Here is a 56,122-nt window from a genome sequence, read left to right on the forward strand (position 1 = left end):
CCTTTATCCTTCAAAAACGGAGCAAGGGGTGAGAAATGCGACAGCATTTCGAGGGGAGGCGTACACGACCGCCTCCCCTTGTAGAGCGCTCAAACACCCTTGCCCTCAAAAACGTTCCGGTGGAACGTTTTTGACAAAGCATCTTTTGTATGGGTTTGTGCATATTATAATTGTCGTTTCTTTTTCGACAGACTGAGGTCAGTCCTAATCGGGCTGACCTTTTTTATTGACAGCAAAAATTAAGCTCTCCTTTGCAGCGGAGAGCTTAATTCATTCTTATTTTTTCCCGAAGCAAAGCGGCTCAAAGCTTTTCTTCAGCTCGTGGGCTATCCTGTTTATGCTTCGTGCGGACTTTTCTCCGTCAATGCTCAGGGTGACGAATTTTTCAATATTATAGCTGCTGCATATATATTCTATCATCTTCTGCTTGCCGGCGTTCCTGTTGTATATCTTAATGTAGGCATAGCCTTTGTAATCGTCCGAGGGGTAGGTTATTATTTTAAGCTGCTCACCGAAACTTTCTGTAAGCTCTGCATAAAGTGCGGAAATTTTATCCGCCTTGTCGATTATCATAATATATATGGCTCTGTCCTCGGGAGAGGGCAGGCGGTTTACATAATTGCGGTAGGGAGACTTTTTCAGAGACGTGTAAATTGACTTTTCCGCCTCATTTTTCAGCTCGTCGTAATATATCATCAGATTATCGCCGCAGAGAGCGTTTGTGAACATATTCATATCACGGTTCTTGACGATATCACGTATCTTTTTGCAGGTGCTGTCCGAAATGATATAGGACATAACATAGCTGTTTTCCTTGATATCATATAATGCTGCGCCGTTCATCACGATAACGGGCAGCTTCATTTTCACGTCTGCAAGTATCTCGGTTATGGCGCCGGGTGTGCGCATTGTGGCGAGGGTGAAATTTGCGCCGTCAGAGAGCATTCGGTTTATCTCCACCTTTGAGTAGGGCGTGAGCCGCTCGTTTACGGGGGAGAGCATATCGTCAAGCTCGGCGGCAAAAAGGGTGTCCGTAATACGCCTGCGGGGCAGCCTTACGGAATTTACCGCAATGCCTGCGCCTATGCCGATAAAGGTGTCAAGCACTCTGTTTAAAACAAACAGGAATGGATCATTGTCCGTCATATGTATGACTGTTATGGACAGGAAAACCACGCAGGAAAAATAGCTTGCGTTCTTTTTGTCAAGCACCACCGTGGTGTATATGACGGGAATTATCATCAGAGCTATGAACGCATATCCCCAAAGCGTGTCATAAACGGGAACGGCGTATATCTCAAAAACTATGGTGATAAGCCCGAACAGTGCCCCCACAAAGGTGCCTGCGGTGCGCTGTGCCGCCATTTTCAGGGTGCTTTCCGAATAGGGCTGTATACACCACAGCACAGCAAGCATTGAATAAAATGGTATGCCGCCCTTTCCACGCAGAAAATATACCACGCCGCAGAGAAAAACTCCTGCGGCGGATTTTAATATGCGGTTTCCTATGGGCGGCAGAGCTGTCTTTTTCATATACTGATTATCTTGTAGAGCACGCTTTTTTCAAATTCAAGGGGACGGTTATAGGTGAAAAATACTATACCGTTTTCCGGGGCAAAAATTCTGGAAATGACCTCGCCCTCAAGAGGGTCGATTATCTCGCAGAGCAGGTCGCCCTTGCGTATCTCGTCACCGGGGCGCACAAAGCTTTTGCATATTCCTGCGCAGGGGGAATGTATCTGGATAAGTCCCCTTTCGTCCACGATCTCGGTAACGCTGCCTCCTGTGACCTTTGTTCTGATAATGCCACGCTTTACCATAAAGCGGATAACTGCGTCCACCGCAATTTTTGCGGAAGCCTCGTCAATATGGTCGGTGGCGTTTGTGTAAACGGAAAATGCCTTTGTCTCCCACACCTGCCAGTTGTAGTTGAGGGTGGTGGTGTCGTAGGGGCGGGGCGTTCTTACGAAGGCGTAGGGAAGCCCGAAATCTATCATATCCTTATGGTCGGTGAAGCCCGTTTCCATAAGCTTAACGTGAGGGAGAAAATCGCCCTGCTGATAGAAGCTTGCCATCTGAACACCGTAGGTATAACCCTGTACCTCCTTGAAAAGTCCGTCGGCAATGCGCTGGGTGGTCTCGCCAAGGTCATAGCCGGGGAACATACGGTTTATATCGGTGTTGTCCATTGTCCAGAAGCGCTTGCCTATGTTCATCGAATAATAATTCACGCAGGGAACTATCAGTATTTCCTTGCCGCTGCAAATGCTGCCCTCACGCTCAAGCTCTTTAAGTCTCTTTACAAGCTGGGAGCAGACATACATCTGCTGTATCTCGTTTCCTCTCATTGCGCCAACTATGCATATTGCCTTTTCGCCGCTTCCGAATTTAAAACCCGTTACCTCCATAGGCTGACGGTAGGGCGAACGAATGGAGTATAATACCTGCTTACGCATTGTAATCACCCCCTAATATTCTTGCTATGAGGGAACCGCCGTAGACTATGGGAAATTCTCTTAAAGTAAATATCCTGCCGCTGCAGGGGGCGGTCACATATTCCTCAAGCCTGCCCGTTGCAGGGTCTATGACATCGCCTATATGGTCGCCTTTCTCTATATCCACCCAGTGTTCAACACAGGGCACAAAAATACCGTCTGCACCGCTGTTTACAAATTCCACCGCTCTTTCTCCCGAAACTATAGGCTCTCTCACAGGCTCTGTTGCGCCCGACCACATTCCGAGATTTTTAAGCAGATTAAAAATTCCTGCGGTAAGCTGACGGCAGTATTCTCTTGTTATTCTCATTCCCACGCCCATTTCAACCACAAGGGTCTTTGTGCCTGTGGTGTTAAGGCTGTAGGCAAGAGTGCTTTCAAGCACAGTTGCCGAGGAATGTATCCATATAAAATCGCAGCCAAGCATTTTTGCATAGGGCAGAAGCTCATCTGCACTCAGCTCGTTTATCCGTATCTGAGGTATCTCCTTGAGATAGATATTGCTTGAATGGATATCTATACAGATATCCGCACCGCTTATATCCTTGATGATATCTGCGGCAAGGCGCTCCGCCATCGTTCCCTCGGCGGTGCCGGGGAATATCCTGTTCATATCAAGGTCAAAAAGGGGTATGCCTCTGGTGATGCTGTCCACTCCAAGCGGATTGAGGGCAGGGTAGATATCCACCACTCCGCAGAGCTTTGAAAGATTTTCCGAAAGCACACATGCTATCTCTGCACATACATACTGACCCTCAAGCTCATCGCCGTGAGTGCCTGTTACTATGCAGACCCTTTTGCCGTTATTTTCTCCCTCTCCCGTAATTCTGTTCCTGCGTATCTCAATACGTTCGTTGACCGCAAGACCTGCGCTTGCTATAACCGTTGTCATAATTCTGAAATTTCCTTTCCCTGAAAGTTTTGCATAGTTTAGTTGTCTGTTATTCTTGAAGAAATTGTCTGAACGCTGCCTGCATTTCCGAGGTAAATTCCCCGTTCAATGGGGCAGTCGGAATAATCCCTGCCGTGACACAGCTTTATGTAGCAGTCTCCGATAAGACGGTTATGGGTGGGGTCTATGCCTATCCACCTTGAGCCGTCGTTTACCTCCACCCAGGCGTGGGTCTCGCCGCACTCGAAGGCAAGTCCCGACACATAGCGGCTCCGTATGCCGTCCATTCGCAGGAGCGCAAGAAGGATATGGGCATAGTCCTGACATACGCCGACCCTGCCTGCCATTGCCTCCTCCGCAGTAGTACCCACTTCGGTGACTCCCCTCTCATAGGTCATAGCCTTATATACGCTTTCCGAAAGCCCCACAGCTCTTGTAAGCAGGTCGGCGCTTTCGGAAGCGTGTTCCTTGTAAAATGCGGTGATATTTTCTCCCGGCACAGTCAAAGGTGAGCTGAAGCGGTAAAATTCGGGAGCCGTTCCATAGCTTTCGCAGGAATTAAGTATCTGCGCCTCACCCGTTACCTTGAAGGAAAATTCATCGTGAGGCTCGTCCATTCTTCCGCAGATAAGCATATTGCCGAAGCTGTCACGGCTGCGCCATATGCTGCCCGTTTTCGGCAGTATATCGCAGACCGGCTCTGTTATCACCTGTCTGCCGTCAGAAAAGGGCACGCAGCGCAGCGTAAAGGAATGTGACGTTACGCTGCGTGTAAATTCAAGCTTTGTTTCATATTCAAACCGAAGCCGTTTCAAAGAAGTTCACCTCAACAAGCCTTTCAATATTGTCAATAAGCTCTGCTTTGCTGCCCGTATAATCACGGCTCTGGGCCGCCGATTTAAGAGCTTCAAAAGCGTCGGCGCTGATAATGCTGGTTTCGCCGCCGTACCTTGAAACGTGCTTTATGAGATTGTCAAGCTCGGCTGAAATATCCTCCGAAGGGTAGCCGAGACGAAGGAACATATCCGCACGCTCCACCGATTTTCCGAGATGGATAACTCGTAAAGCTTCGGCATTTGTCATATTATTGTCAACGCTGCCCCAGAAAGCGTAGATCGCATCTCTTACGGGGAGCATATCATAGCGTATCTTGTCCGTTCCCTCGCAGGACTTGAACTTGTCCATAGCCATCTGCAAATATGAGAGCGAGGGAGTTTTTATCTCCTCTCTGAGGACAATTCCGTTGCCCAGCGCCCTGTCAAGATTTGAGATTATGGAGTTGGGGTCGGACATATCGAAAACATAGCGGTGGAAAAAGTCCTCCGAGTCTTTGTAGATATCGGGAACATTTATATCCGCAAGATATTTTTCATATGCTTCCTGACCGCCCTCGATAAACCTGTCGGCGTATTTGAAAAAGCTGTTTAAGGTAGTGAATACCCTCTCAACATATCTTCCCAGCCAAAAAAGATTGCTTATATTTATTCTGGTAATAGCACCCATGTGTCTTTAAAACCTCCGCCCTGTGATGAATTTACAACGAATGAATCTGCCTGTCTTGAGAAACGGGTCAGACCGCTTGACCATACTCTTGTTTTGTCTCCGCTGAGCACAAAGGCTCTGAGATCAGCTTTGCGCATTACGGTCTCGCCGTTTTCAGCGACCTCAAGGTCAATAAAATCAATAACCTCCTGAGCGATGAACCGCCTTGACTGCTCGGTGATGAGCTTTCTCCAGTCAGCAAGCTGTTCCTTTGTCATATCCCTGCCGAATACAACGCCATAGCCGCCTGCCTCGGAAACATCCTTGACCACAAGCTTTTCAAGATTGTCAAGAACATATTTCCTGTCCTCCTCGTAGAAGGGAAGATATGTGGGAGCATTTTTGAGGATAGGCTCTTCGCCCAGATAATACTTTATCATTTTCGGAACGAAATAGTAAATGCCCTTGTCGTCCGCAACGCCGTTTCCGGGAGCGTTTATTATCGCCACATTGCCCGCACGGTATGCGTCCATAATATGAGGAACGCCGATAAGGGACTCGGGAAGGAAGGTGAGGGGGTCGAGATACTCGTCGGAAATACGGCGGTAGACCGCTCCCACTCTTGTTTTTCCGCCACGGTAATCCTTCATATAAAGGATATTGTCCTCCACGAACAGATCGGTGTTCTGAACAAGAACAGCACCCGTTTTTTCCGCAAGATAGCTGTGCTCGAAGTATGCGGCATTATATCTGCCCGGGGTGAGGATAACGTTTATTCCGCCGCAGTTAACATAGTCCATCGTGCTTCTGAGCAGGGAGGCATAGTTGCGGTTATCAGCAATGCGGCTGTTCTCGAACACGTCGGGGCTTGTCATTCGGCAAAGCTCTCTGGCGATAAGAGGGTAGCTTGCTCCCGAAGGGATACGCAGGTTGTCCTCAAGTATGTACCAGGTGCCGTCCTTTGCCTGAACAAGATCAATTCCCGAAATGTGGCTGTAAATGCCCTTTGGCGGCATTACTCCTGCACAGGGTGCAAGATACCCCTTTGAGATATAAACAAAGTCTTCGGGTACAATGCCGTCCTTAATGATCTTTCCGTCGGAATAGATATCTCTCAGGAACATATTAAGAGCGTCCACCCTCTGGACAAGTCCCTTTTCTATGTCCGCAAAATCCTCGGCGGTGATTATTCTGGGAATGGCGTCAAAGGGAAAAAGCTGCTCCTTGAAGGTGCCGTGCTTGTAAATTCCGAATTTTACTCCGTATCGTGCAAGAAGCTCGTTTATCTCTCTTGCGTCTGCAACAGGTGTGTTCATAATATTCATCTCTTTTCAAATTAAAAAACAAGGGCGTTCCGCTTTACGGAAACGTCCTTGTTTCTTTATATTTACATAATACCACTTTTTTACAGATATGTCAAGCATAAAAATGACGGATTTTTTATTGGTAATTTCATTTATGTGGTATAATTCGACCAAAATAATATATTTTCACATAAATATGAATTATTTGGTTTATGAACTTGCATATTTTTGTAATATTATCTGCAATGAAAATGCCGGCGGGGAAAATTTGTTCATTCTGCATATTGACAAATCAGAACTTTTGTGCTATAATTTAATAAGAGCAAACGGGACTTCCGAAATGCAGGAAAGTCCCGTTATTACTCACTTTTCTGTACAGAATTTTACCTCTTTGCCCTCGAGTATCATATTGGTAGTTCTTACGGCACACATTTTGCCGCACATTGAACAGGTGTGGCGGTCGGCAGGGGGGGTGCTTTCAAAGTATGCTCTTGCCTTTTCGGGGTCGGCAGCATACTTATACATTTCCTCCCAGTCCACCTTGTGGCGTGCTTCTGCCATTTTGTTGTCAATATCCCTTGCGTGGGGTATGCCCTTGGCAATGTCGGCGGCGTGGGCAGCTATTTTGCTTGCCATAATGCCCTCCTTCACGTCGTTTACGTCGGGGAGACGAAGATGCTCGGCAGGGGTAACATAGCAGAGGAAATCCGCTCCGCTTGCAGCGGCAATTGCTCCGCCTATGGCGCTTGTTATGTGGTCGTAGCCGGGGAAGATATCCGTTACGATAGGGCCTAAAACGTAGAAGGGTGCGTTATGGCATATCCGCTTCTGCAGGGTCATATTTGCGGCTATCTCGTTCATTGCCATATGTCCGGGGCCTTCCACCATTACCTGAACGTCCTTTTCCCAGGCTCTGAGAGTCAGGTCGCCAAGCTCGATAAGCTCGCTTATCTGTCCTGCGTCGGTGGCGTCGTCGATACAGCCGGGTCGGAGAGCGTCTCCGAGACTTATGGTCACGTCGTACTCTCTCAGGATCTCGAGGACATCGTCGTAATACTCGAAAAACGGGTTTTCATTTCCCGTCATAGCCATCCAGGCAAAGAGGAGTGAGCCGCCACGGGAAACTATATTCATCTTCCTGCCCTCACGTCTGAAAGCTTCAACAGCCCGCTTGTTTATGCCTGCGTGAATGGTCATAAAGTCCACGCCTTCCTTTGCGTGAGCCTCGACGACTTTTAGAAAATCCTTTGCTGTGATATCGAGGAGATCTTTGTCAAGATAGCCGATAGCGTCGTACATAGGCACGGTGCCTATCATTGCAGGAGACATCTCAATGAGCTTTGTGCGGAATTTGTTGGTCTTGCCGTAGTTTGAAAGGTCCATTATTGCTTCTGCGCCGAAGTCTATGGACATTTTAACCTTTTCAAGCTCTCTTTCGTAATCCTTGCAGTCTCCCGAAATGCCGAGATTTACATTTATCTTTGTGCGAAGCCCTGCGCCTATTCCCTCGGGGGACAGGGACTTATGGTTTATATTGGCAGGTATTGCCACCGAGCCTTCCGCTACCTTTTTCATAATTTCCTCGGGTGAGGCGTATTCCTTTTTCGCAACGGTCTCCATCTCGGGGGTGATGATACCCTTTTTCGCCGCTTCCATCTGGGTCTTGTATGCTCTCATATATGCTCGTTCCTTTCATCTATCTTCGCTAAATAAAAAAAGCCTTGATAAATATATCCTCTGTCTGCGGAGAATATACATACAAGGCGGAATTTTCTTTGTATGCTCCCTCCCACGGTATTGACCGACAGGTTCAAAGGGTGCTTCTCAACCGCTTTCGCAGTGCCCCTGCATTACTTTTATATTATAGCATTTATAATCGGGTTCGTCAAGGGGAAATTTATATCAAAAGTCTTAACCTATCACGTACTGCCGGCGCCTGACCTAAGCCACGCAAGAAATTTTTCCATATACTCCCTCTTCGGCGTTATGACATTTATATCGATCTCGGGATTTTGCTCCGCATACGCCTGAAGCATTTCTTTCAGATTATCAGCCGAGAGCATATAATCATTTATGATATATTCATCGTCCGCACCCAAGCGGTGCAGGATAATTGCCGATACCACGCCTGTACGGTCTTTTCCTGCATTGCAGAAAAACAGCACGTTGTTTTCGGCGTTCATTATCGTATCAATGATCTTATTCATCTGACCGTCAGCCATCCGAATGTATGACAAAGGGACATCATCCGTACATTCGGGCACGGCATTTCCACCTGTTACGGGGGTGGAGATATATGTAAACAGATCATTGCTCTGCAGGGGACATACTTTTTTTGCTTGTTCATCCTTTTCTCTGAGGTCGACGATGGTACGAACATTATTTGCGATAAGCCACCGGGTTTCATCGGCTGTAATTTTTTCGGGAACATCGCTTCTTATAAAGCGCAGACTTTCGGGTAGTATCGCCCTTGTATTTCTTGTGCTTTGAAATAAACTGCTCACTATTTTTCTCCTTATAAAAAGCCGCCGCAGACAATTTGCTGCGGCGGCAATGAATACGCTGTTAACCGCCTCTTCTTCTTGAGGTGTTTCTGCGCTTATTGTCCATATTCTTGCGGATATCTCCTATCCTTTCATCTGAGCTTGCCTTGAATTTATTTAGCATATCCTCAAATGCAGACTCGGGAGTCTGAGGCTCCTTTGGGACCGCCTTGTCCTGTCTGGGTTTGCCTGTATTTCCGTTTGGTCTGCCGCCGCCCTCTCTGGGACCTCTGAATTCCTTCTTGGGAGGTGCGGGAAGAGCCTTCTTTATGGAAAGGGATATCTTGCCCTCCTCGGATATGGAAAGCACCTTGACCTTGACCTGCTGACCCTCTGTAAGATGATCCTTGATCTCGTTTACAAATGTGTTGGCAACCTCGGAAATGTGCACCATTCCCGTTACCCCCGGCTCGATCTCAACGAACGCTCCGAATTTGGTTATGCCTGTGACTTTGCCCTCATAAATTTTTCCTACATCCGGCTGCATAAATAGAATATTATCCTTCCTAAATTATTATGTATTGTATCAGCTTCTGGTGGTGTCGTAGAAGCGGCGCTCGTCGGGATATGCATAGCCCAGCTTTTCAATGGCTATGCGCTCCATATATGTGCGCTCGTCCTCTTCGTTCAGAATGCTTTCATACTCGGCATTCTCAGCTTCAAGCTGCTCTGCTCGGAGCTTCAGTTCCTCAAGCTCCGCCTGCTTCTCGTTATATTCCAGCATATCGCTGAAAATGGAGGCTCCGCAGGCTGCGATAAGCAGCAGGGAAACCGCTGTTCCCACAAATTTCAGCAGACCATTGTTCTGACGGTACTTTTTATTATATGCCTTTTTAAGCACGGCACGAGCCGCTTTGCGGTCTCTTGAACTCGATTCCTTCTGTGCATACATAAAAATCACCGTCCTGACGTTTCCCGAAATACATCGGCTGCACAACCTGCTTTTACCTCATCTTAGCTGTTTTATTATACACCATATGCCCCTTGCTTTTCAAGTCTTTTTGATAATTTTTACATTTATGGAACATTTTTTTGGCGTTTGTCACAAATTTGTTACCGTTTTTTGTGTCAATTTTTTGATACATTCGGACGAAGGGCTTGGCAGCTTTTCTGAATGCCCCGCCCAGGAGCCTGTATATGGTGCCGAAGACCCGCCGTATTATGCCGATGACCACAGTTCCTGCGGTGAGGATATATATGACCGCTCCCAGAAATGCACCGAGCCAGTAATACCCCCTCACCTGCCCGTCCCCCGCAAGAAGTGAGAAAATGTATATACCTATGCCGCAGAGGATAAGGTAAAGTCCGTCGCATATGGCGGTGGGAACAGTCCTGCCCATTACGGGAAATATGGCTCTTACAGCTCTGAAAACGTCCCACAGCACCCCAAGACCCGCTCCCAGCAGCACCGACAATAAAAACAATTCTGTCTGGCGGCAGACGGGCATAAAGGTCTCAGGCTCGATCTTTGCAAGCAGTTCCGTAGCTTTTCCCTCCTTTTATTTGAGAAGTCTTCCCATAAAGCCCAGAGGCGACTTTACCTGACTGTCACCGTAAATTATCCCGTCGATATCCCCCTCCACCGCCATATCGCCGCTTTCCACCGACAGAAGCGTTACACGAAGTCCCCTGCCCTTTATGATAAGCTCCCCCATACAGGTGTACAGAAGCACTGAGTTTTCGGTGAATTTATCCGTATCGGTCACGCCCGTTATCACCACCTTGCTGCGGTTCTCCATATTTACTGTATGGTTCTGCGGCGGTTTCTTCTGCTTGTTTTCCATTATGAACACCTCGAATGTTTTATTCGTATATGTATATGATACATTTTGTATCATTATTCTCTATAATTGTAACAAAATATTATTCATAATAATATTTGTGCCTATTCTTGTTCACAATTTGTTATGGAATTTTTGAGAGCTTTGTGGTATAATTAAGTTTAACTGAGTAAACTTCTAATAAAAATTGCAGCTGTGCTGTTTTCGATATTCGATTAAAAAATGGGAGATGATTTCGTGATCAGCGGAAAAATGCTTAAAGACGCTCTTATATCGGCGGCTCTTACCCTGTCTGAGATGAAAAAGCAGGTCGACGAGCTGAATGTTTATCCCGTTCCCGACGGAGATACGGGCACAAATATGTCCCTCACCCTTGCAAATGCTATGAATGCACTTTCCTCCGTTCCCGATGATGCGGAGGTTTCCGAGGTGGCTTCCGCTGCCGCTTCCGCAATGCTCAGAGGCGCAAGAGGCAACTCGGGCGTTATCACGTCTCTGCTTTTCAGAGGCTTCTCAAAGGGGCTTACAGGCAAAAAGGAAGCAGGCTGCGATGATATCGCAAACGCTCTCGAGATAGGCGTGGAGGCAGCTTACAAGTCCGTTATGAAGCCTGCGGAGGGCACTATCCTTACCGTGGCGAGAGTGGCTTCCGAGAAGGCTCGTGAAAGCTCCTTTATGACAAACGACCCCGTTTCCCTGTGGAATGACGTATGCATTGCCGCTGAGGACGCTCTGGCAAAGACCCCCGAACAGCTCCCCATTCTCAAAAAGGCGGGAGTTGTGGACGCAGGCGGAAAGGGTCTTGTTATCATCTTTAACGAAATGCTCAAAGCTTTCAGGGGCGAGCCGAGAACGGTTTCCTCCGAGCCTAAGATAGTTTCCGACGGAAAATATTCATTCTCCGTTGAGGACGATGAAACTCTTGAGATAACCTTCGGCTACTGCACCGAATTTATCGTTAATGTAACGGACACCGCAAAAAAGCCTGCGGAGCTGAGAGAATATCTTGAGTCTATCGGCGACTGCGTTGTTGTAGTTGACGATGAGGATATCATCAAGGTTCACGTTCACACCGACCACCCGGGTCTTGCTTTTGAGAAGGGACTGGAATTCGGTTCCCTCTGCAATATGAAGATCGACAATATGCGGCTCCAGCGTGAGAAAAAGGCTGCGGCAGTCAAGGCGGCAAACGAAAAGCCCGTTCCTGCGGCTCCCGAAAAGCAGTTCGGCTTTGTGGCTGTGGCAAACGGCAGCGGCATTGAGGCTATGTTTACCGATCTGGGCGCTGATGCTATCGTAAGGGGCGGTCAGACTATGAACCCCTCCGCAGACGATATCCTGAGGGCGGTTTATTCCGTTCCTGCGGAGACTGTTTTTATACTGCCCAACAACAAGAACATCATTATGGCGGCGGAACAGGCTATGAAGCTTTCCGAAAAGACTATATGCGTTCTGAGGACGACTTCCGTTCCTCAGGGAATGTCCGCTATGATGAATTTCGACCCCGACTCGGATTTTGACACCAACCGTATGAATATGACCCTTGCCGCAGAAAAGGTGCAGTCGGGTCTTGTGACATTTGCCGCAAGAGACAGCAGCTTCAGCGGTCACGAGATAAAGGCGGGTGATATACTTGCCCTTGAAAACGGCAGGCTGTCCTTTATTGACAGGGACGTTACCCGTGCCGCTTACAAGCTTACAAGAAAGCTTATGAAAAATCTCAAGAAAAACGCAGGCTTTGTTACGGTGATGTACGGCTCGGACGTATCCTCCGACAAGGCGGCGGAGCTTGAAAATATTATGCGCTCAAAGCTGGGCTCTGTTGATGTTAACTTTGTTAAGGGCGGTCAGCCCGTTTATTACTACATCATTTCCGTTGAGCCCAACTGAGTCAAAGGAATTTTATGAAAAGAATTACTGTTATAGCAGGCCATTACGGCAGCGGCAAGTCCACATTCGCCGCAAATTACGCAATTGATATGGCGAAAAAGGGTGAGGCGGTCACCGTTGTGGATATGGACACCGTCAATCCCTATTACCGCACCGCCGATCTGGGGGATATATTTGAAAAAAACGGCGTTAAGCTTGCCGCTCCCAGATATGCGGGAACAAATCTCGATGTACCCATTCTTGATTTCGATATCCCCGGGCTATATGCCGAGGGGAGAAACCTTGTTATCGACCTTGGAGGAGATGACGCAGGTGCATATCCTTTAGGAAAATTCAGGCAGTTTATCGGACTTCACAAAGATGAATGCGATATCCTGTACGTGGTGAATTTCTGCCGTTTCCTTACCCATGACCCCGAGGAGGCGGAGGAGATACTCCGTGAGATAGAACGTGCCTGCGGTCTTTCCGCCACGGGCATTGTGAACAATTCAAACTTAGGCTTTGAGACCGACAGCGAAATAATCGGAAGCGGCAGGCTCAAGGCGGAGAAAATTTCCGCTCTTACGGGTCTCCCGATTTTCTGCCACACTCTGCCCGATATCCCTTCCTGCGAAGGCATTGACAGAGAGGGCTATTATCCGCTGACAGTATATATCAAAAACGTGTGGAACTGACTTCTGCACGTATCCTACATATGAAAGGTGGCTTGCAATATGGCTAAGATGACCGTTCTGAACGACAGATGCAAGGGCTGCGGCCTCTGCGTTTCCGCTTGTCCGAAGCAGATCATCAAGATCCGCAAGGATATCCGCACACCAAAAGGCTACTGTCCTGCCGAATGCTCCGACCAGAGCAAATGCACAGGCTGCGCCGTTTGCTACACGATGTGCCCCGACTGCGCTATTATCGTTGAAAGATAAATCCTGAAAGGAATGAGAACCAATGGCTAACGAAAGAATGCTTATGAAGGGCAACGAAGCCCTTGCCGAAGCGGCTGTACGGGCAGGCTGCAAGTGCTACTTCGGTTACCCCATCACTCCCCAGACGGAGATCGCCGCTTATATGTCAAAGCGTATGCCCAAGTGCGGCGGCGTGTTTTTACAGGCGGAGAGCGAGATCGCCGCTATCAATATGGTCTACGGCGCTGCCGCAACAGGCGTGCGTGCAATGACCTCCTCCTCTTCCCCCGGAATTTCCCTTAAATCCGAGGGCATCTCCTATGCGGCAGGCTGCGACCTGCCCTGCGTTGTGGTAAACGTTCAGAGAGGCGGCCCCGGTCTCGGCGGTATACAGCCTGCTCAGTCGGATTACTACCTTGCCACCAAGGCAGGCGGCCACGGTGATTTCTACATACCCGTTTATGCTCCCTGCTCCGTTCAGGAAATGGCTGACTATGCTGTTAAGGCATTTGATATGGCGGATAAGTTCCGCACACCCGTTATGATACTTTCCGACGGACTTCTGGGTCAGATGATGGAGCCTGTTGTATTCCCCGAGATAACCGACAATGAGCCCGAAAAGGAATGGGCTTGCACAGGTCACGGCAACAAGAGACGCCACAACATCATAAACTCCCTTTATCTGAAACCCGAAGAGCTTGAAGAGTCCAACAGAGAGCGTTTCAAGAAGTATGAGATCGAAAAGGCAGAGCTTCCCGAGGTTGAGACATATCTTACCGAGGACGCCGAAATTATCGTTACAGGCTACGGCGCTTCCGCAAGAATTGTCCGTTCCGCTGTAAATGCCGCAAGAGCAGAGGGCATCAAGGCAGGTATGATAAGACCTATCACCCTGTGGCCCTTCCCCGAAAAGGCGTATGCAGACACCGTGGAGACTGCAAAGGCTTACCTTGTTGTTGAGCTTTCAATGGGTCAGATGGTGGACGATGTAAGGCTTGCCACAAGCTGCAAACGCCCCGTCCGCTTCTTCGGAAGAACAGGCGGAGTTATCCACACTCCTGCCGAGATACTTGATCAGATAAAGCTGATCGCTAAGGAGGAACTGAAGTAATGGCTATTTATCAGAAGCCTCACGCTCTCGAGGATATCAGTATGCACTTCTGCCCCGGCTGTACTCACGGTATCGTTCACCGTCTGGTATGCGAGGTAATCGACGAAATGGGCATTGAGGGCGACACTATCGGAATTTGTCCCGTAGGCTGCTCGGTAGTTTCCTACGATTACTTTGCCTGCGATATGATAGAGGCGGCTCACGGACGTGCTCCTGCGGTCGCAACGGGCGTTAAACGTTCAAGACCCGACAAGTTCGTATTTACATATCAGGGCGACGGCGACCTTGCCGCTATCGGAACCTGCGAGACCGTTCACGCTGCTACAAGAGGCGAGAACATCACCATAATCTTTATCAACAACACCATTTACGGTATGACAGGCGGTCAGATGGCTCCCACCACTCTCCCCGGTCAGGTTACTCAGACCACTCCCTTCGGACGTGACCCCAAGGTTGCAGGATATCCCGTAATGGTATGCGAGATGCTCTCTCAGCTTACGGGTACAGCCTATGCGGAAAGAGTTTCCGTTGACTCCCCTGCGCATATCAATGCGGCGAAAAAGGCTATTCGCAAGGGCTTTGAAGTCCAGAAGAACAAGCAGGGCTTCTCAATTATCGAGGTGCTGTCCACCTGCCCCACAAACTGGGGTATGACTCCCGAGGAGTCTATGGAAAGAGTTAGGACGGAAATGATCCCGTACTATCCTCTCGGCGTTTACAAAGACATCACCGCCGAAAACAAGTAAGGGAAAGGAGAATACGTGATGACCAGTGAAATTCAGCTTGCGGGCTTCGGCGGACAGGGTATTCTTTTTGCGGGAAAGGTGCTTGCATACTGCGGTATGCTGGCTGACAGAGAGGTTTCCTGGCTTCCCTGCTACGGTCCCGAAATGAGAGGCGGCACCTGCAACTGCTCGGTATGCCTTTCCGATGAGCCTATCGGCTCCCCCGTTGTTAACGACCCTGACCTGCTTATCGCTATGAACGAGCCTTCTTACACCAAGTTTATCGGTGCAGTTAAGGCAGGAGGATATGCTTTTGTTGACAGCACTCTTGTGGATTCTGCCAATATGAGAAGCGATATCCACGAGTTCAGAGTTCCCGCCACAAGGCTTGCGGACGAAAACGAGCTTAAAGGCGGCGCTAACATTATCCTCATAGGTAAGCTCATCAAGGAAACGGGCGTTATATCTATGGACGATATCGAGGCGGCTATCAGAAAGATAGTTCCTGCGAAAAAGGCTCAGCTTATTGAGAATAATCTGAGAGCTATCAAGCTTGGGTATGATTATACGGAATAAAATGTATCATTAAATTGAAACGCCCTTCACCGCTGTGGTGAGGGGCGTTTTTGTTTGGTGCGAAGGGACTTGACAATTCGGGCGAATGTGGTATAATAAAGGCAGGGAGTGATAAAGTGACGATCTCAAGTATTGAATCGCCTATTGAACAAAAACATACCGGAAAAGGAAATCCTAATGCTATACTGATGTTTGATGTCGAGCTCAACAAGAGGCAGAAAAGCTTACTTGACAGATTACCGAGTTATGACAGTCGGATAATAGTTTCAAAACGCTCCGTAAATATGGCTGATCTATCAGCATTAACAGCCATAACAGGAGATGAGTTTGCTATGTTTACAAATGGAAATGACCGTCTTGTAATACGTGGCAACAGTATAAAAGTTAACATTGATACTGTACAAGCAAATGAATTTTCCAAAGCCGGCTATAAATGGAGCGGACATACTCACCCGGGCGCAAATATCAGTTGTATGCTTCCCTCTGACGGTGATAAAGCAATACTCAATTGCTTTTCACAGAATACAAGTGTTATCTATAATTCAAAAGGACAATTTGCCACATTCGGAAAGGAGTGATTCTATGTGTAAGTTATTTGAAGATTGGTCAGATGAGATACGTACTTATTGCCGAAACAACGATCTGAATTTTGACAAAGCACAGAAATTATCACAATGCTGGGGAAGCGATTTCCTTGCTTTGCAGTATCACGACCCCGAAAAAGGAAAAATGGGGCTGCTTGACGATACTCCTATGCCCTTAGTTCTGTTAATTTCAAAAACACCCGATGGACTTGTCTTTGAGCAGACCGAATATACTTTAAAATACTTATCGTAAACATTTAAACCGCCCTGCCCGTCAAGGCGGTTTTTTATGAGAAATGAAGCGCCCCCACCAACATACGGTGAGGGGCATTTTTTCATATCCTTATGTTTCCCATTTAATAACAATACTGTCTCCCTCGTGGAGAACGTCCATAAAGCTTGCGTTCTGACCGTTTAAGGTAAGTATCATATTTCCGCTTGGAGGCGGGTCGCTGATGTCGATATCCGCAAGAGCCATAAGCTCAATAAACTCGTGGGGTGAATTGTCGGTACGGGGTTCAAGACGGGTGGGTCTGCCGTTAAGGGTAACGGTTATGCTGCCCGAGGGATCATCGGGTCGAGCGGAAGTATCGGCAGGGGCAGGCTCGGGAGCAGTTATGGGTATTCCCGAAAGGGTCTGGACGGTGCGGCTTGCCTTTTCATCCTTGAGGGCGATATCACGTGCGGCATTGGGGAGATCTTCCCTTGACGCCTGCTTGTCCTTTGTAACAAAGGCGTCATTCTCCTCGAGAACGTAATCCTCCTTTACAAGCCTGTCGTTCTTGAAAAAGGCAATTCCCGAGCAGTCATAGGGCAATGACATTATAAGGTCGCCCAGGGTCTCTATGGACTCTATCTCAATATTATCGTAATTCTGAACGCTGTAATTGCCCGTAACAACAGCTCCATTGGCACGGACAGTCCTGCCGAAGGTGTATTCCTCGCCGTCAATGATGACCTTCTTTGTAAATACCTCGCCTGCAATGTCGCTGACGGTAACTGCGGCATTTGCGCCAACGGTGGCAGGGGTGAACTCAATATCGTCCCCGGGCTTTACGGTGTATTCAAGGGTTGCGGGGAGACCATTTACCATTATCTGTGCAGGTGTGGAGGTCTCGCCTCTGAGGCTCTGCTTTTCGCCGTTTAAGGTGAAAACAAGTCCCCTGCCCGATTTTCCGATTATCTGAGGTGTCTGGAAGCCTGCATTCATAAGCAGGTCTGCGGCGGTGACGGTCTTGGTGTCGAAAATGCGGAATTTTCCGCCGTTGAGGGTCACCTGAGAGAACTCATAGCCCTTCTGGAGTGTGGCGGTAATTCCAATTCCGATAGGAGTCACAAACTCGGGACCCGTGAGCTTTACCTTTCCGAGATTTATATTCTTCCGGTAATTCTGACCGCCTATAGCCACACGGTTTTCGGGTATCTGAAGCTTTTCGGCAACAAGAGAAGTCAGCTCGGGGATAAGGCTTCCGCCGCCTACAAGGAACACCGCCGCAGGAGCGGAGCCGTTGGCTTCGAGTATATTATCCGCAATGGTGTCCGCAAGCTGGTCGACCGCAGGGAAAAGCCCCGAGAAAAATTCGTCCGACTTTATGGTATGCTCAAAGCCTAAAATATCCGTAAAGCTTACGTCCTCGCCGGGAGGTGTGAGCTTCATATTTTCGGCTGTCTCAAAATCAACAAGGTATTTCTGAATGATATCCTCGGTTATCTCGTCGCCTGCAATGGTAGCCATTGCATATGCCACAATGCTGCCGCTGCGGGAAACGGCTATATCCGTAGTACCTGCGCCAATATCAACAAGGGCGATGTTTATGAGCCTTACCTCGGGGGGGATTATCACATTCATAGCGGCGATAGGCTCAAGGGTCAGACTGCACACGTCCAGCCCGTTCATATCCATAACGGTGTAAAGGCTCTCCACCACAAGGCTCGGCAGGAATGCGGCGATAAGCTCCACCTCAACCTTCTTGCCCTTGTGACCTAAAAGGCTCTTTATGGGGTAATCGTCCAGAGCATATTTGATAACGGTGTGACCCACGCAGTAAAAGGTAGTTCCCTCAGCGGTGCTGTCGCTGTCAAGCTCGGACTGAGCCTTTGCCACCGCTTCAAGTTCCAGAGATTTGAGCATATTCTCGGTAATGCTTTCCCTGCCGTCAAGCTCGGTCTCAACCAGAGCACGCTTGGTTTTAAGGGCACGTCCTGCAGCAGCGATAGCCACCTTTGAAAGGGTCATCTCTGCCTTTTCCTCAAGGGCGGCTTTCACCTGACTTACGATCCTCGAGGTCTCCACGATATCCTCGATCTGACCGTCCAGCATAGCACGGCGCTTGTGAGGAACGGAAACAGCCTCGCTTACCGTAAAAACGCCGTCCTCCATATGCCCGATAACGCCCACCACGTTTCGGGTGCCTATATCAAGGGCGAAGATATCGTTCTCGCCCTGGGGGGATTTCTGCGCCTTGCGTATCACCGAAGCGCCCTGAGCTTTGCTTTTAGGCATTTTTATCATTCCTTTATGTAAAAAATTGTAAAATATTTTCGGTCGGCGGCGTTTTTTGCACTTTTCTGCCGCAGAAAACAGTATTCTCTTTTATTATAATATATTTCCTTGAAATTTGCAATATTTTTCTTGGGGTTAAGGCGTAAATTTTCGCTTTATTTTTGCCGTTTAAAGCTTCGGGAAAATTTTTTTGAGAAATTTCAAAAAAACTCTTGACAAGAAGATTTATATGTGATATAATAGCATAGTCGGTTGATGAGACCGACAGATAATATGCGAGAGTGCTGGAATAGGCAGACAGGCACGTTTGAGGTGCGTGTGTCTTTGACGTGTGGGTTCAAGTCCCATCTCTCGCACCAAAGTTTAGTCCGCAGACTGTGATAAAACGGTCTGCGGATTTTTTGATTTAATTTGACAAAATATGCCGTATATGATATCATTAAATTGGCTGTCAGCCCCGAAAGGGGGTGTATGATCCAATGACAATAATCTCGTTTATCTTGTCTGTATTGGCAAGTGTAGTAGCTTACTACATATGCAAATGGTTGGACAGTGACAAGTAAATGACAGTCACCGGCCTAAAGGTTTGCCGCCTTTCAAAATAAAAGGCAAGCCCCCCTCGGAAAGCCACTTCTGAGGGGGGCATTTGTGTATGCCTCTGACAATAATCTCTATACTTATATTATATACTCAATCTTCCCGAATGTCAATACCCATTCCGGGATTTTTTATGTACTCTTTCAAAGCCCCGATAAGCGCATCTATCTCCTCATCTGTGCCGATAGTGATCCTCAGATGGTTATCTATCCTGGGCTTGTTGAAAAAGCGCACGTAAATGTCTTTAGTTTTAAGGAAAGCGCTGATATCCGCCGCTCTGTATTTGGGGTGAGAGGCAAAAAGGAAATTGGTGCTGCTGTCCTTAACGTCAAAGCCCATTTTTCGAAGCTCATCGGTAAGCCTGTCTCTTGTTCTTATGATCCTGTCCACAGTAACTCTGAAATACTCCTCGTCTGCGATAGAAGCACAGCCTGCGGCAATGGCAACGCTGTCAACGGGATAGGAATTGTAGGAGTCCTTAGCCGCCCTGAGAGCGCCGATAATGTCCTTTCCGCCAAAGCAGCAGCCAATTCTCATACCCGCCATAGAGCGTGATTTGGAGAAGGTCTGCACCACCGCAAGATTGGGATATTCCTTTAAAAGGGGCAGAGCCGAAACGCCGCCGAAATCCACATATGCTTCGTCGGAAATAACAACGCTGTCGGGATTTGCGTCAAGTATCTCCCGCATAAAATCAAGATCTCTGCCAATGCTTGTGGGGGCGTTGGGGTTGCAGATGATAACGCCGCCGTTTTCACGCTTGTAGTCCTCGGCTCTGATGTTGAAATCCTCGTCAACGGGAATAAGCTCATAGGGGATTTTCAGCATACTGCACCATACGGGGTAAAACGAGTATGTAATATCGGGGTAAAGCACAGGCTTTCCCGAATTGAAAAATGCTCTGAAGCAAAGCGCAAGCACATCGTCCGAACCGTTTCCGATGAAAACATTCTCCTCGGAAAGCCCCGCCCTCTCCGCAACCGCACTTACAAGGGGAGTTGCGTCTGCATCGGGATATTTGTTAAGCCCCGCTGCCTTGAAGCTGTTTATCGCCTCAATGACCTTTGGAGAGGGGGGATAAGGATTTTCGTTGGCATTGAGCTTTATAAAATCCGCCTTTTTAGGCTGCTCCCCTGCCACATAGGGGGCTATGTCAATAAGATTATCTTTCCAGTTACCCATAATGTTAACTTCCTTTCAGAAAAAGCTATAATCATTATATCACATTTCTGAGAAGTGGGCAAGAGAGAAATTATTTTTTTAGATCAACAAAACCATAAAAATCAATCCCATATTAAAAACCCTTCCCGAAAATCTGCACCGCAGGCACTCAACCCCCTTGACAAATCCGCATATTTGTAGGATAATATAAGTTGGATAAATGTATAGAAAGGAACTGCGGATAATGAACGGTGACAGGCTTAATATCGCATATATCGGAGGAGGCTCCTGCAACTATGGCTGGAAGCTTATCCCCGAGCTTGCGGACATAGATCTGTGTGCAATGGTGAAGCTTTATGATATAGACAAAACCTGCTCCCTCGCCAACGAGGTGATAGGAAACAATATCCACGACAGAGGAAATACAAAAGGAGACATTGTATATCTCGCCTGCGACGAGGCGGAGGAGGCTCTTAGAGACGCCGATTTCGTAATTCTCGCCTTTGAGCCGGGAGGACTGGATGAGCAGGTGAGCCAGCTCCATCTTCCCGAGACCTACGGAATTTTTCAGACAGGCGGAGAAAATTCGGGGCTTTCCTCAGTCATAAGAGCGCTTAAAATAATGCCCCTCTGCGCCGAGTATTCCCATATGATAGAACATCTCTGCCCCAACGCCTGGGTCATAAACCTCTGCACACCTATGGCGGAGTGTATGACCGTTCTCCACAACGAATTTACCGAAATGAAGCTTGTGGGAGCTTCTTCGGACACCTTTGCCGCCAGGGAGCTTATCGCCACAATGGTCTGCGAGAGCAAAGAGATAAGCGGAGTGCGCAGGCGTGACATAAAGACAAATCTTCTCGGAATAAGCGGATTTTCCTGGTTTGACGAGCTGTCCTACAATGGTGAGAGCCTTATGCCGATGTTCAGGGAATATGCGGAAAAATACGGCGACTCGGGCTATGAGTTTCGCATAAATGAGTATAGGACCAATCCCGACGCCGACGCTCATCGGGTAAAATTCGACCTGTTTCTCCGTTTCGGACTTATACCTGCGGTAAACGACCGCTCCGCCGCCGAGTTCTGTCCCCCTTGGTACACAAAGGACAGCAAGGAAATGGCGGCGTGGAAATTCTCCCCTATGACCGTAAATTACAAAAAGAGAATGTTAGGTGACAAGACCTCAAAGGTCAAGAAATATATGAATGGAGAGGTTTTGCCCAAGTCCGTTGACTCCACCGAAGTCCCCGAAATGATACGTGCGCTGTGCGGCGGCGGAAATCTTATTTCGGCGGTGTCCCTTCCCAACAAGGGACAGGTGGAAAATCTCCCCGAGGGAGCTATTGTAGAGACAAACGCACTCATAAGCTGCGGCAGCGTAAGAGCCGTATGTGCAGGCAGGCTCCCCGACAGCATTGCGGGGCTGTCCGTCCGCCACGTTTACAACAGAGAGGCTGTAGTAAAGGCGTTCGAGGAACGTGACCTTGACATTGCCTTCAATGCGTTCCTCAATGACCCGCTTATGACCTGCGGACTTACCGAAGCCACCGAGCTTTACAGGGAATTGCTTTCGGCGGTAAGGACACATCTGCTTTATTATTGTGAGTAAGCGTCAGCGGGTGTCGACCTGCGAATTTGCCGGGATTTGCAGTTTAGTCTCCGTGCCGATGGGTATAATAGTCTCTCAAATACTCTATGATGAAACAAACAGGAGGAACATATGGAGCTTTGCAATAATTGTTCTGATATTCAGGATATTATGAATTCTGCAGCTTTGGTTTCAAAAAAGAGTGCGCTTGATGGATTATATGCATTAAAAGAGACGTATCCGCTGCTTAAAAATGCATACCAAAGCGGAAGACGTGTTCTGTATATGTCCGACTGTAATTTTGAAAATTTAATGGAAGAGGTTGGTTGGGAACGTTATTATACATATCTTACATATTTGAAATGTCCGAAATGCAATAAATATTTTTATTTGGGAATATGTGTTCGGGGAAGACCTGTTTTTAAAATTATGGATAACCCGCCCGATAAAGATATTTTCTGCAAGTCGGCAGAAAGAGAAGAAAAAAGAATATATATGTCAGATGAAGCTAAATGAGCCGACATATTTGCACCGAATAGATCCATTACGAAAAAAGTGAGGTAAAATAAAATGACAAGCTGCTACGATAACAGAGAGCTGAGCTGGCTTAAATTCAACGTCAGAGTGCTTGAGGAGGCAAGGGACAGATCCGTACCCCTCTGCGAAAGGCTTCTGTTTTCACAGATATTCCAGTCTAATTTAGACGAATTTTTTATGATAAGAGTAGGCTCTCTCTGCGACAGAGTCCTCGTTGACGACAACAAGGAGGACAACAAAACGGGTATGACCCCAAAGGAACAGCTGAAAGCCATTTACAGCCGTGTGAAAGAGCTTGTTCCCGTAAAGGACGAGGCATATTTTGCCACCATAAAGGAACTTGAGGAAATAGGCATTGAGCACGTGAAAATATCCTCTCTCACCGCCGAGGAGGAAGGATATCTGAGAGCCTATTTCAATTCCGAGATACGCCCCCTTATCTCCCCTCAGGTGGTGGATAAGCGTCACCCATTCCCATTTCTGAAAAACAAGGAAATTTACGCTGTAACTCACCTTGAGTCCAAAAACTCCGTAAAGCTGGGCATAATCCCCGCAGGCGGCAGCTTTTCACGTATCATTCCCCTGCCCGACAAGAGCCGTTTCAGATTTTTGCTTGCGGAAGATGTTATTCTTCACTACTGCGGCAGCGTTTTTGAGAATTACCGTCTCCTTGACAAGGCTCTTATCCGCATAACCCGAAATGCAGACATCAATATGGAAGAGGGGCTTTACGACCATGAGGTCGACCTGAGACAGGTTATGGAAGAGCTTCTTAAAAAGCGGAAAAAGCTTGCTCCCGTCCGTCTCGAGGTATCGGGAGACTTAGGAAAAGAAGCCACCGAATTTCTCTGCCGTCAGCTGGAGCTTGACAGCCACCAGATAAGCTGCTGCACCGCTCCCCTTGATATGAGCTTTGTATTTTCTCTCCGCAACAGGATAGAAAAGGCTCACCCCGAGATGTTCTTTGAGCCGGTTTTCCCCCAGCGTCCGGCAATGATAGCCCAGAATGTGCCTATGATAAGCCAGATACTCCGCAGGGATATCCTGCTTTCATACCCCTATGAGAGCATACGTCCCTTCATTCAGCTCCTTGTGGAGGCAGGAAACGACCCCGATGTTATATCCATAAAGATAACCCTCTACCGTGTGGCATCAAACTCAAAGATAGTTGAGGCTCTCATAAATGCCGCCGAAAACGGCAAGGAGGTTTTCGTGCTTGTGGAGCTGAGAGCCAGATTTGACGAGGAGAATAACATCGAATGGTCGAAACGGCTCGAAAGAGCAGGCTGCAAGGTAATGTACGGCCCCGAAAATCTTAAAGTACACTCCAAGCTTATGCTCATCACCCGTAAAAACGGCTCCGAGCTTCAGCACATCACTCAGATTGGAACAGGCAACTACAACGAAAAGACCTCCGAGCTGTACACCGACCTTTCCCTTATGACCGCCGACCCCGAGATAGGCGAAGAAGCAGGAACGGTATTCAACGCTCTGTCAATCGGAAATCTTGTGGAGAACACTTCACATCTTTTAGTCGCTCCTCTTTCGCTCCAGAACAAGATAATCGACTTTATTGACGGGGAAATTGCTGCTGCAAGAAGCGGCGAGGGCGGATATATAGGACTCAAGCTCAACTCCCTTACGGATAAGCTGCTTATTGACAAGCTTATCGAAGCAAGCTGTGCAGGTGTTAAGATAGAAATGGTGATACGTGGAATATGCTGTCTCGTTGCGGGAGTTCCAGGTATGACCGAAAATATCACCGTAAGAAGCATTGTGGGCAGGTATCTTGAACATTCCAGAATATACATATTTGGTCAGGGCACCAAAGGCGACCACGGTGATAGGCAGCGTATCTACATCTCCTCTGCGGACTTTATGACCCGAAACACCCTGAGACGTGTGGAGGTCGCAGCTCCCGTAAAGTCTCCCGAGCTCAGGAAAAGGGTGCTTCACATTTTTGATATCCTGCTTCGTGACAACGTTAAGGCAAGGATACAGCTTCCCGACGGAAGCTATGAGCGGATATCTCCCAAGGAGGGAGAAGAACCTCTTACCGCCCAGCAGTATTTCATTGATGAGGCTGCCGGGGCTGCGGCTGCTTCCGCTCTGAAAAAGCCTGTTAAGGTGAGGGTGAGACGGAGAAAGAAGGTCGGAAGGTAATTTTGATTTCCGGTTCCAATTGAAATAATGCACGTTTTAAAAGTATGACATAAAAAAGCACCCTGTTCCCAAGGTGCTTTTTTATTCAGCTTTCAAAAACGATAGTATTTCCTTTTGCTTTAAAATTAACGGGAATGTCACCGTGTATCATTATCCAGGGCATTCCGCCGTTTCCGAAACAATTACGGGTCTTTTCAACCACAAAGTCAGAAGTACTGAAAAGCCTGTGCTCCGAATCAATTATTTTAAGTATTTTTGAATCAAGGAAGTTTCCGTTATACTCGGAACAATCTAATACAGTATCGTTTCCGATTTTTGTTGCATTAAGTATCATACACATAATCATCACTCCTTGAAAATATATAGATCATTTTTTACATTTTTAAGCTTAATGTCATTATTTTTAAGTCTGAAAACTGCGTCACGGTATAAGGTCATTCGTTCGGAATAACTCAGACCTGGAGTGAATTTTGCTGCTCTAATGCTGGCTTGTGCTTCTTCAAGCACTTCGTCAGGGTTGGTTTTCCCGGCTAATGCAGCATTTCTGTGTCCGATCAGCTCATGAGCTATTGCTCCGTGCATTGAAATATTGCTGTTTGCATTTTTCTGACGTTCACTTGACGGAAAAACATCAGTACCTATCCTGAGCAGATCAAAAGAACATCCATAGCCTGTGCAGTCATAATCAACATAATAAATTCTCTCCTCGGGCATACCCAAAGAAACTGCATATTGTTTTACTTCAGCAAATTGCTCTTCTGTCAGCGGCACTTCATTTCTTCGCCCGCCGGTGTTTACTTTCAGCATTTTGTCACTCCCCACCTTTATCATACCACTCACGCCGCTATTTGTCAAGCCTGCCACAATACCGAAACAATTCTTTTGCGTTATATTGCCATACAATCGCCCTTGTGCCTGTCGGTAATTTTGTTATTATCGCTATTGAAAAACGACAGCGTATGATGTATAATATATTAGTATAGGAGAATATGCTTATTTGCCGTGAGTTACTTGCGGCGGATCGGAGATAATTTATGGCATATCAGCGTTATGATAAAAGTAAAGGAAGAAGCGGCGGCAGAAAGGACTTTTCCTCAAAGCCCAAAAGCTTCACAAAGCCCGAAAGAAGCTTTGACGAACCCGAAAGGAACATTCCCGACGCTGCCGACAGAGAAGAGACGGCAGGTCTTATCGTGGGCAGGAACCCCGTTATGGAGGCTCTCAAATCGGGCAAGGCTATCGACACCATCTATGTCAACAGCGAGGCAGGTGGCAGCATAGGCGCTATCACCCGCATCGCCAGAGAAAAGGGCATTGTTATAAAAAATGTCAGCGACCAGAAGCTCACCCAGATGTGCGCAGGAGCATCTCATCAGGGCATAATCGCCTCGGGAGCCTGTGCGGAATATGTTTCCGTTGAGGACATTCTGAACATTTCAAAGAAAAAGGGCAAGGCTCCCTTTATCATAATCTGCGACGAGATCGAGGACCCTCACAATCTTGGCGCAATAATCCGAACCGCCGAGACCGCAGGCGCAGACGGGGTGATAATCCCCAAGCGCAGGAGTGCGTCACTTAACGCCACCGTTTACAAGACCTCCGCAGGAGCCGCAAGCTGGCTCCCCGTTGCGAGAGTGGCAAATCTGGGTGCGGCTATGGACGAGCTCAAGAAAAACGGCGTATGGATATACGGCACCGACGCATCGGGCAGCGATTACACCGAAGCTGACTTTACGGGTCCCGCCGCATTTGTCATCGGCTCCGAAGGCTTCGGCATAGGAAGACTTGTAAAGGACAAGTGCGATTTTCTTGTCAAGCTCCCAATGTTCGGAAAGATAACATCTCTCAATGCCTCTGTTGCCGCAGGTATTTTTATGTACGAGGCGGTAAAGCAGAGAACGGCGGCAGGAAAGTGAGCCGTCACGCCGAAAACGAACTCACAAGCACGTATAAATAAAGTCTGAAGGCCCACATCTTCAGACCGGGCTTTGTTTATTCGGTAAAATGCTCAATAAACAAATCTCCGAGAAAGGCAGGGTAATAAATTTGTCTGATAAATTTTCCCTTGACGAAATACTGAACGAATACTCGGGCAGTGACGGAAGCTCGTCGGGTCAGTCCTTAGACGACATACTAAACAGCTATCCCGCCACAAAAAACTACGAGGATTCTGGGCTTGCAGAGATCTTTGACAGCAGAAGCTCCACCACGGATATAGATCTGAGCGGAATAAACATCTCAATGCCGGGGGACTATCCCTCTCCCGAGGAAATAAGAAAGAAAAACGCTCCCGTATCTGTTCACGATATCCCCGAGGATCAGCTCACCGAGGAAGAACGGATAAAGAAAAGCAAGCAGATAGACTATGAGATAATAAGCGGTGATTACGACCGCAAATATATGCCCGACGACTTAAAGACCGAAGCCGAGCTGAAAGCTGAGGGAAAGCTCTCCGCCGATGAGGCTCCGGCCGATAAGGACAGGGCTTCAAAGAAAAAAGTGAAGGTAAAGCCTGCAAAAAAGAAATTCGGGCTTGACCTTGCCGATGGTCTGAAAGGAGTACATTCTTCCTTTGAGGACGATGATTTTGACAAAAAGTACGGCAATGCTCCCCTTTTCACCGCCGCCGAACGTGACGAGCTTATAGGCGAAGGTGAACACGAGATCCCCTTTGAAATAAAGCCCCCCGCAGGCACGAGCCTGTCGGAAAAGCTTGAAAGGGAAGCGGAATTTGCCGAGAAATACAATGACGTACCCTCTTCTGCTCCGAAGCACGAGCATAAGGTAAAGCCCGAAAAGGTAACACCTAAGCGTGAGGACGCATCATACCCCCTCCACGATCATAAAAATGACCCCTTTGACAAATATGCTGCCATCGATGACCTTGACAGTATTCTCGGTCAGTACGAAAAGATAGATCAGCCCCAGACCTTAAAGCGTTCCGAGACATCTCCCCTTAAAGGCTTCACGGATATTTTCAACAAGCTTATGGCAAAGGAAGAGGCAAGCGGCGAAGGCTCCGAGCTTCTCGAGGACAGCAGGAAGATAAAGCGCTCCGAAGGAGCTATCGAGAGGAAAAAGATATCCGATATCGACCTTGATCTTTCCGACAAGATGATACAGGACACCTCTCAGATAAACACCGACAAAACAAATGCCGAGCTTGAAAAGCTGAACGCTCTCAAGGAGCGCAGAAGCAAGAAGATAAAGGATTTCGTCCTTGTGGGGGACGAGGAAGAAAACACTCCCGACGAAGCGGCTCAGTCCGAGGAAGCCGAGGAACTTGAGGACTTTGAGAGTCTTGAGGACGCCCCCGACATCCAGAACCACATTGCAGGACAGAAAAGCAAGCTTGTTTTCAGACTTGTGATCCTTTTCGCCTGCTTTGCAGTCACCACATATATGGCTGTGGCAAATGATTTCAAGCTGCCCGTTCTTGACTCCTTCTCCCTTATCGACAAGAGAAACCAGCCCGATGTTTTCCTGTTCATAAACAGCGTTATCGGCGTGGTGGCAGGCTTCGTGGCTTCCCAGACCATTTCGGGCGGAATATCAAAGCTTTTGTCGGGCAAGGCTGACTGCGACTCCCTGTCGGCAATGGCGCTGATATCGAGCCTGCTTACATCAATGATATCCCTTGCGGACTCAAATATGGTGCGTGGCAGTTTCGTTTATATCTACACCCCCGTTGCAATAGGCGCACTCATATTCAACACCATAGGCAAGCTGCTTATAATCAGCCGTACCCAGCGAAGTTTCTCGTTTATATCGGGAGATAATGACAGATACGCACTTTTTGTGGTGAACGACGAGGAAACAGCTCAGAACTTCACCCGAGGCTCCCTGTCAGACTTCCCCGTACTGGCAGGTATGCAGAAGACCGAGGTCATCACCGATTTTCTGAAGACCTCCTATGCAGGAGACAGCACCGACCGCTTCTGCAAAATGGTATCTCCCATTATAGCCATAGCAGGACTTGTTCTGGGAGTTATCGCAGGACTGCTTGCAAGAGCCGAGCACGGCACAATGGGCGCATTCTGCGTGGGACTTTCCACATTTTCCGCCTGTGCCTCCATCTGCTCCTGCTTTGCAATGATGCTGGTGGTAAATCTGCCTATGGAAAAGGCTTCGGCAAAGTACGGCGCAAAGCAGGGTGCGATAATCGGATTTGACAGCATTGACGAGTTTGGCGATGTTAACAGCGTTATGATTGACGCCGCTTCCCTTTTCCCTCCCGGAAGCATTATCCTCAGAAATATCAAGTCTTTTCCCGACTCGAGCATTGACGAGGCTATCGTTGAGGCGGCAAGCCTTACAAGCCAGTCGGGAAGTATTCTCCGAAATATGTTCTACGATATAATCGTGGGCAAAACGGAAATGCTTGAACCTGTGGAAAGCTATATTTACGAGGACTCAATGGGACTTTGCGGCTGGATAAACAACAAGCGAGTACTTCTCGGAAACAGAGAGCTTATGCAGAACCACAGCATCGAGGGACTGCCCTCCATCGCCAAGGAAAGCGAGTATACCGACGGGGACAAGATAGCGGTCTATCTCTCCATTTCGGGACAGCTTTCTGCAATGTTCATCATCGAGCTTACCCCCTCATATCAGATAAAATCGGCTCTCAAGGAGCTTGAGAAAGGCGGCGTGGCAGTAATGCTCCGCTCGGTGGACTCAATGCTTTCGGTAAGCAGGCTTTCGGAGATGTTCGAGGTAACACCTGCGCTTTTCAAGCTTATCCCCTTCAGACTTCACCCCGATTTTGAAAAGACCACAGAATATGCCGCAAGACGTCCTGCCACCCTTGCCTGCTCGGGCAGATTTGCTTCCTTTGCCCAGCTTATCTTAGGTGCAAACCGCCTGAGAGGAACCATTTCCGCAGGCATTGCAATGCAGGCGGCGGAGATACTTCTGGGAATACTTCTCACCCTTGCCCTTGTGCTCCTGCGCTCAATGGCAGAGCTTACGGTGACGAACATATTGCTTTACAACTTTGTTTTTGTAATGCTTTATTTCCTGTTCCAGGCATTCAGAAAGGTATAAAATTAACGGAGCTGCCGGAATTTTTCCGACAGCTCCGTTATTATTTGGGCTGATAATTAGCAGATATTGATAAAGCGGGTAATACTAAGAACCAATTAAAAACTGTACAAAAAATATTCGTATCGTTACCGAGCCGTCTCCCTGCCGCCCGAATAAACTATAGAACGTACTCGCTGCGGGTCGTCACCCGCAAAAAAATCCTCCGCACACCAAAATGTACGGAGGAAAGGTATTTGCCGACCTACGGGAAATTAAGCTCTCACGTCAAGGATAGAGCCTATCTGACCCTGGACCTTGGGCATACTCTGAGCCATTTCAATGATCCCCTGAGCCTGGGTCTCCATTACATCCTGGGTCTTCTTGACCATAGCCGTGCTTACGGCATTTGCAAGCTGAGCCTGCTTCATACCTGTGGCCATAGAAGCAATTGCTGTAGGATCCATAAAAACACTTCCTTTCGGTATATAGGTTTACAGCGAAGCTGTAAATCTCATTATGACTGGACCTCGCTGATAACGCTTTTAAGCTCCTCAATTCCGGAAACTGTCTCGGAAACAAGCTCGGACGCAGCCTTTGCGCTGCTGTCGATCTGAGACGCATAGCCGCCGATGCTCTTGATCTTCTGCTCAATGGTGTCAGCGGAGCTTTTCGAGGTATCGGCAAGAGTTCTGACCTCCTGAGCGATAACGCCGAAGCCCTTTCCGCTTTCCTTAGCTCTCGAAGCCTCAATGGAAGCATTAAAGCCCAGGATACGTGTATTCATAGCAATATCCTGAATGACCTTTGCGGCGTCGTTTGCGGTCTTTACCTCGGAGACGCACTTGTCGGCTATCTCGGAAAGCTGTCTGAACTTTTCGTCCATAGCAGAAACAGCATTTATACAGTTTTCGGCAATGTCATTGACCCTGCGTATAACATCGCCGGCAGCGTTGATATTGCTGGAAAGAGTGTCATTATGCTCCTTCATCAGATAGCTTGAATACGCCATTGAAGAAATGTTCTTGGCAATGGTGTGAAGGAATTTTGCGGCAGCCTCCACCCTCTCCTTGGGAACGATCTTCACCTTTCTGAGAGCGGCGATGTATTCGTCGGGATCAATGCTCAGTTCCTTAGCTATCCTGCGGAATTTAGCCTCATCGGGCTTCTCGGTGAGCACCTGACCGCCGATAAATGAGCCTATAAACTCGCCGTTTACCATAATAGGAGCGGCAAAGTCCATAAGACCTGCGTGACAGGGGTATGCAGCAGCCTTGCCCGTGCGGTGAGTCTGCTCGCCGCCGTCACGGTCACACTTTTCGCATCTCTCGCAGCCAAGTCTTGAGCGGCGTGTGTATTTCATACAGAAGTCGGTGAAGTTGCTGCCCTTTGTCACGGGATTGCCGTCAGCGTCGGTGGTAAGAGCCGCCATACCCGTTACCTCGGCAAAGCCGTCCTGGATCTCCTGAAGTACCTGAACGCTTATCAGGTCGGTTAATTTAATGGAAGACATTATGTAAAACCTCCGTGTGAATAGTTCGGCATAAGGGTACTATAATGGTACATACTAATTTTACAATATTATCTTCCGTTTGTCAATGTTTTATTGGAATTTAATTGATATTTCGTGCAATTTTGACAAAATATCCCGCTGTAATATGATGATTACGGAAAATGAGTTTTCGCTCTCAGAAAATACGTTCCGAAATTTATAAGAATTACCTATTGCAATTTGTTTTAAACTGATGTATAATGTTATATGTATATTTATAGCTGTCCGAGGTGTCCGATTTGTATTATTGCTGCGGTATTTCCGACAAGGGAGCTGTCCGCACGCACAATGAGGACGCTTATCTTGTAAACAAAATAGTTTTATCAAAGGCTCAGATGGAGAGCGACGTCAGCGCTCCGTTTATAACCGCCGTTGCCGACGGCGTAGGCGGAGAAGCTTCGGGAGAGATAGCTTCAAGAATGGCTCTCGAGCTGCTTTCTTCCGTAAAGCCCGGGAAGCGCACCGATCTTCGTGCAAAGCTCCTTGCCGTCCACTCCAAGCTAAAGCGCTACGGCATTACCCACGGCAGCTCCGCCAATATGCAGACCACCCTCTGCGCCCTTGCAGTCGACGACAGCGAAAGAGCTTTCGTTGTGAATGTGGGCGACTCACGTATGTATCGTTTCAGAGGGGGCATAATAAAGCAGCTCTCCCGTGACCAGTCCCTTGTCCAAATGCTCTACGAGCAGGGCAAGATAACGGGAGAGGAGAAAAAAAACCACGCCCAGCGAAACGTCATATTCCCCGTTTTAGGCAATATCTCCGACGACCCCGACCCCTGCGTTACCGAGATAGAGGGGGGCATAAAAAAGGGGGACATCATCATCATCTGCAGTGACGGACTTTCCGATTACATCACCACAGGCGAATTTGAGGAGATACTTGCAATGCCAATGCGCCTGCCCAAGCGTCTCAGACGGCTTATCGACACTGCCATAGACAACGGCAGCACCGATAATATCACCGTTGTGGGAGTATCCGTCATCTGAGGAAAAAGTAGTAGATAAGCCCGTAGACCACCGAAGCGGCTGTGCCGTAAAGGATAACGGGACCTGCGATAATGAAAATTTTCGCTCCCAGGCCTAAAATATATCCCTCGGACTTAAATTCCACCGCAGGAGATGCAACGGCGTTTGCAAATCCCGTAACGGGTACAAGGGTGCCCGCTCCCCCGTATTTTGCCAGCTTTTCGTAAAGTCCCAGACCCGTAAACAAAGCGGATAGGAACACCAGCGTTATTGTGCACCAGGCAGCGGCAGTCCTGTCATCAAAGCCGAGATAGGAGTAAAAGTCGGTGATAGCCTGTCCTATGACGCAGATAAGTCCGCCTACGAGAAATGCAAGGGGCACATCACGCATACATTTTGAATTGGGCGAAGCCTTTTTCACCATTTCGCCGTACTGCTTCTGAGATATTTTCATAAAATGATCCCTCTTTTCGGTAAAATATTTTAATGTAAATTTATGCCGATTTCCGGCTTTAAATTATTTATATTATTTCCCGCATGCAAGCCAATATTCCCAAAAATAAAATGAAAAGGAAAATGACTTATGCTAAAAAACATTCTTTCAAACGAAACCTGCGCCAAGTGCAAACTGTGCTGTATTTTTGACAAATACGACGTGTGGGAGACCCCTGTCATCACAAGGGAGCTTTATAATAAGCTCTCGGCAGAGCGCCCCGACCTGAAAATGGTCTCAAAGGGCGGAAACGGCGGTTATATATTCAATATGGAGGACTGCTGGGACGATAAAGACGAGCTGTATCATTGTCCCGCTCTCGACCCGAAAACAGGCTGTACCTTAGGCGACAATAAGCCCTTTGACTGCCGCATATGGCCCTACAGAGTAATGGACTTAAACGGCGCAAGGGTCATATCCATCGCCTCGGTCTGCCCCGACCTTTATAAAAAGCCCTTAAATCTCCTTGTGAAGGAGCTTGACAGCGGACTTGCGGATATCATTTTTGCGGAAGCAGCGAAAAATCCGTCTATTGTAAAGCCCTATCAGCAGGGATATCCCATTCTTAAAGTAACAAACGAGCTGTGCAGCCAGAAGGTACGCCTTGCAGAGGTCACAAGAGGCGACCTGCCCTTCCTCTGCGACCTGTACAACCGTGCCGAGCTTCTTGACAGACTTGGCGCAGGAGAGCTTGACATTGAGGACTGGGACGAAGCCTTTGAACAATGGCGTGAGGACGGCGACGAGGAAGATTACGTGGTGTACTACGGTTCCGAGCCTGCGGGCTGGGTAAAGCTCAGCGGACTTGAAAGCGGAGAATGCGGCTGGATATCAATGCTTGTTATCGACCCCGAGTTCAGAGGACACGGAGTTAGCCGTGAATGTATCCGTCTTGCGGAGGAGATATTCACCGAAAAGGGTATCAACACCGCCGCAATGCACATCTACAGCACAAACACAGCCGCTGAAAAATGCTGTCTCAGCTGCGGCTATACCGCCGTTCCCGAGGACACTCCCGACGGCGAGACTGTTATGTATAAAAAGGAGAACCTTGATGAAAATTATCGTACCCTCTCATGAGATATTATCGGAAATAGACGGGGCAAAAATGCTCCGTAATATAGAGCTTTGCGGCAGGGTATGCTATAAGAGCGAGGACAGGATAACAGACGGCTCTGCGGAGAAATTCGTAGGAATGATACTGAAGTCGGGTCACGAGTCCGTCCTCGAGCACGAAAAGATAACCGTAAGATTTATCTGCGACAGAGGCGTGACCCACGAGATAGTCCGCCACCGCATAGCAAGCTACAGCCAGGAAAGCACCCGCTACTGCAACTATTCCAAGGACAAATTCGGAAATGAAATAACCTTTATCCGCCCCTTTTTCTGGGCTGAGGACGAGGAGAAATACGCTGTCTGGAAGGACACAATGCAGGAGATAGAAAACGCCTACGCAAAGCTTATCTCGCTGGGAGCAAAGCCCGAAGAAGCAAGGAGCATACTTCCAAATTCCGTAAAAACGGAAATAGTGGTAACAATGAACCTCCGTGAATGGCGGCACTTTTTCAAGCTCCGCACCTCCGAGCGTGCCCATCCTCAGATGAGAGAGGTGGCACTTCCGCTGCTTAACGAGCTGAAAGAACTTGTACCCGTAATTTTTGACGATATCAACGGAGCGGACGCTTCGTATTAAGTATTGAGGAGATAATCAAATGAGCCTAAACATTGCCATAGACGGCCCCGCAGGCGCAGGAAAATCCACAATTGCAAGGAAAGCCGCCGCAGAGCTGGGATTTATATATGTGGACACAGGAGCGCTTTACCGCTCTGTAGCATACTATTGCCTGTCAAAAGGAGCGGACGTCAGCGTTCCCGAAAATGTAGAAAAGCTGCTTCCGGGCATAACCCCCGAACTGCGTTTTATTGAGGGCGTTCAGCACGTTTTCGTAAACGGCAAGGACGTTTCGGACAGGATACGCACTCCCGAGGTGTCGATGGCAGCCTCAAAGGTATCTGCAATATCTGCGGTAAGAGCATTTTTGTTCGAGCTTCAGCAGAAGATAGCAAGGGAAAACAACGTAATTATGGACGGCAGGGACATAGGCACAGTAGTCCTGCCGAATGCCGACCTTAAAATTTTCCTCACCGCCTCCCCCGAGGCAAGGGCTGGCAGAAGATTTAAGGAGCTGAAAGACAAGCCGGACGCTCCCACATATGAGCAGGTGCTTGCGGACATCATAAAGCGTGACCACGACGACTCCACAAGAGCCGTATCCCCCTTAAAGCAGGCAGAGAACGCCGTACTCTGCGACACTACCGAATTTTCCCTCGAGCAGTCGGTTGAAATGATAATCGGTATGATAAAAAAACTTCTGTAAAGGACGGTAAGCTCAGATGAACGCATTTGTCAGATACACCGTAATGGGCATATACAAGCTGTTTTACAATTTTAAAATAGAAGGCCGGGAAAACGTCCCCGAAAAAGAGGGGGTAATAATCGCCTGCAACCACCGCAGCTACGCCGACCCCGTGGTCATCACAATGCCTATGAAACGCCCCGTTACATATATGGCTAAGGAAGAGCTTTTCAAGAATAAGCTTTTCGGCGCATTTATCCGATTCTTAGGCGCATTCCCCGTCAAGAGAGGCGCAGGAGATATGAAGGTCATAGACGACTGCGTTGAGATACTGGAGAGCGGCAGGAACGTGGTCATATTCCCCGAGGGAACACGCTCCAAGGAAAATAAGGTGGGCAGAGGAAAAACAGGCGTTGCCCTTATTGCCGCAAAATCGGGAGCAGACGTTCTTCCTATGGGCATAGTTTTCGAGGGAGAAAAGCTTCATTTCCGCAGCAAGCTCACTCTGAAAATAGGAAAGGTCATAAAGTCCGAGGAGCTTGACATCGGAGACGGAGACACAAAAAATCTGAAGAAAGTAAAATCCGTCATTATGAACGCCATAACCGAGCTGGTGGAAGGACCTGAACTCGAGGAAAATTCTGCCGAAACCGCTGAATAAACCCGAAATATATGGCAATAATACACATAAAGACGGTGTGAAAATTATGAAAAAAATCACAATTACTGCCGCAAAGACCGCAGGTTTCTGTTTTGGTGTTGACAGAGCGGTCAAACTCGTGTATAATGAAATAGAACACGGCTTCAAGGCTGTTACCTTAGGCGAGATAATCCATAACCCCACCGTTGTGAACGACCTTGAGAAAAAGGGCGTTCGTGTTATAAACTCCCCCGCCGAAGCGCAGACCGGCGAAAAGGTAGTTATCCGCTCTCACGGAGTGGGCAGGTACGTATACAGAGCGCTTGAGGAAAAGGCTATCCCCTACTCCGACGGTACCTGTCCCTTTGTAAAGCGCATACAGACCACCGCCGCAAAATGCTCCTCAGAGGGTAAGGACGTCATTATTATGGGCGACAAAACTCACCCTGAGGTGGTCGGGATAGTGGGACACTGCAAAAACGGTGCATATGTTTTGCAAGATCCCGAAGAGCTTGAAGCTTTTCTGAAAAAAAATTATGAAAATTCAAAAAAAAAGGTTGCAATTATGCCGCAAACAACGTATAATATAAGTATGTGGCAAAATTGCGCCCGGATAGCCGCCTGTTATAAAAACGCCGAGACCTATGACACCATATGCAGCGCAACCTCAAAGCGTCAGGCGGAAGCGGCAAGGCTTGCCGCCGAAAGCGATATGATGATCGTTGTCGGCGGACGGCACAGCTCCAATACCGTTAAGCTCTTTCGGATATGCAGCGGGCTTTGCGGGACTTGCTTTCACGTGGAAAGCCCTGGAGAACTCAGTTTGCTGAAAATGCCGAAAGGCTTTTCTAATAAAAGTGATATCCGAATAGGTATCACCGCCGGAGCGTCCACCCCGGCATCTATTATCAAGGAGGTCAAAAACCAGATGAGCGAAATTATCAAAAATATGGACGAGGACTTTAACTTTGAGGAGGCGCTCAACGCTTCTTTCAAAAGATTATATACCGGTAACAGGGTGAAAGGATACATAACTGCTGTAAACAACACAGAAGCTATCGTTGACGTTGGTACAAAGCACACAGGCTATGTGTCTCTGTCCGAACTGACAGACGATCCTTCTCTCAAGCCCGGTGATGTTGTTAAAGTCGGCGATGAAGTCGATCTTATCGTTATCAAGATCAACGACGCAGAGGGCATCGTTCAGCTCTCCAAGAAGAAGGTAGACGCACTCAAGGGTCTTGACGAGCTTGCCAAGGCTAAGGAAGAGGGCACAATTCTCGAGGGTACAGTTACAGGCGTAGTAAAGGGCGGCGTTATTGTTCTCTCGAACGGCGTAAGAGTATTTATCCCTGCATCTCAGGCAACAGTACGCAGAGACGAGAAGCTTGAGGATCTCCTCAAGAAGAACGTTAAGTTCAAGGTCATCGAAGTAAACGAGCAGAGAGGCAAGGCAGTAGGCTCTATCAAGGCCGTTCGCAATGCTGAGAGAGACGCTGCAAAGGCTAAGTTCTGGGAGACCGTTCAGGTGGGCGACGTATTCAAGGGCGAAGTCAAGTCTCTTACTTCCTACGGCGCATTCGTAGATCTGGGCGGCATCGACGGAATGGTCCACATTTCCGAGCTGAGCTGGGACAGAATAAAGCACCCCTCCGAGGTAGTATCCGTAGGCGATACACTTGAGGTATATGTTAAGGATCTGGACAAGGAAGCAGGCAGAATTTCCCTGGGCTACAAGAAGGACGAGGACAATCCCTGGGTGAAGTTCGAGAGCGAGTATAAGGAAGGCGACGTTGTTAACTGCAAGATCGTTTCCATCACCGCATTCGGCGCATTTGCACAGATCATTCCCGGAATTGACGGCCTTATCCACATCTCCCAGATCGCTGACAAGAGAGTAACAAACGTTAAGGACGTTCTCTCCGTAGGCGACGAGGTAACAGCAAAGATCACCGAGATCGACTCCGAGAAGAAGCGCATCAGCCTCTCCATCAGAGCAGTTCTCGAGGAAAACGGCGATTCCTCCGAGGAGGAATAATCGGGTAAATTATCAGCGGCAAAGCTTTCGGGCTTTGCCGTTTTTCTTTTTTATCGGGAAATTTCTACATTTACGAATACGTTTAATTATTAAAATTGCACAAAGTGAAAGTAAAAATATTGATATAAAAACCATTGACAGTAAAAGCAAAAAATGATAAAATTATATTGCAATTATTATAATATATATGCGTGAACTGCGTATATATTGAAATGTTTTCCGCCTTTGCAGCAGACGGGAAACAGTCTCAAAATATTTAGGAGGTCAATATGAAAAATTTCAAGAAGACAATTGCCGGAATTTCCGCTCTGACATTTACTCTGGGTCTTACAGCCTGCGGCGGCGGCAATGAGGGCAGCACATCTACCAGCGAGGCTACCGTAACCACCACAACAGGAGCTACAGTTGAGCTGAACACCGCTACATATGCCGAAGAAGATCAGAAAACTCTCGACGATCTGGCAAATGAGAAGCTCCGTGACGTTGAGCTTGAGAACAAGACCATCAAGTGGCTTGCTCACTACGATATCAATCCTTCTACTTCCAAGGGTGACTCCGAAGCAGTAAACATCACCCTCTTTAAGAGCAAGTACGGCGGAAACATTGAATATATCCCCACCACCTGGGAGTCCAGATATTCCGACCTCTCCACCCACGTTCTGGGCGGTGACGGCGTTGACTTCTTCCCCTGCGATACCGCAGCTCTCCCCAAGGGCGTTATCAACGGAATGTTCCAGCCCGTTGACGATTACATTGATATGGATTCCGAGCTCTGGGCTGACGTTAAGGACGCTATGGACATCTATAATTTCAACGGCAAGCACTACGAGTTCGTAAACTCCGTATCTGCCGAAGCAGTAGTTATCTACAACAAGCAGACTATCGAAGAAAACGGCTTTGACGATCCCTGGGAGCTTTATCAGGCAGGCGAGTGGAACTGGGATACCTTCACATCAATGCTTGAGCAGTTCTGCGATCCCGACAACGATCAGTGGGGTCTCGACGGCTACTGGGCAGAAAAGGCTCTGTTCCTTTCCGCAGGCGTTCCTTCCGTTACAGCTGAAAACGGTGTCCTCAAGACAAACCTTATGGACGCTACAGTTGAAAAGGCTATGAACTGGATGTACGAACTCTACAACAAGGGCCTCGTAATGGACAGATCTCTCTTTGACTGGTCCGAGCAGCCCGCATTTATGGGCGAGGGCAGAGAGCTGTTCTACATCGTAGGCGCATGGCACGTACAGTCCAACCCCGACACCTGGGCAACAGGCATTTCTCCCGAAAATCTCGGTCTTGCACCCGTTCCTTCACCCGCAGGTTCCGATCCTTATCAGGGCGCTACTCTTGACGGCTGGGTACTCTGCAAGGGCGCAGGCAACCCCGAGGGCGTAGGTCTCTTTGCAGACTGCACTCGTCTTGCAAACACAAGCGACGAGGCTATAGCGATCGCAGATGCTAAGGCAATGGCTGACTATCAGTGGTCCGAGGAACTTGTAGCTATCAACAAGGAGATCAACGACCTTGCACGTCAGTACCCCGTTGTTGACCTTGCTGCAGGCGTATCCACCGATGTTGCTTCCCTCACAACCGACGGCGGCGACAATATCGGTCTGAGAGCAGCACTTCACGGCGTAGAGTGGGCTTCCAACAGAGAAGAGATTTCCGCTGTTGTTGATATGCTCGTAGGCGAAGCAAGCGATTTTCTCCAGTCAGTTCAGTAATAATTTTTCAAAATTTTTCGGGTATCATACTTCGGTATGGTACCCGTTTTTTCTTGACAATGTACCGCATATGTGGCATAATAATTATAGAATATTCTGTCGAAAGGAAGATGCAAAATGCAGATATCAAAGGATATAAAATACATAGGCGTAAACGACCGGATAAACCCGCTTTTCGAGGGACAGTACAGCGTTCCGAACGGAATGTCCTACAATTCCTATGTCATCACAGACGAGAAAATTGCGGTAATGGACACCGTTGACGGCGGCTTTACAGCACAGTGGCTTGAAAACCTCGAAGCCGCACTCTCGGGAAATAAGCCCGATTACCTTGTAGTTCACCATATGGAGCCTGACCATTCCGCCAATATCGCCGTATTTATGGAGCGTTATCCCGAGGCGGTGATAGTATCCTCTCAGAAGGCATTCGGAATGATGAAGAATTTCTTCGGCACAGACTATGCTGACAGAAGAATAGTTGTGGGCGAGAATGACACTCTTTCTCTCGGAAAGCATACTCTGACATTCGTGACCGCTCCTATGGTGCATTGGCCCGAAGTAATAATGAGCTACGACAGCCTTGATAAGGTGCTGTTCTCCGCCGACGCATTCGGCAAATTCGGCGCACTTGACAGCGACGAGGAGTGGGAAAACGAGGCAAGAAGATATTATTTCGGCATCGTAGGCAAATTCGGTATGCCCGTATCGGGAGTGTTAAAAAAGGCAGCAAAGCTTGATATCGCAGCGATATGCCCACTTCACGGCCCTGTACTTTCGGAAAATATCCCCCATTACCTTGAGCTTTACACCAAATGGGCAGCATACGAGCCTGAGACCGACGGCGTTTTCATCGCATACACATCTGTTTACGGAAACACAAGAAAAGCTGCACTTCTGCTGGAGGAAAAGCTTTCCACAAAGGGCTGCCCCGTAATAGCAATGGATCTGGCACGCTGCGACAGAGCCGAGGCTCTTGCAATGGCGTTCAAGTACAAGAAGCTTGTCTGCGCCTCCACCACCTATAACGGCGGCGTATTCCCCTTTATGCGTGATTTCATAACCGACCTTGCAGAGCACGGCTATAAGAGCAGACAGGTATATCTCATTGAAAACGGCTCCTGGGCACCCACCGCCGCAAGCGCAATGAAAAAGCTTTTCGAGGGCTGCAAGGACGTGGTCATCTCCGATAATATCATAAAAATAAATTCTGCCGTAAACCCAGAAAATATCGCTCAGACAGAAGCTCTCGCAGAGGAGATTGCCTCTCTGTAATGCAGCTTACCGCCTAAAAATGCAGCTTGCCCGAAAAAAGTTGAAATACTCCCAGGGATAAATTATACTTATATTATCATCAGAAAGGAAGAGGATAATATGGGTATGATAATTCTAACGGCTCTGATAATCCTGGAGCTGGTATTTATGATCTGGAACATCGCAGAGGGCGATATGCACCGAAAGGAAAAAGCGGTAAGCGCCCTCGCCATATTCCTGATATTCGCAGTTCTCTGCATAACGGGCGTTGTGAAGTGGGGCTTCAGATACTATATTTTCGGCTTTGCTCTGGCGCTCCAGTCCATCATCGCAGTAATACGTCTCATTAAACCGGATAAGCCCGAAACTCAGGGCAAGGTAATCGGCAAGTCTGTGGGAAGATTTGTGGGCAAGACTATACTCTACACCACCGCCCTTGCGCTCGCCATCATCTGCCCGCAGTTTACCGAGCCCGAACCCACGGGACAGTACAATGTGCTTGAAGCAAAATACACCTGGACAGACGAAAGCCGCACCGAGACCTTCACCGACACAGGGGAAAACAGGAAGATAACCGTCAGCGTGTGGTATCCCGAAAACTGCGCCGAAAAAACACCGCTGATAATCTTTTCCCACGGCGCATTCGGATTTTCCGGCTCAAACTACTCCACCTGCACCGAGCTTGCCTCACGGGGCTATACCGTAGCAGGAATAGACCACACCTATCACACCCTTTTCACCGCCGATACAGAGGGAAAAGTGACCATAGCGGATATTAACTTTTTAAACACCGTAATGGAGCATAACGCCACAGACAACCCCGAAAAGGAATACAACGACAACAGAGAATGGCTTGATCTGAGAGTAAAGGATATCGACTTTGCGCTGAACACCATTATAGCTTTGTCCGAAAGCGGAGACCCTATTTTCGGAAATACCGACACCACAAAGATAGGACTTTTCGGTCACTCCTTAGGCGGAGCGGCAGCAGCCCAGACCGCAAGGAACAGAAGCGACATATCCGCCGTAATAAACCTTGACGGCACGCTGCTTGGAGACGAGATCGCCTTTGAGAACGGAGAAACCGTATATACCGACGAACCTTTCCCCGTGCCAATGCTGGATATTTACAGTCAGTATCTCCGGGACCTGGTAGACGAGTACAAAAGCGAAAACAAAATGAAGGAATATGTAAATTTTCACACCGCACGCATTTCCGAAAACGTAGTATCCACCTGCTTTAAAAATTCGGGACATCTGAACTTCACCGACCTGCCCCTTTTCTCCCCGATGCTTGGAAAAGCCCTGGGAAATATGGGAACGGGAGATATCGACAGCCTGTACTGCATAAACACAATGAACAAGCTTACGGGAGATTTCTTTGACTATGCCTTAAAGGGCGGCGAGAAGCCCGAGATTGAAAAGGAATACTAACATATGAACGTTATCGTCAGAACTGTGGACAGCAATGAAAAATAACAGGTAATAATCGAGTGCTATGAAGTCACGGAAGAGGTGGAGCGTATCCGCCTCTTTGCGGAAGGCTCGGGCAAAACTCTGAGCGGCAGCATTGACGGACGGCTCTACAGCATAAATATCGGAGATATCTACTACTTTGAAGCGGTAGACCAGCGGATATTTGCTTACTGCGAAAGCAAGGTCTTTGAAGTCAGAGGGCGGCTCTATGAAATAGAGCGGAAGCTGTCGGAAAGCTCCTTTCTGCGCTGCTCAAAATCCACAGTAATAAATCTGATGAAGATAGAAAGCGTCAGCCCCGCACTCAACGGGCGTTTCACCGCCCATATGAAAAACGGGGAACGGGTAATAATATCAAGGCAGTATGTGCCTGCGCTGAAAAAGGCGGTGCTGAAATGAGCTTCAAGGAATTTCTGATAAAAAATGTAATGAACAGCTTCTTTATATCCGTTGCCTTTATCTGTATAGGAATAGCGGCGGTAGGCAGCGTGTTCGAGCCGGATAAACGGTTTTCCTACGGAGGTTTTCTTGCCCCCATAATTTTCGGCCTTGCAGCGTCGCTCCCCTCGCTGGTAATGTATTCACGTCACGAACTGACGGTGGGAGAGATGATATTCCGCAAGCTTCTCCACCTTCTTCTGCTGGAGCTTACCATAAACGGTATACTTTTCCTTACGGGAGCGCTGAACAGCCTGTCTGTGACCATTTCCCTTGCGGTCACGATATTCATAATAGACGTTGCCGTAAATGCGGTAATGTACATAAACGACCTCCGCAGCGCCGAGCGTATAAATCGTGGGATACGTGAGATACAGTCGGGGGAGGATAAATAAACTCAGCCCATACACGTTTCGGGTGTGGGCATAATAAAACCGCCTCGACAATCGGGGCGGTTTTCCGTATTCTATACAAAAACTACGCAATAGAAAGTTCAGCACCTTTTTGTAAAGGACAGGCATCTACCATAACTGTGGTGCTTTTGTTTATGTCTGTAGGATCATCAAATCTTGTCATTGCAACGGAAACGACAGTAATTGAATTTCCGTTACTGTCAACAAGCTTGCTTCCGTTCTTTAAGCTGTCACACGAGCCCTCTAAAGTAACCGAAAGCATATTTCCGATAGGAAATACATCTAAAACCTTTAACATATCAAACTCATCAGTCATAAAAATCATCTCCTGTTGTAAGGTGTGTTATGGAAATTATATTATGCTTTCGAGTGGAACAGAAGTACAGGTGATTTTTTCATCTAAACAGTCAGTAAATAAATCTCCACGATAAAAATCCGGTTCGATATTATCGTCTTTATATACCTGAGCAGGTGGGATAAATGACCCCATACTGTCTCCCAAATGAAAAATCCAGCTATCGCCTATGTCTATACAACCCATTATTTTAAATGGTGTATCTAAAACAGCGTCTTGAACAAAATCATAAGCTTCTTTAACAGTTCTCATAAAACGCACCCCCGAAATGTTAACGAAAAAGTCTTTAAATACATCTCCAAGCCGAGTACCATTCCAAATTCATTGTATCACTTCCGCCACCGTTTGTCAATTACCGATATAAAAAAACAATCCGCCCCCAAATATGAACCCCAAATCAGCAAAGTAAACATTTGTGCAATATTTTTCCGCCCAAATCTCCAAACTCCCCAAAGCCCCCATTTTCCCATACCCAATTTTACGAGCAGATTAAAATCCTTATACTCTCCCTCAAAATGCAGTCCAAAATTGTCAACTTTATTCACATTCAAGCCAATCGTAAACCATTCCCGCCGCAATTTACAATAAATGTAATTCGTCAAAATGACGAACAAATTCGATTTTTCAAAAAAATGCAAAAATACCCCCGTTTTAACAATTTCGTAATATAAGTATATTAACAAAAATCCCCCGAAATGCAGTTCATAATTACATTTCCTGCATTTCGGGGGATATTTCATTCATTCAACCCCAAAAGGTCAACATTATCGGTCTACAATAGCCCTGTTTCGGGGAGCATTTTCCAATAGCTGTAAAACACCGCCTAAAACAGCCTATATTATACCATATGAATTTTCTTTTCGGTGTCTGAGTTCTTGCCGTCAATGCCGTATTTCTTGTTGCGGCGCTTCTCGAAGAACTTAGGCGCAACCTTGGGGAACATAGCATAGGTGAGAACATCTTCCTCCTGCTCCAGCCACTCGGAGCATTCCTCTCTCAGCTTGTCCAGCTCAGGCTCAAGCAGATCGGCAGGGCGGCAGTCGATAGCCTCCTCGCCCTTGAGAATGGACTTTCTGAACTCGGGGTCGATGGGTGTGGGAGTCTTTCCGTACTTGCCCGCTACCACGTCCTTGAACTCCTTTGTTACCATCTTATACCGCTCGCCGTTGATAACGTTGAAAACCGCCTGAGTGCCCACGATCTGGGACGAGGGAGTAACAAGAGGGATATTTCCGGCGTCCGCACGTACTCTGGGAACTTCCTTGAGCACGTCCTCCAGCTTGTCCTCCTTGCCTGCCTGCTTGAGCTGGGAAAGAAGGTTGGAGAGCATTCCTCCGGGAACCTGATAAATAAGCGCATTTGCGTCCGCAGCAAGCATCTTGGGGTCGAGAAGACCGCTGTCGATGTACTTTTTACGCAGCTTCATAAAGTAATCACGGATAGAGGTGAGCTTAACAAGGTCGAGACCCGTATCGTACTCAGTACCCTGGAGAGCCGCTACCATAGACTCTGTAGGAGTGTGAGATGTGCCGTGAGCAAGGGGAGACATAGCCGTATCAACAGCGTCACAGCCGTTTTCGATAGCCTTTAACAGGCACATTGAAGCAAGACCCGAGGTGTAGTGGGTGTGGAGCTGAACGGGAATACCGATGTTCTCCTTGAGCGCCTTTGTAAGGGAAGCCGCTCTGAAAGGAGTGATAAGAGCCGCCATATCCTTGATACAGATGGAGTCTGCGCCCTCCTCCTCACACTGCTTTGCGTAGTTAACGTAATACTCGTCGGTGAACACATCGCCAAGGGTAAAGGACATTGCCACCTGTGCGTGTGCGCCCTCTTTCTTAGCCGCACGGATAGATGTGCGGAGATTTCTGATATCGTTTAAAGCGTCGAAAATACGGATAATATCCATACCGTTTGCCACAGTCTTCTGAACAAAGTATTCCAGAACATCATCGGCATAATGGCGGTATCCCAGCATATTCTGACCTCTGAAAAGCATCTGGAGCTTGGTGTTGGGCATAGCCTTTCTGATAATTCTCAGTCTCTCCCAGGGGTCCTCGTCAAGGAAACGGATACAAGCGTCGAATGTGGCTCCGCCCCATACCTCTACGGAGTAATAGCCTATCTTGTCCATCTCCTGCATAATGGGGAGCATTTCGTCTATGCTCATTCTCGTTGCTATAAGGGACTGATGAGCGTCTCTGAGGACGGTCTCGGTGATTTTAACCTTAGCCATAAAGAACCGTTCCTTTCCCTTTACGCAATAGTTGCGATAACATCGTCGGAGTTAACGGTATCGCCCTTCTTAACGGTGATAGAAGTGATCTTGCCGGTCGCATTAGCCACGATATCGTTCTCCATCTTCATAGCCTCGAGAACTACGATCACCTGACCTGTTGTAACGCTGTCGCCTACGCTTACCTTGACATCAAGGATATTTCCGGGCATAGGAGCCTTAACAGGTGTGCCGTTTCCTGCTGCGGGAGCAGGAGCAGCGGCAGGTGCGGGGGCAGCTGCGGCAGGTGCAGGAGCGGAAACGGGGGCTGCTGCGGGAGCTGCTCCGCCTACTTCCTCAACGGCAACATCATAAGCTTTTCCATTAACTGTAATATTAAATCTCTTCATTTTTATCAGACCTTTCGGTTATTAGAATTTATATTAAAGGGGAAGAACGCTGTGCTTCTTGGGGAGACGCTTGTTAAGGCGCTTTCCTGCGGTTATGTCAAGAACGCCCATAACTGCGCTTCTTACGCTCTCGGCAGGGACAACATCATCAACGGCGCCCTTTTCTGCTGCGGCAAATGCGGAAGCCTCATTCTCGGCGTACTCTGCGGCTACCTTGTTTCGCTCTGCGGCAAGGTCATCAGCGCCTTTGAGCTTATCGTGATACAGGAATTCCGCTGCTGTCACGGGGTCTATGGGAGCAATGACTGCCTCGGGAAGTGCAAATACCTGATCTGCAGCGGCGTTTTTGCCTGCGAATGCGATAAATGACGCACCGTATGCCTTTCCGCTTACTACTGCGATCTTTGCACAGGTGGCGTCTGCATATGCACCCGAAAGCCTTGCGGCAGCCCTTACGGACTCTGCTCCGCTCATATCGAAGCCCTCGGTGTCCACAACGGTAACAACGGGAATGGAGAATGCGTCACAGAGACGTACAAATCCCGCAAGCTTTGCGCAGTCATCGGCGGTAAGCTTATCCGAAGCTTTGCCTGCGGCGGCAATGCCTGCTGTTGTACCTCCGATGGTGCAGAGTGCTGTCACAGATGCCTTTCCGAAGCCTGCACGAAGCTCAAGAACGCTGCCCTCGTCGGCAATGCTCATAACGCTGTCCGAAGCGCTTTCAAAGGAAACAGCGGCAGGTGCGTCAAACTCATACTCGGGCAGAGGAGACAGGTTATTCTGAGGCATAAGGGAGAGATATTTACGAACGCTCTCCATAGCCGCTGTATCATTCTCGGCAACAGCCGATACAACACCGCTCTCTGCGGCAGCCTTTGCGGAAGAGTCTCCGCCCACAGCAGCGTAAAACTCTGCGCCCTCGGTCATTACCACATAATCTGCAGCTGCGGCAACGACCGCCATACTGCCTGCGCACACGCCTGCGATGACCGAAACTGTGGGAACAACTCCCGAGAGATTTCCTGCCTCAAGGAGCATTGCGCTGTATGCGTTAAGAGCATCTGCGCCGTCCTCAATGAACGCTCCGCAGGAGTCGTAAATGCCTACTACGGGAACGCCGTTTTTAGCGGCAAGGTCGAACATTCTGCACACCTTTTCCGAATGTGCTCTGCTTACAGCTCCCTTAGCCGATGTGCTGTCCTGAGAGAAGGCATAGGCGGGACAGCCGTTTATATATCCGTAAGCGGTCACAACGCCCGAAGGGTCTCCTCCTGCGCTCCGACCGTTCGCTGTTTCTGTAAATACGCCGTCGTCAAAAAGAGCCGAGAGCCTTTCTCTTGCGGGGCAGGCAGCCTTTGCCGCCGTATATTCCGCCAGCTTCGACTTCTGACTTTCAGTCATCATATTAGTTCCTCCGTTTCCGGGCGCATTACGCTGCGCCGACAACTAAAAATTTATCCGAGTATAATTATACAACATTTTCTCACAAGTTACAAGAAAAATCCGGGATTTTTTTTATCTTTCGCAATTTTTTACAATTTGTCAAAAAAATCACAAATCAAAAGTCTGACCGTTCAGTCAAGATAATAATGCTCCGCACATTCCGCAAGTATCCTTTCCGGGTCATTTCCCTCTATATCAAGCATTTCCGCCTTTATCAGCACAGCCCTGCCTATGCCGAAATAGTTTTCAGCCATATCCTTTATATAGTCAGCGGGTGACGACCCGCAGCGAGACGTTCTATAATTTACTTGGGCATCATAACTGTCGGCTCGGTAACGATACAAATAAACTGCCCGGTAAGTATATTTATTATAGCACATTTGCTCCGAAATGTCAATGCATTTGCATCGGGTCATAGGATTTTATCAATGCTATTGCCATAATTTGTGTTGACTTAATAGAAAAAGTATGATAAAATATAAAAGAAATAATTTCTTTTTGCCAAACAGAAAAGAGGTAATGTTTGAAAATCAGAGATTTTCAAACCAAGTTTTGTTTTTCGGACTAAAGTCCGAAATTTTCTGACGAAAGCCACAAAACTCTTTATGAAAGGATGGTCATTATAATGAGCATCACCGCATTCAAATGCCCCTGCTGCGGAGCGGAGCTGACATTCTCCTCCGAAGCACAGAAAATGTCCTGCGAATACTGCGGCACCGAGCTTGATGTGGAGGCTGTAAGTGAGCTTTCACGAAATGAGCAGTCCTCCGATGATATGAACTGGAGCACCGTTTCCGAAACTACGGTGGGCCTTGAGGGCGATATATGCACCTACACCTGCGGCTCCTGCGGAGCAGAGATAACCGGCGACAGAAGTCTCGGCGCAACCACCTGTCCCTACTGCGACAGCCCCTTTGTGGTAAACGACAAGTTTGACGGTATGCTGAAACCGGATTACGTTATCCCCTTTAAGGTGGATAAAGATAAGGCTATTGCCAAATTCAAGGAGTTCTGTAAAAAGCGTCCATTGCTCCCCGGCAATTTTATGTCCTCCCACCGCATTGAGAGCGTTCAGGGTATGTATGTCCCCTACTGGCTCTTTGACTGCGGAGCAAAGGCACATTTCCGTTTCAGAGCCAACAGAGTTTCCTGCTGGACTGAGGGAGACTACGATGTTACAAGGACAGATCATTATATGCTGGTAAGAGACGGCTCGATGGAATTTGACCACGTTCCCGTTGACGGCACAACAAAGCTGCAGAAGGAGATAACCGAGGCTATCGAGCCTTTTGACCCCTCGGGTGCCACGGCATTTAACCCTGCCTATCTTTCGGGATATCTTGCGGACAAATACGATGTTTCCGCAGAGGACAGCCGTCCGAGAGCCGATGAACGTATAAAGGAAAGCGTTGAATACGCTTTCAGGCAGACTGCGGATACATATACGGGCGTTATGGTGGAAAACTCCAACATATCCCTTGAAAACGGTCAGATACATTACGCTCTTATGCCGATGTGGCTTATGACCGCAAAGTATGACGGAAAGCTTTACACCTTTGCTATGAACGGTCAGACAGGAAGATTTGTGGGCGAGCTGCCTATTTCCCGGGCGAGGTTCTGGGGATTGTTTGCGGCGATCTCGGCGGTCTCCGCTGCGGTGCTGGCGATAATCCTCGGATTTCTCGGCGTATAATAAGGAGGGGTACACTTATGAGTCTCAAAAAAGTCATTACGGCATTTTTGGTTTCTTTCTGCACATCTGCGGCGGTGTCCCTTATACTCCACGCAATCGACAGATCTGACAGGGAGGAAAAGTAAGCATATGAAGAAGATATTAGGGACTTTCTGCGCTCTTGCCTGCTCTGCGGCTGTACTGCTTGCAGGGGGGGTGACTGCTTCTGCGGAAAGCGAATATAAGGTATATGATAACGGCGATCTCCTGTCGATGGACGAGGAAGTCGCTCTTGAAGATAAGCTTATGGACATTGCCGTTACATACGGTCAGGACGTTATAGTTTATACTACCGACAGTATGGACGGTATGGACGCTGAGGATTACAGCTACTATTTAATTGACGAACTTGATGCAGGCATTGACGGCAGCGGTATAATTTACCTTGTTTCTATGGAATACAGGGATTATTATATTCGTGGTTTCGGCAATATGTATGACGAGATAATGACACATTCTATCATTGATGATACGGCTGACGAGCTGCGTCCCTATCTTACTGACGGAAAGTATTACGAAGCTTTTGACAAGTACGCCGACAAGGTCCTTTCGGAAATACAATATGTTGAAGAGTATGGTCCCAATGAGGAACCTTCTTATGCTATTCCCATTGGTATAGGCTGCGGTCTTTTGATTGGTCTGATTACCGTACTTGTGATGAAGGGCAGTATGAAAACTACACGTGCCGAAACTATGGCGAATAATTATGTCCGTCAGGGAAGCTTTAAGCTTACAAATTCACGTGACATTTTCCTCTATTCTCAGGTAACAAGGACTAAGCGGGCTTCCGACACAAGCACCACAAGCAGCGGTGGGAATACCGGCGGAAGCGGCGGCAAGTTTTAAGGAAGTTTTATTATGAAAAACATCTGGACGGGAAAGCGGGAGAGGAAATTCTCCGCCGCTCCCCTGCTTATATTCGGCGTGGGTGCGGTCTTTACGCTGATAGCTTTGTCAAATTCCCGGAGCGCAAATGAAGAGCTTAGACAGAGCAGCATCAAGGAAAGCATTTCCAAGGCAGCGGCGCTTTGCTATGCGGCGGAGGGGGCTTATCCCGAGAGCCTTGATTACCTTGAGGATAATTACGGCGTAAGGACAGAATATGACAATTTTACGGTGCACTACAGCTATGCGGGCGGAAATATCCCCCCCGACATAATCGTTACCCCAAAAACGAAAGGATAATTTTAGTATGGATACGGTTTCGGTCATCATTGCTGCGGGCGGCAGGTCTCAGCGTATGGAGGGAGTTAACAAGCAGCTTGCCCTTCTTCGGGGAGTTCCCGTTATTGCCCGTTCGATGATGGTTTTTCAGGGGCTTGAGGAAGTGGGCGAGATAATCGTTTCCGCTCGTCCCGAGGATATTGGTACGGTGGAAGGCATTGCCAAGGAGTACGGCATTACCAAGTTTGCAGGCTGTGCAGAGGGCGGAGAGACCCGTCAGCAGTCGGTGGTGAACGCTCTGAAAAGGGTATCGAGAGAGACTTCTCTGATTGCCGTTCACGATGGGGCACGTCCTCTTGTCAAGGCTGAATTTATAAAACAGTGCATAAGGGACGCTTCCATATTCGGCGGTGCGGCTCTTGCTGTTCCCGTAAAGGACACCATCAAGCAGGCGGAGGGCGGCTTTGTTACCGACACCCCCGACAGGAACAGGCTTTATATAACCCAGACCCCTCAGATATTCAAGAAAAAGCTTTATTTTGACGGGGTGAATTTTGCGGGAGATCACGGTCTTGATTTTACCGATGACTGCCAGCTTGCGGAGGCGGTGGGGGGCAAAATTCATCTTACTCATTCCGATTACAGGAACATTAAAATAACCACTCCCGAGGATATGGCTATTGCTGAGGCTATTCTCGGGGCTTTGGAAAGGAAGGACAGCGGGGTATGATAAGGATAGGTCACGGCTATGATGTTCACAAGATGGTACCGGGAAGAAAGCTTATACTTGGAGGGGTGGAGATACCCTATTCCTTCGGGCTTTTAGGGCATTCGGACGCTGATGTTCTCACCCACGCTGTTATGGACGCTCTTCTGGGTGCCTGTGCGCTGGGGGATATCGGAAAATATTTTCCCGACAATGACCCTGCCTGGGAAAACGCTTACAGCATTGAGCTTCTGAAACAGGTAACGGCGCTCCTTCGGGATAAGGGCTATGCGCCGTATAACATCGACTGCACGGTGGTATGTCAGAATCCCAAGCTCTCGCCTTATACGGAAATTATCAGAGAGACCCTTGCAGGCGCTATGGGGATTGACGTTTCCTTTGTGAGCGTCAAGGCGACCACCGAGGAGAAACTTGGCTTTACAGGCTCGGGACAGGGTGCTGCGGCTCACGCTGTATGCACGGTCACGGAGCTTTCGGAGTAAATTAAATTTCAGGAGGAAAAATATTATGAACAAAAAATCAGTTTACAAGATATCCTACGGTCTTTTCGTTCTCACCGCTTCGGAGGGAGATAAGGACAACGGCTGTATCGTTAACACCGTTATTCAGCTTACAAGCGACCCTATGCAGATAGCTGTTACGGTGAACAAGGGCAATCTCACCCACGATATGATAAAGAACACGGGCAAGTTCAACGTTTCTGTTATTGACCAGACTGCTCCCTTTGAGCTGTTCAAGCATTTCGGTTTTCAGAGCGGCAGGGACTCTATGAAGTTCGGCACTCCCGATTCCTACAAGTTTGCTCCCAAGTATGCGGACAACGGTCTGCTTTATGTAAGCGCATATGCAAATGCGTTTATGTCGGGTAAGGTTGTCAAAGAGGTCGATCTCGGCACTCACACTATGTTCATTGCGGAGATGACCGACGGCGAGGTGCTTTCGGACAAGCCTTCTATGACATACGAGTATTATCAGGCAAATGTTAAGCCCCGTCCTGCCGCTCAGAAGAAAACAGGCTGGGTATGCAAGGTCTGCGGCTACGTTTACGAGGGCGAGGAGCTGCCTGCGGATTTTGTATGCCCTATCTGCAAGCACGGTGCTGTGGATTTTGAAAAGAACTGATACTTTCTTGTACGAAAAAAGAACCGCTTCTTCGAAAGCGGTTCTTTTTTCAAATAGCAACATAATTCATTTTACGTGCGGGATTTTGACATAATAAATTTGGTTTGCGGCACATAATATTTCAATCAAATTTAGTAACCAAGCTCTTCAAGATAATCTTTGATCGCCTGATTGAGAAGCTTAAGCTCATCTTTGCTCATAGCCGAATCCAAATCGATCTGAACATACTGTCCATAAATACCGATAGGTTCAGTCTGATGAAATCCCACACTATGATGGTCATCAAACTTGTAGCCACTGTGGCTGGTCACTATGTGATACCACTCGTGAGTTGTTCCGCCCATTTTGTTTTCTGCCGAGATCTTCAGCCAATATCCCCTTTCCGTATCGCGGTCAGAAGTCGGTTCATAATCATATGCCCCTGTGATCTTTACGGATGTGGGAGAGTTAAACTGTTCAATATACTTAAACATTTCGGAGGCGATCTTTTGTCCCCGGTCGGAAAGCTGGTAGAAAGCAGGCAACTCACCTTGCAATATACCGTTTTCGTCAAATGTGCAGCGGTTTCCGTCAACGGTTATTGTAGCATTCCGAGCCATTTTTCCATCCGAGAAAAAGTAATAGGTCTGACTTCCGTATTTCATCCAGCCTGTTTGTGCCTCATAGGAGGATTTGTTAAAATAGTATGCATTTTCACCGACTACCGCCCAACCTGCAGCAAGCTTTCCATCTCTAAAATGATATGTCTTGCCTTCACTTTTGACCAATCCCGTAAAATCAGCGGAGGGCGAAGCAGGAAGGTCATACAGCTTTGTCTTTGCGGAAACTTTTCCGCTTACTGCCCCCTCGGTATATCCGTTATCCGTTTTTTTCAGAACAGCGACTTTAAAATAATATTTCGTATCCTTAGAAAGCCCTGTGACCTTGCATGAGGTACCCTTGATGTTTTTGTATTTTTTATACATTTTTAATTTTGGATCGTATTTGTAGACCCTGTAAGCATCCGCACCTTTTACATCAGACCATTTTAAGGTAATTGATGTGGTTTTGGCAGTGTATGAAAAATTTGAGGGAGCGCTTTCCTTTACGGAAGATACAGCCGATGTTTCGGCATAAACAGCATTATTAGAGACAGGCACTGTTCCCACACACATTACTGCGGATAGAAAAGCTGCGGCAAACATAATTTTCTTTGATACCATTTTTACAACATCTCCTGATAATTATTTGAGTCTTCCATTACAGCAATCCACAAAAATATCCAGCCAAGTTCGGCAGTCTATTTCCGGTCTTGCTGTCTTGCTATAGTATCAGAACAGTAAAACGTTTTTTATAACGTTCGGCAAAAAATTTACTTAAGGCTTTAACAGCATAGAATGATTTTTCACACCTCCCGTCTCAAAGCTTCAAAGGATTTTTTTCAATAAGTTTATCTCTTTCTTTTGAGCATAGCTTGCACATTCTTAACGAACCATTTGAATATGCCACAGCATCATTTTCGGAAGAAAAAAATTTGTATATCCGATCATCAAGGCAACCCTTGCTGTGATGGCAGTAATTTTTAATATGCAGCACACCGGTACCGGTATTATAAATATACTGTTTTCCCATTAACGTTCCTCCCGTAATTATTTGCCTGCCGAATAAAGAAATTTTTGTACTTTACCGTTTTAACTGCCTGTAATACTTGAATTATGGATAAGACCGAATGGAGTCTTTACTACTTAATATTATAGTATTCATTATGCGGATTGTAAAGTATATTGTACTCGTTTTGAGCATAATAACAAAAAGCCTCCTCATTTCCTGTATAATTTGCTTATAAGGATGTGATAATATGGCATTTGGCGATAAATTAGCGGAGCTTCTTGAAGAAAACGGGATATCTCAAAGGGATTTTGCATCAGCCCTCAATATTGCTCCCACGACCCTGAACGGTTATATAAAAAACAGACGTCAGCCCGACTTTGAGCTTGTAAAAAAAGCCGCTTTTATTCTCGGTGTCACAACGGACTGTCTGCTTGAATATAATTTCGGCGCAGAACTGACCGTAAAGGAGCTTTCCCTTATCACAAAGCTAAGAAAACTAAACAAGTGTCAGCAGGAAATAATATATGATCTTGTAGACCTAACAATAAAAAAATCCGAATAAAATACTTGTTTTGCATATTTTTCTGCCGCAATAATTCTTTTATGAAAAATATATATCACTAAACAATCGCCCCTCCCCAGGGAAATCATTTCGAGATGTGACTTAACAGCAATATTGATTCCCGTGTATTTCAATGCAAAAACGAGTGGCTGCAGGCTCAGCCTGCGCTTGACAAAATCACTTTAAATATGGTATAATTAAACAAAATGGGATAATAGCGGCAGGGTGCCGGAAACGGGCGGTGATGGTTTGAAGAAGAATATTTTTGCGGCTTTTGCGGCGGCGCTTTTGATGTGTTCCTGCGGCAGTCAGAATGAGGGTGCGGCAGATACTTCGGCATCATCGTCCGAGACGTTTTCTTCGTTTCCCGAAAGCACTTTCATATCCGAAACTGCCGATACTATAGCGAGTACGTCTCCCGAAAGCGAAACATATGCCGAAAGCTCAGAGATGTCACACATAACTTCGGAGACTTCCACAGCCTCTTCTGCAGTTCCTTCGGAAACAGCGGAAGAATTGACCGAAAATCCCGAGACCGAAACCAAAACCGAAACATCACCGATCGTCACCGAAACAGAACCGTCCGTTTCGGAGATCATCACCGAGACGGAATATTCAGAGCTTTTAAGTTCAGAGACTTCCGAGAGCGTTCCTCCCGAAACAGAGCCGGCTTTGACTACCCTGTCCGCAGTTGTCAGCGAAAAACCCGAAAAGGTGGTCGTTCCCAAAATAAAAACCGGCAGCTTTACGGGGGAGAAAATGCTGGAAAACAAGCTTGCCGCTGCCGATATCACATCTGCCTCCGACGGAGTGGTGATGGTCTCTTACAAGGGAGAGTGCAAAAAGGTAAAGGTGCGTATCACCAAGGGCGATGCGGTCTATGACTATGCCCTTGACCCGGGGGGCACCGTTTTTCCTTTGCAGTCGGGCAGCGGAACATACAATATAAAGGTGCTTGAAAATGTTTCAGGCAAGACCTATGCCATTGCGATGGATATGGATTTCGAGGTTTCCATAAAGGACGGGCTGTCGCCCTTTTTGCTGCCCTCTCAGTACATAAATTACAGTCAGTCCGACAAGTGCGTTTACAAGGCGGCAGAGCTTTGTTCGGGAAAAACGGGTACTATTGATAAAGCGGCGGCAATGTTTGAGTATGTGACGAGTCACATCACCTATGACAAGGAACTGGCGGCAAATGTCAAAAGCGGATATATCCCCGACCCCGATGCTACTCTTGAAAGCGGCAAGGGAATATGCTTCGACTATGCTTCACTTTTTGCTTCAATGTGCCGCTCCCAGGGCATTCCCGCAAAGCTTGTGATGGGGTATGTCCGAGGTGACGTTTATCACGCCTGGAATGAGATATACACCGAGGAAACGGGTTGGATAACTGTTGACCTGTTCCTTGACAAGGGCGGCTGGGAGCTGCTCGACCCCACCTTCTACGCAAGTGCTTCAGACAAGGCTCAGGTTTCTGAGTATATTGGCGAGGGCAGCGATTATTCGGCTGTTTATTATTATTAAAAATAAGAGGTGAGCCTTATGTGGCTTGTGTTTGCGCTTTTATCGGCGGTGTTTGCCGCTCTCACGTCGGTGCTTGCC

The 56,122-nt window shown here is 47.8% G+C and carries 60 protein-coding genes and 1 tRNA gene (1 of these 61 cut by a window edge); 34 read left to right on the forward strand and 27 right to left on the reverse strand.

The window, feature by feature from the left end:
• Positions 1 to 276 precede the first annotated feature (276 nt).
• From ACR0QN_RS05050 to ACR0QN_RS05105, 12 genes are all read right to left on the reverse strand, one after another.
• Positions 277 to 1,533, reverse strand: coding sequence for an HAD hydrolase family protein (locus tag ACR0QN_RS05050; RefSeq protein ID WP_432650107.1), 1,257 nt, complete (start codon positions 1,531 to 1,533; stop codon positions 277 to 279).
• Positions 1,530 to 2,456 carry a M14 family metallopeptidase gene (locus ACR0QN_RS05055; protein ID WP_432650108.1) on the reverse strand — a complete coding sequence of 309 codons (927 nt, stop codon included), beginning with the start codon at positions 2,454 to 2,456 and terminating at the stop codon, positions 1,530 to 1,532. Before ACR0QN_RS05055 ends, ACR0QN_RS05050 begins: the two co-directional genes overlap by 4 nt.
• Entirely contained in the window at positions 2,449 to 3,387 is a 939-nt protein-coding gene (locus ACR0QN_RS05060) for a M14 family metallopeptidase (protein ID WP_432650109.1), read from the reverse strand. The genes ACR0QN_RS05055 and ACR0QN_RS05060 overlap by 8 nt, the downstream gene beginning before the upstream one ends.
• Before the next feature lie 38 nt (positions 3,388 to 3,425).
• On the reverse strand, positions 3,426 to 4,202 hold the full coding sequence (locus ACR0QN_RS05065) for a transglutaminase family protein (protein WP_432650110.1): 777 nt from the start codon (positions 4,200 to 4,202) through the stop codon (positions 3,426 to 3,428).
• Positions 4,183 to 4,890, reverse strand: a complete 708-nt coding sequence (locus ACR0QN_RS05070) for an alpha-E domain-containing protein (protein WP_432650111.1) — start codon at positions 4,888 to 4,890, stop codon at positions 4,183 to 4,185. Before ACR0QN_RS05070 ends, ACR0QN_RS05065 begins: the two co-directional genes overlap by 20 nt.
• Positions 4,869 to 6,194, reverse strand: a complete 1,326-nt coding sequence (locus ACR0QN_RS05075) for a circularly permuted type 2 ATP-grasp protein (protein WP_432650112.1) — start codon at positions 6,192 to 6,194, stop codon at positions 4,869 to 4,871. Before ACR0QN_RS05075 ends, ACR0QN_RS05070 begins: the two co-directional genes overlap by 22 nt.
• A 342-nt stretch (positions 6,195 to 6,536) precedes the next feature.
• Positions 6,537 to 7,850 carry a phosphomethylpyrimidine synthase ThiC gene (thiC, locus tag ACR0QN_RS05080; protein ID WP_432650113.1) on the reverse strand — a complete coding sequence of 438 codons (1,314 nt, stop codon included), beginning with the start codon at positions 7,848 to 7,850 and terminating at the stop codon, positions 6,537 to 6,539.
• Positions 7,851 to 8,092: 242 nt separating this feature from the next.
• Positions 8,093 to 8,677, reverse strand: a complete 585-nt coding sequence (locus tag ACR0QN_RS05085) for a tyrosine-protein phosphatase (protein ID WP_432650114.1) — start codon at positions 8,675 to 8,677, stop codon at positions 8,093 to 8,095.
• Between the two features lie 61 nt (positions 8,678 to 8,738).
• Positions 8,739 to 9,203 (reverse strand): S1 RNA-binding domain-containing protein, encoded by a 465-nt coding sequence (locus tag ACR0QN_RS05090; protein WP_432650115.1) that lies wholly within the window; start codon positions 9,201 to 9,203, stop codon positions 8,739 to 8,741.
• A 39-nt stretch (positions 9,204 to 9,242) separates the two neighbouring features.
• A complete protein-coding gene (locus tag ACR0QN_RS05095; RefSeq protein ID WP_432650116.1) occupies positions 9,243 to 9,608 on the reverse strand; it encodes a hypothetical protein in 366 nt (121 codons plus the stop codon).
• A 52-nt stretch (positions 9,609 to 9,660) separates the two neighbouring features.
• Entirely contained in the window at positions 9,661 to 10,164 is a 504-nt protein-coding gene (gene yabQ / locus ACR0QN_RS05100; RefSeq protein WP_432650117.1) for a spore cortex biosynthesis protein YabQ, read from the reverse strand.
• Between the two features lie 51 nt (positions 10,165 to 10,215).
• Complete coding sequence (locus ACR0QN_RS05105; RefSeq protein ID WP_432650118.1) at positions 10,216 to 10,500, reverse strand: YabP/YqfC family sporulation protein; 285 nt, start codon at positions 10,498 to 10,500, stop codon at positions 10,216 to 10,218.
• 234 nt (positions 10,501 to 10,734) lie between these two features.
• Between ACR0QN_RS05105 and ACR0QN_RS05110 the strand changes: the two genes are divergently transcribed.
• The 8 genes from ACR0QN_RS05110 to ACR0QN_RS05145 are packed head-to-tail and all read left to right on the forward strand — an operon-like array spanning position 10,735 to position 16,535.
• Positions 10,735 to 12,387 carry a DAK2 domain-containing protein gene (locus ACR0QN_RS05110; protein WP_432650186.1) on the forward strand — a complete coding sequence of 551 codons (1,653 nt, stop codon included), beginning with the start codon at positions 10,735 to 10,737 and terminating at the stop codon, positions 12,385 to 12,387.
• Between the two features lie 14 nt (positions 12,388 to 12,401).
• Positions 12,402 to 13,061: a cobalamin biosynthesis protein CobQ gene (locus ACR0QN_RS05115; protein WP_432650119.1), complete on the forward strand. Its 660-nt coding sequence runs from the start codon at positions 12,402 to 12,404 to the stop codon at positions 13,059 to 13,061.
• A 39-nt stretch (positions 13,062 to 13,100) separates the two neighbouring features.
• Positions 13,101 to 13,307 (forward strand): 4Fe-4S binding protein, encoded by a 207-nt coding sequence (locus ACR0QN_RS05120; protein WP_432650120.1) that lies wholly within the window; start codon positions 13,101 to 13,103, stop codon positions 13,305 to 13,307.
• A 22-nt stretch (positions 13,308 to 13,329) separates the two neighbouring features.
• On the forward strand, positions 13,330 to 14,397 hold the full coding sequence (locus ACR0QN_RS05125; protein WP_432650121.1) for a 3-methyl-2-oxobutanoate dehydrogenase subunit VorB: 1,068 nt from the start codon (positions 13,330 to 13,332) through the stop codon (positions 14,395 to 14,397).
• A complete protein-coding gene (locus ACR0QN_RS05130; protein WP_432650122.1) occupies positions 14,397 to 15,143 on the forward strand; it encodes a thiamine pyrophosphate-dependent enzyme in 747 nt (248 codons plus the stop codon). Before ACR0QN_RS05125 ends, ACR0QN_RS05130 begins: the two co-directional genes overlap by 1 nt.
• An 18-nt stretch (positions 15,144 to 15,161) precedes the next feature.
• Complete coding sequence (locus tag ACR0QN_RS05135) at positions 15,162 to 15,698, forward strand: 2-oxoacid:acceptor oxidoreductase family protein (RefSeq protein WP_432650123.1); 537 nt, start codon at positions 15,162 to 15,164, stop codon at positions 15,696 to 15,698.
• 50 nt (positions 15,699 to 15,748) lie between these two features.
• Positions 15,749 to 16,276 (forward strand): hypothetical protein, encoded by a 528-nt coding sequence (locus tag ACR0QN_RS05140; RefSeq protein WP_432650124.1) that lies wholly within the window; start codon positions 15,749 to 15,751, stop codon positions 16,274 to 16,276.
• Between the two features lie 4 nt (positions 16,277 to 16,280).
• Positions 16,281 to 16,535: a hypothetical protein gene (locus ACR0QN_RS05145; RefSeq protein WP_432650125.1), complete on the forward strand. Its 255-nt coding sequence runs from the start codon at positions 16,281 to 16,283 to the stop codon at positions 16,533 to 16,535.
• Between the two features lie 90 nt (positions 16,536 to 16,625).
• Here the strand turns inward: ACR0QN_RS05145 and ACR0QN_RS05150 are convergent, their stop codons facing one another.
• Complete coding sequence (locus ACR0QN_RS05150) at positions 16,626 to 18,785, reverse strand: cell division protein FtsA (protein ID WP_432650126.1); 2,160 nt, start codon at positions 18,783 to 18,785, stop codon at positions 16,626 to 16,628.
• Between the two features lie 275 nt (positions 18,786 to 19,060).
• Between ACR0QN_RS05150 and ACR0QN_RS05155 the strand changes: the two genes are divergently transcribed.
• A tRNA-Leu gene (locus tag ACR0QN_RS05155) sits at positions 19,061 to 19,144 on the forward strand.
• A gap of 331 nt (positions 19,145 to 19,475) precedes the next feature.
• Here ACR0QN_RS05155 and hisC read toward each other — a convergent pair.
• Positions 19,476 to 20,564 (reverse strand): histidinol-phosphate transaminase, encoded by a 1,089-nt coding sequence (gene hisC, locus ACR0QN_RS05160; protein WP_432650127.1) that lies wholly within the window; start codon positions 20,562 to 20,564, stop codon positions 19,476 to 19,478.
• Between the two features lie 199 nt (positions 20,565 to 20,763).
• On the opposite strand from hisC, the gene ACR0QN_RS05165 reads away from it, so the two are divergent.
• From ACR0QN_RS05165 to ppk1, 3 genes are all read left to right on the forward strand, one after another.
• Positions 20,764 to 22,152: an alpha-glucosidase/alpha-galactosidase gene (locus ACR0QN_RS05165; RefSeq protein ID WP_432650128.1), complete on the forward strand. Its 1,389-nt coding sequence runs from the start codon at positions 20,764 to 20,766 to the stop codon at positions 22,150 to 22,152.
• 111 nt (positions 22,153 to 22,263) lie between these two features.
• Positions 22,264 to 22,647, forward strand: a complete 384-nt coding sequence (locus ACR0QN_RS05170) for a hypothetical protein (protein WP_432650129.1) — start codon at positions 22,264 to 22,266, stop codon at positions 22,645 to 22,647.
• 54 nt (positions 22,648 to 22,701) lie between these two features.
• Entirely contained in the window at positions 22,702 to 24,831 is a 2,130-nt protein-coding gene (gene ppk1, locus ACR0QN_RS05175) for a polyphosphate kinase 1 (protein ID WP_432650130.1), read from the forward strand.
• A gap of 85 nt (positions 24,832 to 24,916) precedes the next feature.
• Here the strand turns inward: ppk1 and ACR0QN_RS05180 are convergent, their stop codons facing one another.
• Positions 24,917 to 25,165 (reverse strand): hypothetical protein, encoded by a 249-nt coding sequence (locus tag ACR0QN_RS05180; protein ID WP_432650131.1) that lies wholly within the window; start codon positions 25,163 to 25,165, stop codon positions 24,917 to 24,919.
• An 11-nt stretch (positions 25,166 to 25,176) separates the two neighbouring features.
• Entirely contained in the window at positions 25,177 to 25,695 is a 519-nt protein-coding gene (locus ACR0QN_RS05185; protein WP_432650132.1) for a hypothetical protein, read from the reverse strand.
• Positions 25,696 to 25,865: 170 nt separating this feature from the next.
• Here ACR0QN_RS05185 and rlmB point away from each other — a divergent pair, with 170 nt between their 5' ends.
• Together rlmB and ACR0QN_RS05195 are read left to right on the forward strand one after the other, a co-directional pair.
• Complete coding sequence (rlmB, locus tag ACR0QN_RS05190; RefSeq protein WP_432650133.1) at positions 25,866 to 26,747, forward strand: 23S rRNA (guanosine(2251)-2'-O)-methyltransferase RlmB; 882 nt, start codon at positions 25,866 to 25,868, stop codon at positions 26,745 to 26,747.
• A gap of 130 nt (positions 26,748 to 26,877) precedes the next feature.
• The gene (locus ACR0QN_RS05195; protein ID WP_432650134.1) at positions 26,878 to 29,877 is read left to right on the forward strand and encodes a hypothetical protein; all 3,000 of its coding nucleotides are present in this window, start codon (positions 26,878 to 26,880) and stop codon (positions 29,875 to 29,877) included.
• A gap of 251 nt (positions 29,878 to 30,128) precedes the next feature.
• Here the strand turns inward: ACR0QN_RS05195 and ACR0QN_RS05200 are convergent, their stop codons facing one another.
• Complete coding sequence (locus ACR0QN_RS05200) at positions 30,129 to 30,320, reverse strand: YjfB family protein (protein WP_432650135.1); 192 nt, start codon at positions 30,318 to 30,320, stop codon at positions 30,129 to 30,131.
• A 50-nt stretch (positions 30,321 to 30,370) separates the two neighbouring features.
• Entirely contained in the window at positions 30,371 to 31,366 is a 996-nt protein-coding gene (locus ACR0QN_RS05205; protein ID WP_432650136.1) for a PocR ligand-binding domain-containing protein, read from the reverse strand.
• Positions 31,367 to 31,644: 278 nt separating this feature from the next.
• Here ACR0QN_RS05205 and ACR0QN_RS05210 point away from each other — a divergent pair, with 278 nt between their 5' ends.
• The gene (locus ACR0QN_RS05210) at positions 31,645 to 32,394 is read left to right on the forward strand and encodes a PP2C family protein-serine/threonine phosphatase (RefSeq protein ID WP_432650137.1); all 750 of its coding nucleotides are present in this window, start codon (positions 31,645 to 31,647) and stop codon (positions 32,392 to 32,394) included.
• On the opposite strand, the gene spoVAC is transcribed toward ACR0QN_RS05210, so the two are convergent.
• Positions 32,387 to 32,827, reverse strand: coding sequence for a stage V sporulation protein AC (spoVAC, locus tag ACR0QN_RS05215; RefSeq protein ID WP_432650138.1), 441 nt, complete (start codon positions 32,825 to 32,827; stop codon positions 32,387 to 32,389). The genes ACR0QN_RS05210 and spoVAC overlap by 8 nt on opposite strands.
• 129 nt (positions 32,828 to 32,956) lie before the next feature.
• Here spoVAC and ACR0QN_RS05220 point away from each other — a divergent pair, with 129 nt between their 5' ends.
• The 10 genes from ACR0QN_RS05220 to ACR0QN_RS05265 all read left to right on the forward strand — a co-directional run bounded on the left by ACR0QN_RS05220 (position 32,957) and on the right by ACR0QN_RS05265 (position 43,182).
• The gene (locus tag ACR0QN_RS05220; protein ID WP_432650139.1) at positions 32,957 to 33,946 is read left to right on the forward strand and encodes a GNAT family N-acetyltransferase; all 990 of its coding nucleotides are present in this window, start codon (positions 32,957 to 32,959) and stop codon (positions 33,944 to 33,946) included.
• Entirely contained in the window at positions 33,921 to 34,559 is a 639-nt protein-coding gene (thyX, locus tag ACR0QN_RS05225; RefSeq protein WP_432650140.1) for an FAD-dependent thymidylate synthase, read from the forward strand. Before ACR0QN_RS05220 ends, thyX begins: the two co-directional genes overlap by 26 nt.
• A gap of 19 nt (positions 34,560 to 34,578) precedes the next feature.
• Positions 34,579 to 35,244, forward strand: a complete 666-nt coding sequence (cmk, locus tag ACR0QN_RS05230) for a (d)CMP kinase (RefSeq protein ID WP_432650141.1) — start codon at positions 34,579 to 34,581, stop codon at positions 35,242 to 35,244.
• A 16-nt stretch (positions 35,245 to 35,260) separates the two neighbouring features.
• Positions 35,261 to 35,884: a lysophospholipid acyltransferase family protein gene (locus ACR0QN_RS05235; RefSeq protein WP_432650142.1), complete on the forward strand. Its 624-nt coding sequence runs from the start codon at positions 35,261 to 35,263 to the stop codon at positions 35,882 to 35,884.
• Positions 35,885 to 35,930: 46 nt separating this feature from the next.
• The gene (locus ACR0QN_RS05240; protein WP_432650143.1) at positions 35,931 to 37,901 is read left to right on the forward strand and encodes a bifunctional 4-hydroxy-3-methylbut-2-enyl diphosphate reductase/30S ribosomal protein S1; all 1,971 of its coding nucleotides are present in this window, start codon (positions 35,931 to 35,933) and stop codon (positions 37,899 to 37,901) included.
• Positions 37,902 to 38,170: 269 nt separating this feature from the next.
• A complete protein-coding gene (locus ACR0QN_RS05245; RefSeq protein ID WP_432650144.1) occupies positions 38,171 to 39,622 on the forward strand; it encodes an ABC transporter substrate-binding protein in 1,452 nt (483 codons plus the stop codon).
• Between the two features lie 117 nt (positions 39,623 to 39,739).
• Positions 39,740 to 40,894 (forward strand): FprA family A-type flavoprotein, encoded by a 1,155-nt coding sequence (locus ACR0QN_RS05250; RefSeq protein ID WP_432650145.1) that lies wholly within the window; start codon positions 39,740 to 39,742, stop codon positions 40,892 to 40,894.
• 99 nt (positions 40,895 to 40,993) lie between these two features.
• The gene (locus tag ACR0QN_RS05255; protein ID WP_432650146.1) at positions 40,994 to 42,307 is read left to right on the forward strand and encodes an alpha/beta hydrolase family protein; all 1,314 of its coding nucleotides are present in this window, start codon (positions 40,994 to 40,996) and stop codon (positions 42,305 to 42,307) included.
• An 81-nt stretch (positions 42,308 to 42,388) separates the two neighbouring features.
• Complete coding sequence (locus tag ACR0QN_RS05260) at positions 42,389 to 42,748, forward strand: LytTR family DNA-binding domain-containing protein (RefSeq protein WP_432650147.1); 360 nt, start codon at positions 42,389 to 42,391, stop codon at positions 42,746 to 42,748.
• Complete coding sequence (locus ACR0QN_RS05265; protein WP_432650148.1) at positions 42,745 to 43,182, forward strand: hypothetical protein; 438 nt, start codon at positions 42,745 to 42,747, stop codon at positions 43,180 to 43,182. Before ACR0QN_RS05260 ends, ACR0QN_RS05265 begins: the two co-directional genes overlap by 4 nt.
• Before the next feature lie 82 nt (positions 43,183 to 43,264).
• On the opposite strand, the gene ACR0QN_RS05270 is transcribed toward ACR0QN_RS05265, so the two are convergent.
• From ACR0QN_RS05270 to ACR0QN_RS05295, 6 genes are all read right to left on the reverse strand, one after another.
• Positions 43,265 to 43,516 carry a hypothetical protein gene (locus tag ACR0QN_RS05270; protein ID WP_432650149.1) on the reverse strand — a complete coding sequence of 84 codons (252 nt, stop codon included), beginning with the start codon at positions 43,514 to 43,516 and terminating at the stop codon, positions 43,265 to 43,267.
• 36 nt (positions 43,517 to 43,552) lie between these two features.
• The gene (locus tag ACR0QN_RS05275; RefSeq protein WP_432650150.1) at positions 43,553 to 43,807 is read right to left on the reverse strand and encodes a hypothetical protein; all 255 of its coding nucleotides are present in this window, start codon (positions 43,805 to 43,807) and stop codon (positions 43,553 to 43,555) included.
• Between the two features lie 586 nt (positions 43,808 to 44,393).
• The gene (locus ACR0QN_RS05280) at positions 44,394 to 45,791 is read right to left on the reverse strand and encodes an oxaloacetate decarboxylase subunit alpha (RefSeq protein ID WP_432650151.1); all 1,398 of its coding nucleotides are present in this window, start codon (positions 45,789 to 45,791) and stop codon (positions 44,394 to 44,396) included.
• Positions 45,792 to 45,811: 20 nt separating this feature from the next.
• The gene (locus ACR0QN_RS05285; protein ID WP_432650152.1) at positions 45,812 to 46,180 is read right to left on the reverse strand and encodes a biotin/lipoyl-containing protein; all 369 of its coding nucleotides are present in this window, start codon (positions 46,178 to 46,180) and stop codon (positions 45,812 to 45,814) included.
• 33 nt (positions 46,181 to 46,213) lie between these two features.
• Entirely contained in the window at positions 46,214 to 47,584 is a 1,371-nt protein-coding gene (locus ACR0QN_RS05290) for a carboxyl transferase domain-containing protein (protein WP_432650153.1), read from the reverse strand.
• Positions 47,585 to 47,754: 170 nt separating this feature from the next.
• A complete protein-coding gene (locus ACR0QN_RS05295) occupies positions 47,755 to 47,877 on the reverse strand; it encodes a hypothetical protein (RefSeq protein WP_432650154.1) in 123 nt (40 codons plus the stop codon).
• A gap of 371 nt (positions 47,878 to 48,248) precedes the next feature.
• On the opposite strand from ACR0QN_RS05295, the gene ACR0QN_RS05300 reads away from it, so the two are divergent.
• From ACR0QN_RS05300 to ACR0QN_RS05325, 6 genes are all read left to right on the forward strand, one after another.
• Positions 48,249 to 49,316 carry a hypothetical protein gene (locus ACR0QN_RS05300; RefSeq protein WP_432650155.1) on the forward strand — a complete coding sequence of 356 codons (1,068 nt, stop codon included), beginning with the start codon at positions 48,249 to 48,251 and terminating at the stop codon, positions 49,314 to 49,316.
• A gap of 129 nt (positions 49,317 to 49,445) precedes the next feature.
• The gene (locus ACR0QN_RS05305) at positions 49,446 to 50,201 is read left to right on the forward strand and encodes a TPM domain-containing protein (protein ID WP_432650156.1); all 756 of its coding nucleotides are present in this window, start codon (positions 49,446 to 49,448) and stop codon (positions 50,199 to 50,201) included.
• Between the two features lie 12 nt (positions 50,202 to 50,213).
• A complete protein-coding gene (locus ACR0QN_RS05310; RefSeq protein WP_432650157.1) occupies positions 50,214 to 50,540 on the forward strand; it encodes a hypothetical protein in 327 nt (108 codons plus the stop codon).
• 7 nt (positions 50,541 to 50,547) lie between these two features.
• Positions 50,548 to 51,249, forward strand: a complete 702-nt coding sequence (gene ispD / locus ACR0QN_RS05315) for a 2-C-methyl-D-erythritol 4-phosphate cytidylyltransferase (protein ID WP_432650158.1) — start codon at positions 50,548 to 50,550, stop codon at positions 51,247 to 51,249.
• Complete coding sequence (ispF, locus tag ACR0QN_RS05320) at positions 51,246 to 51,728, forward strand: 2-C-methyl-D-erythritol 2,4-cyclodiphosphate synthase (protein ID WP_432650159.1); 483 nt, start codon at positions 51,246 to 51,248, stop codon at positions 51,726 to 51,728. The genes ispD and ispF overlap by 4 nt, the downstream gene beginning before the upstream one ends.
• 25 nt (positions 51,729 to 51,753) lie before the next feature.
• A complete protein-coding gene (locus ACR0QN_RS05325; RefSeq protein ID WP_432650160.1) occupies positions 51,754 to 52,368 on the forward strand; it encodes a flavin reductase in 615 nt (204 codons plus the stop codon).
• Positions 52,369 to 52,499: 131 nt separating this feature from the next.
• Here the strand turns inward: ACR0QN_RS05325 and ACR0QN_RS05330 are convergent, their stop codons facing one another.
• Both ACR0QN_RS05330 and ACR0QN_RS05335 read right to left on the reverse strand, forming a co-directional pair.
• On the reverse strand, positions 52,500 to 53,570 hold the full coding sequence (locus tag ACR0QN_RS05330) for a fibronectin type III domain-containing protein (RefSeq protein ID WP_432650161.1): 1,071 nt from the start codon (positions 53,568 to 53,570) through the stop codon (positions 52,500 to 52,502).
• A gap of 196 nt (positions 53,571 to 53,766) precedes the next feature.
• Positions 53,767 to 53,979: a hypothetical protein gene (locus tag ACR0QN_RS05335; protein WP_432650162.1), complete on the reverse strand. Its 213-nt coding sequence runs from the start codon at positions 53,977 to 53,979 to the stop codon at positions 53,767 to 53,769.
• A 226-nt stretch (positions 53,980 to 54,205) separates the two neighbouring features.
• Between ACR0QN_RS05335 and ACR0QN_RS05340 the strand changes: the two genes are divergently transcribed.
• The 3 genes from ACR0QN_RS05340 to ACR0QN_RS05350 form a co-directional block, all read left to right on the forward strand.
• Positions 54,206 to 54,520: a helix-turn-helix domain-containing protein gene (locus ACR0QN_RS05340; RefSeq protein WP_432650163.1), complete on the forward strand. Its 315-nt coding sequence runs from the start codon at positions 54,206 to 54,208 to the stop codon at positions 54,518 to 54,520.
• 249 nt (positions 54,521 to 54,769) lie between these two features.
• Positions 54,770 to 56,044 carry a transglutaminase domain-containing protein gene (locus tag ACR0QN_RS05345; RefSeq protein WP_432650164.1) on the forward strand — a complete coding sequence of 425 codons (1,275 nt, stop codon included), beginning with the start codon at positions 54,770 to 54,772 and terminating at the stop codon, positions 56,042 to 56,044.
• An 18-nt stretch (positions 56,045 to 56,062) separates the two neighbouring features.
• On the forward strand, positions 56,063 to 56,122 hold the start of the coding sequence (locus tag ACR0QN_RS05350) for an EamA family transporter (protein ID WP_432650165.1). 357 nt of this gene lie beyond the right edge of the window; the window shows 60 of its 417 coding nt (coding positions 1–60); its start codon is at positions 56,063 to 56,065; its stop codon lies beyond the right edge, outside the window.

It is taken from the genome of Huintestinicola sp., from assembly GCF_050874005.1.
Lineage (GTDB): Bacteria > Bacillota > Clostridia > Oscillospirales > Ruminococcaceae > Huintestinicola.

Coding starts and splice junctions, on each gene's coding strand:
- ACR0QN_RS05295 (WP_432650154.1), bottom strand. CDS start 47,877: ATGGCTGAAAACTATTTCGGCATAGGCAGGGCTGTGCTGATAAAGGCG.
- ACR0QN_RS05310 (WP_432650157.1), top strand. CDS start 50,214: ATGAAAAACATCTGGACGGGAAAGCGGGAGAGGAAATTCTCCGCCGCT.
- ACR0QN_RS05090 (WP_432650115.1), bottom strand. CDS start 9,203: ATGCAGCCGGATGTAGGAAAAATTTATGAGGGCAAAGTCACAGGCATA.
- ispD (WP_432650158.1), top strand. CDS start 50,548: ATGGATACGGTTTCGGTCATCATTGCTGCGGGCGGCAGGTCTCAGCGT.
- ACR0QN_RS05115 (WP_432650119.1), top strand. CDS start 12,402: ATGAAAAGAATTACTGTTATAGCAGGCCATTACGGCAGCGGCAAGTCC.
- ACR0QN_RS05250 (WP_432650145.1), top strand. CDS start 39,740: ATGCAGATATCAAAGGATATAAAATACATAGGCGTAAACGACCGGATA.
- spoVAC (WP_432650138.1), bottom strand. CDS start 32,827: ATGAAAATATCTCAGAAGCAGTACGGCGAAATGGTGAAAAAGGCTTCG.
- ACR0QN_RS05300 (WP_432650155.1), top strand. CDS start 48,249: ATGAGCATCACCGCATTCAAATGCCCCTGCTGCGGAGCGGAGCTGACA.
- ACR0QN_RS05170 (WP_432650129.1), top strand. CDS start 22,264: ATGGAGCTTTGCAATAATTGTTCTGATATTCAGGATATTATGAATTCT.
- ACR0QN_RS05330 (WP_432650161.1), bottom strand. CDS start 53,570: ATGGTATCAAAGAAAATTATGTTTGCCGCAGCTTTTCTATCCGCAGTA.
- ACR0QN_RS05275 (WP_432650150.1), bottom strand. CDS start 43,807: ATGAGAACTGTTAAAGAAGCTTATGATTTTGTTCAAGACGCTGTTTTA.
- ACR0QN_RS05125 (WP_432650121.1), top strand. CDS start 13,330: ATGGCTAACGAAAGAATGCTTATGAAGGGCAACGAAGCCCTTGCCGAA.
- ACR0QN_RS05095 (WP_432650116.1), bottom strand. CDS start 9,608: ATGTATGCACAGAAGGAATCGAGTTCAAGAGACCGCAAAGCGGCTCGT.
- ACR0QN_RS05285 (WP_432650152.1), bottom strand. CDS start 46,180: ATGAAGAGATTTAATATTACAGTTAATGGAAAAGCTTATGATGTTGCC.
- ACR0QN_RS05270 (WP_432650149.1), bottom strand. CDS start 43,516: ATGACTGATGAGTTTGATATGTTAAAGGTTTTAGATGTATTTCCTATC.
- ACR0QN_RS05165 (WP_432650128.1), top strand. CDS start 20,764: ATGTATAGAAAGGAACTGCGGATAATGAACGGTGACAGGCTTAATATC.
- ACR0QN_RS05050 (WP_432650107.1), bottom strand. CDS start 1,533: ATGAAAAAGACAGCTCTGCCGCCCATAGGAAACCGCATATTAAAATCC.
- thyX (WP_432650140.1), top strand. CDS start 33,921: ATGAAAATTATCGTACCCTCTCATGAGATATTATCGGAAATAGACGGG.
- ACR0QN_RS05060 (WP_432650109.1), bottom strand. CDS start 3,387: ATGACAACGGTTATAGCAAGCGCAGGTCTTGCGGTCAACGAACGTATT.
- yabQ (WP_432650117.1), bottom strand. CDS start 10,164: ATGCCCGTCTGCCGCCAGACAGAATTGTTTTTATTGTCGGTGCTGCTG.
- hisC (WP_432650127.1), bottom strand. CDS start 20,564: ATGGGTAACTGGAAAGATAATCTTATTGACATAGCCCCCTATGTGGCA.
- ACR0QN_RS05240 (WP_432650143.1), top strand. CDS start 35,931: ATGAAAAAAATCACAATTACTGCCGCAAAGACCGCAGGTTTCTGTTTT.
- ACR0QN_RS05200 (WP_432650135.1), bottom strand. CDS start 30,320: ATGGATCCTACAGCAATTGCTTCTATGGCCACAGGTATGAAGCAGGCT.
- ACR0QN_RS05255 (WP_432650146.1), top strand. CDS start 40,994: ATGGGTATGATAATTCTAACGGCTCTGATAATCCTGGAGCTGGTATTT.
- ACR0QN_RS05265 (WP_432650148.1), top strand. CDS start 42,745: ATGAGCTTCAAGGAATTTCTGATAAAAAATGTAATGAACAGCTTCTTT.
- ACR0QN_RS05130 (WP_432650122.1), top strand. CDS start 14,397: ATGGCTATTTATCAGAAGCCTCACGCTCTCGAGGATATCAGTATGCAC.
- ppk1 (WP_432650130.1), top strand. CDS start 22,702: ATGACAAGCTGCTACGATAACAGAGAGCTGAGCTGGCTTAAATTCAAC.
- ACR0QN_RS05340 (WP_432650163.1), top strand. CDS start 54,206: ATGGCATTTGGCGATAAATTAGCGGAGCTTCTTGAAGAAAACGGGATA.
- ACR0QN_RS05305 (WP_432650156.1), top strand. CDS start 49,446: ATGAAGAAGATATTAGGGACTTTCTGCGCTCTTGCCTGCTCTGCGGCT.
- ACR0QN_RS05220 (WP_432650139.1), top strand. CDS start 32,957: ATGCTAAAAAACATTCTTTCAAACGAAACCTGCGCCAAGTGCAAACTG.
- ACR0QN_RS05075 (WP_432650112.1), bottom strand. CDS start 6,194: ATGAATATTATGAACACACCTGTTGCAGACGCAAGAGAGATAAACGAG.
- ACR0QN_RS05335 (WP_432650162.1), bottom strand. CDS start 53,979: ATGGGAAAACAGTATATTTATAATACCGGTACCGGTGTGCTGCATATT.
- ACR0QN_RS05120 (WP_432650120.1), top strand. CDS start 13,101: ATGGCTAAGATGACCGTTCTGAACGACAGATGCAAGGGCTGCGGCCTC.
- rlmB (WP_432650133.1), top strand. CDS start 25,866: ATGGCATATCAGCGTTATGATAAAAGTAAAGGAAGAAGCGGCGGCAGA.
- ACR0QN_RS05290 (WP_432650153.1), bottom strand. CDS start 47,584: ATGATGACTGAAAGTCAGAAGTCGAAGCTGGCGGAATATACGGCGGCA.
- cmk (WP_432650141.1), top strand. CDS start 34,579: ATGAGCCTAAACATTGCCATAGACGGCCCCGCAGGCGCAGGAAAATCC.
- ACR0QN_RS05145 (WP_432650125.1), top strand. CDS start 16,281: ATGTGTAAGTTATTTGAAGATTGGTCAGATGAGATACGTACTTATTGC.
- ACR0QN_RS05205 (WP_432650136.1), bottom strand. CDS start 31,366: ATGTCTTCCATTAAATTAACCGACCTGATAAGCGTTCAGGTACTTCAG.
- ACR0QN_RS05150 (WP_432650126.1), bottom strand. CDS start 18,785: ATGCCTAAAAGCAAAGCTCAGGGCGCTTCGGTGATACGCAAGGCGCAG.
- ACR0QN_RS05070 (WP_432650111.1), bottom strand. CDS start 4,890: ATGGGTGCTATTACCAGAATAAATATAAGCAATCTTTTTTGGCTGGGA.
- ACR0QN_RS05180 (WP_432650131.1), bottom strand. CDS start 25,165: ATGATACTTAATGCAACAAAAATCGGAAACGATACTGTATTAGATTGT.
- ACR0QN_RS05280 (WP_432650151.1), bottom strand. CDS start 45,791: ATGGCTAAGGTTAAAATCACCGAGACCGTCCTCAGAGACGCTCATCAG.
- ispF (WP_432650159.1), top strand. CDS start 51,246: ATGATAAGGATAGGTCACGGCTATGATGTTCACAAGATGGTACCGGGA.
- ACR0QN_RS05325 (WP_432650160.1), top strand. CDS start 51,754: ATGAACAAAAAATCAGTTTACAAGATATCCTACGGTCTTTTCGTTCTC.
- ACR0QN_RS05135 (WP_432650123.1), top strand. CDS start 15,162: ATGACCAGTGAAATTCAGCTTGCGGGCTTCGGCGGACAGGGTATTCTT.
- ACR0QN_RS05055 (WP_432650108.1), bottom strand. CDS start 2,456: ATGCGTAAGCAGGTATTATACTCCATTCGTTCGCCCTACCGTCAGCCT.
- ACR0QN_RS05235 (WP_432650142.1), top strand. CDS start 35,261: ATGAACGCATTTGTCAGATACACCGTAATGGGCATATACAAGCTGTTT.
- thiC (WP_432650113.1), bottom strand. CDS start 7,850: ATGAGAGCATACAAGACCCAGATGGAAGCGGCGAAAAAGGGTATCATC.
- ACR0QN_RS05245 (WP_432650144.1), top strand. CDS start 38,171: ATGAAAAATTTCAAGAAGACAATTGCCGGAATTTCCGCTCTGACATTT.
- ACR0QN_RS05105 (WP_432650118.1), bottom strand. CDS start 10,500: ATGGAAAACAAGCAGAAGAAACCGCCGCAGAACCATACAGTAAATATG.